We start from the raw sequence: 57,671 nt of genomic DNA, 5'->3' as shown, positions 1-57,671 counted from the left end.
ACACAAAACAGGATTTATGTAGGTATTACTGAAAATGGGATTGGATTGTTTAAAGAAATTACCGGTGTGAAAACAAAACTAGGGGAATACATATTTACTTGGGGGGCTGGAGAAACTCATAATATCAAAGTAGTAGCTAAAAGAAACCGTTTTAGAGTGTTTCTAGACGGCACAGAACGTATCACTTCGACAGAAGATAACAACCTTAAAACTAATAAGCATATGTATTTTACCCTATATCAATACAACTCCGCTATTACGAGAATAGATAACTTTAGAGTGGAGAGTGTGTAATGCTGTTTAATAATGCCATTCGACTAATGAGTAGTAATCACGGAGGATTTACACCACGACCGATATTATTTGAAAAGTATCTTGTTTCTATAGATAGTATGCTAGTCAAGAACGAAGATGGCTACCTTTTTTTAAGTCAAGACGATGGTGAAACTTATAACGACGGGTTATTGATCGAGGGTGTTGGAATAATAAAAATGATTCATGTATTCGATGATGGTAAATTATTGCTTTGTGATCAAACAAAAGCATACTATTCACATGATTGGGTTACACTCAACGAATCGACAGTATTGGATATAAATGGGGATGCCTATATTCCAGTAGCACTAGATAATTTTTCGACCATCTCAACTACTAAACGCCAAATTGTTGATGGATTGGAAGTTAAATGTTGGGGTAACTATTCAACCGAAGTAGGTACTGCATATGAAAATCTAAATGTATGGTATACCACAGATAAAGGAGCAACGATTAAGAGTTGCATAAAATTCGGTACTACTGGGAACGGTGATATTTCCGCAATGGAAATAAGACATATCCATGCAGTTGATTTTAACCCAATGGATAACACTTTTTGGCTACAAACTGGTGACCATTTGGAAGCTACTGGATGGGAAACTAACTTAATAAAAGGAACTTATGATTTTTCTGCAGATACATGGAAATGGACTCTGATAGGTAGTGGGGCAGAATTTAAGATGGGTAACATATGGTTTTACGAAGATTATGCTTATTGGTGTTGGGACACCAATCCGGTCGGAGGGGTTATGCGTTGTAGATATTCTGATATAGCAGACATTTCGAAACACGAAAGACTGCTCACAACTCCAAATGACTGCATGAATCTTATGATGGGTGAACGTGGTGATATGGTAGCGACACTTATGAGATGGGGAGGCAATGAAAAATCAAACATGCTATATTACTCTCCTGATAGAGTTAACTTTCATGCTATTCTTGGAAATATACCGAAGGGATGGAGTGACGCTACAATGTATTGGAGGATATTCGCTCCTAACTCTAAAGGGAAAATACTTGCGGGAGTGTGGGATGATAAGCGTGACGAGACAGGTGTTAAATTTTCAGCATGGGGTGCAGAAACTAGCGTGTGGATTGATGATATGATTAAAAACGCTGGATTTCCTAATGCTTTTAAACCATTATAATTAATTCCCTACCAAAAGAGTGTATAGTGTATATTTATTGTATAAATAAACTGCGCTATGAAATTGGAGGTATTAATTATGCGTAGATATATAGTCGATTAACCTACATCTTTGAATTAAACTGCGGTTTAAACTTTTCCAATTTACTAGAAGAATTTCCTTCCACTTTAAAAAGTGTCCCTACAATATTAAATAGATAGGGAACAAAGTTAAAAACCATTGTTTTCAGGGTAAACAAGAAGTACCAATCACAGAACTTCTATCATACCCACTCACACTAAAAGGAGCTGAAAACAATGGTTATATCTACATTTAATCACATTCAGGGGAATAACGGAAGTCATTGGAATCGCCTTATGAGAGGAGAGAATGCACACTTCGATCATCTTTCATGAGTTTACCTCTTTTCAACTATGGTACTTACTTCCAATTGTTTTCCAAGTAATCTACTAAACACTTTGTTTTTTTCTTCTGCTAGCTGATAGAAACTTCCTTGTTGAATGACTTGCCCTTCGTTTAGCACAATTACTTGATCGGCATTTCGAATGGTTGATAAACGGTGAGCAATGACGATAATAGTCATTTTTCCCTTTAGCCGTTCTAATGATTCTTGTATTTTTGCTTCACTTACGGTATCAAGTGCACTAGTTGCTTCATCTAAAACAAGAATGGATGGTTTTCTTAGAATCGCTCGAGCTAAAACTAATCGTTGACGTTCACCACCTGAAAGGCGGATTCCACGATCACCAATTACTGTATCAATCCCATTAGGCAATCGCTTAACAAAGTCTGCTGCCGAGGCGAATGCTAGTGCTTCCCACACTTCTTCTTCTGTTGCCTGTTCTTTTACTAGCATTAAGTTATCTCGAATACTTGTACTAAATAGAAAAGGATCCTGCGGAACATAGCTTAATGTGCCTCTTAATGATAAAAGATTATCTTTTGTTAATGGAATCCCGTCTATTAACACTTGTCCTGTTTTAGGTACATTAAGCCCCATTAATAAATCAATTAATGTACTTTTCCCAGCTCCAGATTTTCCTACAAAAGCCGTCATCTGTTTCGCAGGAATAACGATATTCACATCCTTTAATGCATCTTTCTCTTCTAACTTGTAGCCAAAGTAAACATTTCGACATTCCATTTCCATTTGTAATTGAAATGGCTTAATATCCTCATAGTCTTCTTGATGTAACTCAGCCAACTTTTCACATTCTACTTGAAATGCTTTTACTATTCGTAAAGATGGCATGCTTGTAGCAATTGCTTCTAAGGAAGACTGTATACCCGTAACTCGAGGCCAGAGTCTGGAGAAAATAACGATGATTAACATCAATTGACCGGCTTGAGCTTGGAAAATCTGTAAAGCAATAAAAATTAATACGGCAATAAAAATGGAAGAAGCACTTTTAAAGTAAAATTGAGAACTTGTTTTTATTTTTGTATATTCTACTTGTTCTGCTTCCATTCTATCTGTAATAGATTGAAACCAAGTTAACCTTGATTTCTCCAAAGAATTACTTTTCACATCCTTTATCCCATTCAATTGATCTGTCATCCCAGCCAAAAACTCTCTACCTAATTGAAAGTTACGATTACCTAAAGCGTGCGATTTTTTTAAAAAATGCCGATTAAGAAAAACTATAAAGACACCACTAAATAATATAAATACGGTTATATTCGGTGATAGCCAAAATGCTAAAACTATTTGAAAGCTTGTGCTTATAAAGGAGGAAAGAAAAGATAAAATGGCTTTTGTTCCACTGCTGGCTTTTGTAACCTCGGTTAGCATAATATTAATAAGATCTGATTTTCGATTTTTTATGAAAAAGGACCACTTCGAACGCAATAACGCACTGTATGTTTCTAAACGTATCTTTCTTAAAAAGCTATTTTGAATAATTGCATTACGAATCATAATTTTCCGATTATAATAATTAACACCGATAGCGACTAAAAGAAAAATCCCTAAAATAATCGGCAAAACACTAAAGGGAGGGATGAGGTCCAAAAAAGATAATAAATGTATATAAGCACTATTTCCAATATCAAAATTTACTATTCCACTAATACTAATCATAGAGATTAATAGTAAAACACTGACTCCCTCCAATAATCCAATAAACGTCATAGCTAGTAGATTAACATAGAGGATGGGTCCAATATATACGTGCATTTGTTTAAGGAAGTAAATGATATCTTTCATCTAATATCTTCCTTTAATAGAATCGGCTTTTTTATCTTTCTATATATCGATAATATGGGGCGTAAAGGAAAATATAAAAAGTGCATATATTTAGGTAATGGTAAAGTGACAGCATCTACTGATGATGGATAAAACTTGGTGATTATCATTAAACATCTTGTTTGTATGGAGTTTGATGATAATATATAGTGCTTATGATATTGAGTAATATCTTTTGAAACGGTGGGAGAATGTAAGTTTTCCATTCTGCCTAAATAAAAGATGGCTTTCTGGGCTAATGGAAAAGCTTGTTTATTATTTATCAATACATGTACATCATTCGTCAATTTCGTCCCAAATAACTGGGAAGCTAATATAAGCGCTTGTCCAGCATGAGGTACATGATGATTTTTCTTGAACAATGCATACACTAAATCCCAATTTAGAGACTGTTTCATTATTTGGTGAATATCATGTAACCACCGTAACCGATACCAGCCATGTCTTGCTCCATGAACGACAAGGAAATGAAATAAATCTTCTTTTCCTAAATAAGAGATTGGTGATGCTGTCAAATTACTCTCTCTTTTTCTTTCCCACAAATCCTGAAAATTCGTTTCCCTTGCAGGACCTGGATGGAGACGCCAATGGATTTCCAATGTAATTCGTTTGTGAGGATGAAAATATGTAACATGGTGATTTCTAAATTTCCAATCATTTAAAATTCTATCAAAATTATCTTTTCTCTTATATCCTTGTTCTACTAATAATTTCTCTGCTTCATCTATCCGTTCGATCGGAATTAGAAAATCTAAATCCCCAGATGTACGAAGTGATATGTCTCCATATAAATCTTTTGCAAGGATTGGTCCTTTCAAAAAAATAGTTTTTATACGATTTTCATAAAGGAGATTATTAATAAAAGACATCTCTCCACTCAATTGAAGCATTTTATAGGTGTTTTCTTTATATAGTTCCTTCAAAGATTGTAAAACGGAATCAGGAAGTAGAGGTTCATCAAGTTGTTTTACTTTATTGTATAGCACTGGATAGAGACGATGATGAGTAGCATAATCCACGAATAATTGCCAATCTAAATCGCTATATAATAGGTGATTTTTTTTTTGAAACAGACCCTTGTTGTCATCTTCCAATAATTCCAAAATAAAAAGAACTTCTTTCGGTATTTTAGATAGGTTAAGTTTGTTCTTCATAATTTTCTCCCTTACTTTTAATGGATTTGGCGAATTTTGCTACTACTGTGAATCGCTCCATTCCTTCAGAACCAGATATGTAAAAGGTCCCGCTTCGGAGCCATGCATGGGCAATTAAACCCGTTTCATCTTTAGCCATTCCTAGGTAAAGAGTGCTTTCAATCTCTCTTCTTTCTAGCATTTTCATTCCAGCTATAGCTTTCACTAGACATTCACTTTCCCAAAATGTATAGGGACTAACCAGATGTATAGCTCTAGAAATAAGATGTAAAATCTCCTTATTTTCATCATTAGCATGAAAACCAGTTTCATTCATATGTTTACCTAAAGCGGAGGCAACGTTGGCAAAATCCTTACTTTTTTTTAAGCGTGCCCAAGCTAACGTCAGAAAAGCTTCTATAATAAGAAGCTTCATGCGTGTATTCAATTGAAAAAAAGACCGAATCTTACGCCATTTAATCATGACTTCCTCCAAATTTGATTACTCCGATCTGTTCTTAAGTTGAAGAAAAATTAATCTTTCATAACCACATTCGGTTGAATTTCCGTTAACATTAATTCTGTTAATTCGTAAGCTGTAAAGTGGGAAATAGGTCTTCTAATTTGGTACATAGGAATTTTATTGACCATCATGGCAGAAGTATTAAAATGCCAATCCATTAAACCTGCTCTTGAGAGAAAAATATTTCGATAAGTGTTATGAAATAATGTTTGAAAACGTTCCATAATTGTTATGGAATTAATGGACACATCCTCACTCTCTGTTTTTGTTAGTGCAAAGATGCCTGCAAGCGGCAATGGTTCATCTAAGAACTGTAATACGGGTACAGAAAATTTTGTTTCTCTTTCAGCAAGTGGTTGAAACTGATTAGATTCTAATCCGAATTCGTTCAAACTTTCCATCCATAATTTTTGATGTGGATAGGAGGGCATCACATAAGCAATTTGATTCTCAGAAAAGGTGATGGGGATGACATCATCACTTAATAACTGATATCCTCTCATTAAAAATGCTTTAGCTAAAGTGGATTTCCCTGCTCCGGAGTCTCCAACAATTGCATAAGCTTTCCCATCGATTGCAATGGCACTGCCATGTAACGGTAGTGTCTTACGCTGCATCAAGAGGGCTCCCATGCAAGTACCGAGTATATATATACGAAGTAAATCTACATTATTATCATATATAGGCGAGTATAAAATCTCATTTCCGTTTTGAATGAGAAAGATTGCTTTATTTGGAATTTGAAACATGATAAATTGTTCCGTAATGACAAAGTTTCTAGCAGGATATGAATGTTTACTCCAAAAATCATTTAAATCTTCTTTTTTTATAAAAATACAATTTGCTTGGTTGTCTTCCATTTTTAAAAAAAGTAATTCTGGTAATGGGATATCGCTTACAATCTTTAAACCAAAAGCTTTATAGCAATATTTCTCTATAGTTTCAACCATATATAATCCCCCATGAACATTCTACTTGAAGAATTCACAAAATAACTTGTTATGATAGACTCGGTACATTAAAATAATTGCATTAGAAAAACCCCTTATACTTGAGTGAAAAAATATAAGGGTTTTTATTCCTTGATGTTAAATTAGCTGTAATGATCTGGTTCATCAGGATCATTTTGAAAATCATCCTCAATAGAAAATCCAGGGCCAGCCATTGTCATTGTAACTGATAGTACTTCTAGTTCAGGTGCGTTCCATGATTTTTTCATTATTTCACCCCCCTTCAAAGTTACTTTTCAAGAAGCGATACACACAAAGACAGCGCATCATCATTTTAAATCGAGCATCATAAATAAAGGAAGATGTAGGTACAGTTTGAACATCACTTAGCGCTTTTTTTATATTCTCGACATCTATATAACTCGTAATAATTGGATCATTTGTTAAATGCTTTATTTCACTAACAAAATCACTCCAAAAGGGAGTCATTCGATCAATGCCATCTGTCCCTTGTATTCCTCTAACTCTTTGATTTAATCGTATGGAATCCGGTAAAAAACCTTTCGTGGATCTTCGAATAAGGGATCGATCCATGCCATTTTGAACGTATTGCTCTTCAGGAACCGATAAACAAAATCGTATGATCCTCAAATCATTTGATGGATCACGATTCCAAGTTTTATAACGTAAAGAAAGCTTAGTTGCCATCGTTCCATTAATATTCCAATAAGCAAGCTTTTCGAAATTTTCCTTTCTAGCCTCATAAGCGTTGAAAGACACTTTATGTTCCATCCCATGTTGTTTCACTTTTTCATGTACGTTCATTTTTTTAGCAAAATGAACATTAATAGGTTGGAAGGTTGGATCCATCTCCATATTTTTGTTCCTATCCAGGATGGTAAAAGCTTTTCTCTTCGTTATGGATGTTATACGCGATTTAGGAACACCAATATTTTTACTATATTGATTCACTTCACGAAAATATGAAAAGATCTTCAATTTTTTTAGAAGCAGTGCCTGGTAGTCCAAGGGGGGGCCCCATGAGATAGACCAATTACCTCTTGCTCCGTTTAAAATGATTCCTACACCGTCATTACTTGCTTCTTCATAACATCCTTTTGACCAATAGGAATTGATAAAAAATTTATATGGCATCTCATAAATCTCTAACATTTCATCTATATCAGAAAGAGGGCTTTTCCCTTTAAAATCTAAAAAATTTGGTGAAATATTTCCTACATACTCTACAGTGGATTCTATTAAGTCTCTTTCATCTGCTACTCGCCTTTTTGGTGTCCAATCTTTAAAACCTTGAACAGGAATATAGCTGTATGTATGCAAAGTTTTATTTTCTTGCTTTAGAGCTTTAGCTGCAAAACTCGCTATGGAGCCTGAGTCCAGCCCACCACTTAAATAAGCGCCTACTTGGTGATTAGTTCGTATTCTAGCAGTAACCGCTTCTTGAAACACTTCTTGAAAGGCTTCAACATATTCTTCATCTGTTTTCAATTTCAAAACATCTTTTACTTGAACAACAGTATGTTGTCTTAAGAAGAATTTTCCTTCCTTAATAGAGATGGAATGGGCTGGTGGTACTTGATAGATATTATCGTAAGGAGTGATAAAGGGTTCGACTGTTTCAGTCATACCCGGTATGGCCAAATATTCGGCTAACCACTGTTCATTGAGCTGTTTTTTTATAAAAGGCAGAGTAAGCAACGGCTTAATGGTTGTACAAAAGGCAAACTTATCTATAAGTTGAGTGAAGTAGAGTGTACGACTTCCGGAAAAATCTCTAGCCCCAAAAAGTAGCTGTTCCTTTTCATCCCATATAATAAAAGCATAATCACCAATTAAATACTTAGGTGCTTCTTGTCCCCATTTACAGTAGGCTAACAATATTAATTGACTATCAGGGATCTCTTTTCTAACAATTGATTCGATTTGCAGTAGATTAAATAATTCTTTTCGATTGTCGATGATAGCATCCGTTGTGATAGTTAGTTGTCTTACCCTATCATAGTATGGTAGCTTCTCTCCAATAGATTCGGGTGTAATCCACTGTGCATGACATCCCAAAAAAACATTTTCTTTATGCCATACTTGAATATCATCTGCGGGATATTGTTGCAAAGATCCCATTATTCTATTTATGTTCTCTACTGCTACAGGTTCTTGATTCCTATGATAAATGCAAGCTATAGCGCTCATAATAACGTCTCCGATACAATTTAATAGATTTTGATTAATCCCTCGTTACGTAATTTCTCGATGAATGGAAGTAGATCAGTCTTACATTTCTCCTCTGTAACATCGTATTCAACTTGTATACTCTTTATCAAATTTTTTAAGGATACGGGTTCTTGCACACACTCCCAAATATATCCACCAATTACCCCCAGATTATAATACTTCCCATTTTTAATACTTAGCATGACTGTTTCTCCATCCATATTACTAATAATATTTCCCTCTACCTGAGTGACATATTGATCCAGATCACTTTTAAACTCTTGAAGCATAAAAGGTTATCTCCTTTCCTTATAATATGTTGACTCTAAAAAAAATATTGCATCATTATTTTAATAAATATTTATTTTTTTATAATCAAAAAGAACTATTGAAAAAGAGAGAGGTGATAAATCCCGCGTGGTCATTTTTGCCTACTAATACATCTACTTACAAAAAAATATTTATTGGTCTCATACCAATAAATGCGACGTTTCTTTAGCTAAATTAAACATTATCATCGAATATTCAAGAAATCAAGCGTTATATGCTAATAAATCAGAATTTTTTAAATTCAATAGTATTTAGAATGAACCATTACTTTTGGATTGTAAAAAATACTAACTAAAGTTTTGAGTGATTCTAAATACTAGTAATAATTTGATAATATAATACACGATACGCTAAAAGTATTATTAGATTGTCGAATTTTGGGTTTGTGCATTTAAAATGTAAATTACGGGTGGAAACACAATGAAAATGAGCCCATGTCAGAAGATATTCTTACAATTAATTACAATTCTATGATAAAAGCTATGCGTAAACTAGATGCAATAAATATTATTATTAAAACTATTTTTTCTGCGTTAAAAGTAAGCGTTAAATACTCCAGACTTCCTTGGAACAGAAAAAATACAGTGAATTCTGATAAATGACTACAATTTACTTGAAATAGGTAAGCTCGAAATAACATACTTTTGACGACCGGGGGCTTTATTTGTCGTTAGTATAAATAATGATTGGTTAAGTACTCTGGCTATTCAGTGATCATTTTACTTATTGCAATATTACTATTCTTACTATTAGCTACAATTCAACAGTAATTAGTAATCATAGATAAGAAAATGAAAAGCAGTCGAAATTAATATCTTGGACTGCATTTTTTGTGCGACGGTATATCGAAAGCCTAGTAGTCGAACAGGCAAAGCCTGAAAAACGTGTCCGTGTGCTAGAAATAAAAAATTCTTAAAAGTATCCAATTGCAAGCTTTGAATCTATCAATATCAAGTAGAGGAACTTATAAAATAAATGGTTCTCCAATAAACCGCTCTTATTAACAAATTGTCCAAATGGAATCTTACAAAATGTTAAATTGGATTCTGACATTTTGTCGAAATCATTAACAGAAGAGTGAATAGCTGATCAAAATGGTCGGGACCAATCCAATTATTAGACAATCTGGCGGAAAGCGGCCTCCATATCAGATTTTCAAACAAGGAAGGGCTGATTTTCGGGCTGCGCTATATCGAGTAGGTCGAAGTATGATGCTTCAAAATCCATCGATGCAGAAGAAGTATAAAGAAATGAAAGAGAGAGGAAAGAAAGCTGGGCAGATGTTTATTGCTTTGGGCAATCGTTTACTCCGACTTGCATACTCCATGATGACGAAGAAACAAGTGTATCATTCTACTAAGAAAGATTACTGTCTCCAGTCTGTGATCGCGAGTAAATTAAGTATGACGGGCGCAAGTTCATCCAACTGAACTTCTTGTAGCATAGGTATTTCACATTCAAAGTCGGCTTTTAGCCACCAATGGGGTGTGGATTTTTCAAAAAATACGTCAAACTAGTACATAACGATTATAAAACAGCGCTTGTTTTTCTTTATTCAGTACGAGTGACGCGTCCCTATGATGTCAAAGGCATTTTTTTCATTCTGACAATTTAATGCAATTCACTATTAAGTACGACTAACGCCCACAAACAGGTGGCGTTATTTGGCGTTTAACTATGGGTGCCAGGTTCCAAGTCATTTTTCGAGGTTTCAAGTTGTTCGAGTCGTGTTTTTAAAAACTGAATCCATGTTCTAGCCGCATGAGATATATAGCCATCTTTTTTCCATGCAATGCCGATTTGCCAATGGATTATTTCATCGATAAAAGGCAATACGTTAATCCCCATATGGGCTACCTTTAATTTATTTAGTTCGCTTTCGGGTAGAATTGCAATGCCCATATTGCGGGAAACCATTTCAAAGATGAATTTCCATTGAGCCGTTTCACATATTATTTTTGGTTTAAAACCAACTTTTTCACATTCCTGCGTTATATATTGTCGAATGGCGAAGCCTTGTCGAAAACTGATGAAATGTTCATCTTTTAATTCTCCCCATTTCACCCCTTCCTTACTTGCTAGGTGGTGTGTATGGTGCACAAGAAGTCGAAGTTCACCGCTCAAAAAAGGAATGTAATTCATCGGTTCATCCGTTGGTATTTCCTGAATAACCAAGTCAAGATCCCCATCAAGCAATGCCTTTTGTAAATTCTGTTCTCCATCTTCCACAAAGTGGATAAGGATATTAGGATATTGTTTGTGAAAATCTGACAAAATGTCTGTTAGAATATTGGTGCCGATTGAGGAAAAAATACCCATCTTGATGGACCCATTTTGAACATTTGTAATATCATCTAATTCTTGATAAAAATGTTGATATAGTTGAGAAATTTGTTGCCCATATTCATAGAGCAATTGACCTGTATCCGTCAGTTCCAGTTTTCTTGTTGTTCTTGCCAGTAACTGTACTCCTAATTCATTTTCTATATTTTTCACAACATTGCTAATCGTAGGTTGGGAAACAAATAATTGTTCGGCTGCTTTCGAAAAGCTTCCTTGCTTTGCGACCTCCATAAAGTACTGAATTTGTCTATTGTCCATTTTGCACCTCTATTTATAAGTTTTACAAATAAGTGTTATCAAAAGTATGTATTTTTCTTATATATATCTTAGGCTTATAATAATGTCTTAGAGGAAAATAATCAAGTGATTACAAGATGTAAGGTTAACTAATCGAGGAGGAATATCATGAATACGCAAACATCCAAAACATTACGTGAACAAGTGATTGGTACATGGTCATTATTATCTTACGAAACAAAAGATGAAAATGGAAATACGGTCTATCCTTTAGGAAAAGATGCAAAAGGGTTTATCATGTATAATCCAGACGGATATATGTCTGCTCAACTAATGGCAACCGGACGTCACCCTTACCAATCAGGAGACTTACATACAGGAACGACTGAAGAAATGGCAGAAGCAGCGCACGGTTATTTAGCTTATTCAGGTCGATTCGAAATAAATGAAGAAAAAAAAGAACTGACACATCACATGGATGTGAGCATGAATCCGACTTGGCTTAGTCAAGCCCAACCCCGCATTGCTTCAATAGATGGAGACCAGATTAAAATCTATAATGGTCTTAACCCGGTTGATAAATTGATATGGAAACGTGTGGATAAAAACTAAAAGTTACTTTTATATATAGAGCCCCAATAAAGACACTGACAAAATGTTCGTTGGACAATCCAGTGAATTCACTGGAGAAAAAGGTGCCAGATTCCGAATAAATTCAGAATCCGGCACCTTTTATGTTTGTTAATCCAATGTATTTACGATTGTCCCTATTAACTATTAGAGCAAAATGATATTGTACATTTTCAATTGACGGAATATTATATTTTCATATATTTTTTAGGGATTTGTCTGATATATTAATAGTAGAATTGTTAATTTGCATTTTAATTATAGAAGAGGAATTAAAATATGAAGAAAATTTTATCCTACATAGCAGTAATCTTATGGATGGCATTAATTTTTTATTTTTCTCACCAACCGGCTCATGAGTCGAACGAGTTGAGCACAGAGTTAACCGAGGTTATTGTAACAGCGGTAGAAAAAGTTGCTCCTCATTCTGATTTTATTGTTGGAAACTTAAACCATCTTGTTCGAAAGAATGCTCACTTTTTTATCTATTTAGTGCTAGGTGTGCTTCTTATACATTCCTTGCGGTTAAGTGGGGTACTCGGGTATAAGGGAATGGGACTAGCTTTATTCATTTGCGTAATGTATGCCATATCGGACGAAGTGCATCAGCTTTTTGTTCCCGGCAGGGGAGCACAGTTGAGGGATGTAGTTATTGATAGTGCGGGTGCCTTTGTTGGAATTGGGATTTATGTGGTGATTTTGTTTCGAACTCATGTAGATGGGTAGGCTGTTTACAAAAATGGAAGCAAATACGAAGAAAGGATGATTCCCATGATTTATCCGCTACTTACTATTTTTTGGAGTGCTTGGATCATAGTTGCGACAACTACTTCAGATGCATATATCTTCTTGCATTATCAAGTTGTCCAGTTTAGTTTTGAACCTTCTCCTAATTACCTGGATTTATTCATTACGAGTGATATCGAGTTAACAAGCCAATTTTATATTATACAAAAAACTGGTCATATACTGACGTTCGCTCTGTTGTACACATTATATCTTCTTTGGTGGAAGCGGTTTAGTTTTGCGCTTATAGTAACTGGTGTATTCGCAGCTTTTACGGAAGTACTTCAGCTGTACTTCAATCGAAACGGAAGATTGTTTGATGTTGGAATAGATTTTTTCGGGATTATGGTTGCTTATTTTGTCAGTGTTATTGTTGTGAAGAAGAGTGGACGAAATAGGAGGAGACTTGTATGAAATCCGAGAAAGAGAAGATGTTGGATGTGGAGCTGTATAATGCAGCTGATCCTGAATTATTAAACGATAGAATGAATGTACGAAGATTAACGAGATTATTTAATCACACAATCGAAACTGACGAAGCTCAACGTACAGAAAAGATGGTTGGTGGAATTCCTGCTAGGGTTATTAAAGAAGGCAGCATATGAAAGCAAGGAGCATACCCTCTAAAACGTTGGTCAAAATCGATCCAAACAGCATGTAGCAAATAAACAAAATAGCCGAATATCTGATTATAATAATCGTAATATACGGCTATTTGTCAAGTGCACGAAAGGGTACTCTTATTTTTATAATTTGAGCTTATGATTGTCTACAATCTAAGTTCCTTATCTAGATATTTTTAAGCTTACAAATTTTTGATTGGAAATTTCGCTGTATTAATGGAAAGCTTTTGTTCGAGCGCATAGCCAATTCGGTATAGCTCAGCTTCATCAAATTCTCGGCCAATAAATTGGGCGCCGATTGGCATTTCATCGGAAGAAAAACCGCACGGTATAGACAAGCTTGGGAATCCATTTAAGTTTGCCGGAGCAGTTAATTTAATAATGGACCAGCGAATATGCTGCCCAACATATTTTTCAATGTCGACATGGCGTTCATTTATTTTGGGCGGTAAGATCGGCAAGGTTGGAGTGAGAATTACATCTACTTCCTCTAATGCTCTATTAAACTCGTCTTTAGCAAGCTGACGTGTTTGTAGCGCCTGAGCATACTCAAATCCTTTTGTCTCAAGTGCTGTTAATAGACGTTCTTTTACCTCATCGTCCCATTGATCTGGATAATCACTTAAGTGTTGCTCATGAACCGCATAGGCCTCACTTCTTAAAATGTGTCTGTGTGCATCTGTGAATTTTTCAATGTTTGGTAACACAACTGGTTTGATAACCGCCCCAAGCTCACGCAATACCTCAACCGTATTTCCAATGATTTGTCTGATTTCCTCATTCATATCATCGAAAAAGAATGTGGAAGGAAGCCCAATTGTCATCCCCTCAATCCCTTTTCCGATAAGTCGGGAAAAGTCTTCAGCCTCCCGCTGAACCGAGGCAGGATCATTCGAATCATAGCCGGCAAGAGAATTAAGAAGGATGGCATTATCCATTACTGTTCGTGTTAAAGGTCCAACATGGTCAAGTGTCCATGAAAGAGGGAATACGCCATTTTTACTGATCAGTCCATAGGTTGGCTTCATTCCAACAACCCCGCAAAAGGAAGCCGGTATTCTGACAGATCCTCCTGTATCCGTGCCTAAAGATCCGAAGCATAAGCATGCAGAAACACTTGCTGCAGAACCGCTGCTAGATCCTCCAGTCATTTTTTGCGGATCATGAGGATTTCTGACAGGTCCATAAAAAGAACGGTCGCCTGTAGGACCATATGCAAACTGATGGGTATTCAATTTTCCGACGATGATAGCACCGGCATTCTTTAGCATGTCAACTACTGTCGCATTAGACTTCGGCATGTAATTCTGATATATTTCAGATCCCATCGTCGTTTTCAAGTTATTCGTATAGATTAAATCTTTTAATCCTATTGCAATCCCGTGAAGAGGTCCTTTGTACAGACCTGCTTCGATTTCCTCATCAGCTTTTTTTGCTTGTAGCAATACATCTTCACGATCTACCGTAATAAAAGAATTAATGACTGGATCTACCTCTTCGATAAGATCTAGAAGTTGTGAAGTGATTTCCACAACTGATACCTCTTTTTCCTTAATCAGTTTAGATAATTTCATAATGTCATAGGTTAATAAATCTTCTTTTGTTTTCAATCTCAGTTCACTCCTTTTAAATTTCTTGTGGCTTTAACCGTTATCATCCAACTGATCTATCTAATGGATTTTATTTATAAAGTTGTCTTGGTTACTTTTGATTGTATAGGATGTAATTTGATAGCCAGTAATCTTCATGTTTGGGGTTTAACTTTAGGACTCTTTAAAGACCTCTTACTATACATTTCGGACTGACCCGGTTTAACAAACATCATGGCCACCATGCCGATAACAACTGCTACAACCGCCGCGATAAACATAGAAGGGTAACCATAGTTAATCACCAAAACTCCTGTTAATGTAGGAGCTATAATGGTTGCTAAGTTACAAATAAAATGTGAAATACCGCCATAGGTTCCTGCAAGATTCGGTTCTGTATCAAGAATGACCGTCCAGTACACCGAGTTAGGCAAAAAGTTGAAAGCATTTCCGATACACATCAAAGCCATCACTCCAACAACACTGTCGGTAAATGGAATGAGAACAAAACAAACAGCTGTCAAGAATAGTGATACAACAGCAAGTCCTGAGCGTGCAATTCGTAAATTTCCTGTTTTTCTCCTCAAATAATCTGATAGCCTTCCGCCAAGGATGACTGTAAAACATGCACCAATCCATGGAATCATCCCTAAATACCAGAGTGCAGAAAGTTGAAAACCGTAGACATCCTGAAGGTATTTCGGTGTCCAAGTTAAAAATAGAAATGTAATGTATTGCAAAGCAAAATAACCAATTGCATTAAAAACAAGTGTTGGATTTTTGAAAAAGTGATACCATTTATTCGTGTGAACACCATTAGATTCAACTAATTTTTCATTTATGAGAAGATCATCTTTGGAATTGATGAGTGCTAATTCTTCTTTCGATACCCTTGGATTATCTTCCGGTTTATCTGTAAACACTTTGGTCCATACTATTACCCATAAAATCCCTAGCGTTCCTAGAATGATAAACATCATTCTCCAACTGGTGATAGATAATAATCCAACAGCTATTGGGGCAGTCAATAACGCGCCCAAGGGACTTCCCAATAGGCCTAGTGATGCAGCGAAACCTCGCTCTTTCGGTGCTGCCCAATTGGCATTTGTCCGGTTGATGGTTGAAAATGCCGGTCCTTCCGCAAATCCAAATAAAATACGGAACACTGCGAAACCAGCCAAAGTAGATCCTCCAAAAAGCATCATACCAATTTCACCTGCAAAGGCAGTGGCTATCTCAAATATAGACCATCCTATACCAATGATGATCCACACGAACTTCGGTCCCTTAATATCCGCTAGCATGCCACCTAAAATTGAACCGAAGAGATAACCATAACCAAAAAAACCAAGTACGGCTCCCCAAGAAACATGATCAAAACCAAATTCACTAATGATGGCCTGTTGTGCATATGAAAGAGCACCACGGTCAACATAGTTAATAACAGTCATAAAAACAATCATACCCATAATGAAGTAACGATAATTTTTCATATTTTCCTCCTTTGAAAACGCTCTCTTTTTTGAAACGCTGTCACTTACAATATAACTACTACATGATCATTCTTCTGAATCCCCTTCCTCAAAATAGTTCACATCGTTAACAATGCAATTTTGATGCCAAAACAATTTTTGACTGAAAATACGAAGAAATAATAAATCTAATTGATTAATAACAACATTGAAAATAAAACCTATGCAATTCTGCATAGGTTTTATGTAATCTTGCATAGATTTTTTCTGAAGCATATATCAAACTTTTAATTTTTGAAGTTTCCTACTGATTGTAGACTGATCTACTTTTAACGCTTTGGCAATTTCTGTAGTAGTATAATAGCGCTGTTTTGCTAAATGTAAGAGTTGCTTCTCTGCCATTTCTAAACATTCCTTTAAAGGTATAATTTCATTTACCTCTACTTGTTTCTTATATTCAGAACTCTTAGATCTATATGGAAAGTATCCATCAGATATCTCGTCTTCATCCGAAATGACAATTAATCGTTCAACAATATTCTGTAGTTCCCGAACATTTCCAGGCCAATCATATTGTTGTAGTGCCTCGATTAGCTCTAGAGAAAAAGAATTGTTCTTAGAATATTTATCGTTATAATAATCCATAAAATGCATTAATAGAGGCACGATATCCTCTTTTCTTTCTCTTAAAGCAGGAATATGGATTGGTACTACATTTAATCGATAAAATAAATCTTCCCGGAACGAACCTTTTTGTACTTCTTCTTCGAGTTCTCGATTTGTAGCCGCAATTATTCTGACATTCACCTTAATAGGATTTGAGCTCCCGATTCTAGTAATCTCCTGTTCTTGTAGGACTCGAAGGAGCTTTACTTGTAAAACGTAAGGCATTTCCGCTACTTCATCCAAAAACAACGTTCCTTCACTGGCAAGCTCGAATAGTCCCATTTTCCCGCCCTTATTTGCACCTGTAAATGCTCCACTTTCATAACCAAATAATTCGGATTCCAATAAGCTCTCTGGAATAGCACCGCAGTTAATTTTTATAAAAGGTTTATCCTTCCTTGAACTTTTTTGGTGAATGAAGCTCGCAATTACTTCCTTTCCAACACCTGATTCTCCTAATATTAAAACTGTAGAATCAACAACAGCTACTTTCTCGGCTAAATACATACTTTTTTCCATTTCACGACTACAAAAAATGATTTCATTTTCCGACATTCTTTGTTTACGCAAACTCTTTAATTCTTCCTTGTAACCACTTAAGAGCCTGTTAGCCTCCTCCAATTCTGAGTGTAATCTGCTTTCTTCTGTTATATCTCTAGAGGCATTAACGACTCTGATAACATTCCCTTTTTCATCTTTTATTGGGGTTCCAACAACCATTAATCTTCTGCCTGTACTTGTTGTTTGAAAAGCAGCTACTTTTTCTTTTTTTTCTAAAACCATTAGCGTTATAGACGGCTTGACAATCCCTTTTTGTTCCAAGTCAGCAACGTTCCTGCCAACTAGTTCCTCAGGTTCCTGTCCCCACAATTTCTTTGCAGCGTTACTGACTCTAAGTGTTTTTCCATTCTGATCTGAGACATAAATGACATCAAAACTTAAATCAAAAATGGCCTTTAAATCCTCTTCAAAAAAATAATTATTTTGGTCTATTAACTGGTCTTTATGATTCAAAAGAATGATTATTCCTTCTACATGATTGTTTTTAATGATTGGAAACAATGAAAACAAGAGTGTTTCACCATCCGTAATCTCATAGAGAGTTGAGACCATCATTTTATTTTTTATTACTTTATTTAAAGCATTTCTTATTGTGTCATGATCAAATAACTTTTCGAGCTGTTTCTCGGAACTAAGATCTATTAGATCTTTCAATGCTGGGCTAATAAATTGAATCTCTTTTTCTGTATTAATTATTGTGAAAGGAATTTTAGCATGTATAAACAATTCACTAATTGATTTTTGTATGGATAAATGTTGATTGCACAAAGACAATTGTAGAACCCCCTCTTATTTTCATTAAATAATTTTAGAATGGAAAGTATATTAAGAATATTCATCCTGCTTGTTTGCAAATAAAGAATATCTAACTTTAAGAAGTTAGTTGCCGTTGAAAGAAAATTCTTAATATTATTGTACTACAAAAAATGATAGGGGTAATTTTTATATACATCTCTTAAGAAATAGATTTTTAATGATTGGTGCGAAGATCTTTCCTATACATTCCTCGTACAAAAACCTTTGTTTGAGGGAAACAAAACATGATGTACCAATCAAAGAACTTACATAGTTAACTTCTGGCATTCTAGCGACAATATCAACGGCTCCCTTCATACTAGTAAGTCCCACATCTAATTTCACTCAAAAAATGAATATCTATGAATAATGAAAAAGTCGGTCGTTATGTAGGTGAATTGGGAGATAGTGTAATAGCAAGTAGAATCCTGATAAGTCCCTGATTATAAATCAGGCTTACTTTAAAATTTATAGATCACGACTCGTTTCGACATTATATTTAATTACTTTGTAGTACAATGTTTGGAAAGTTTATTGTTTATTAATCTATAAACATGTAGTGATAACATAGGGGGATTGTTGCGTGACAACAGCAGAATTACAAGAAGAATTCAAGCGTATTTTAGAATATGGGTATCATCTAGGTAATGAAAATGATTCGATTAATACGGATGATATTATAAGAGAGTTATCCGAGCAACTGAGAAACTTGTTGGATAAGAATAAAATTTGACAAGGATGAAATAGAAGGACTAATTAGCTCGCTTTGTTGTTTCTTTTGGTTTTAGGTAGAGCGGTACAGATGAGGGATATGCTTATTGATAGTGAGAATACATTTGATAGAATTGAAGTTTCTGTAATAATTTTGTTACGAACTTATGTGGATGGGTAAGCTTTGTCCAAGATGCAAATAAGAAAAAAGGATGATTCCTATGATTTATCCGCTACTTACTATTTTGTGGAGTGCTTGGATACTAGTTGCGACAACTACTTCAGATGCATATATCTTCTTGTGTGATCAAGTTGTCCAGTTTAGTTTTGAACCTTCTCCCAATTTCCTGGATTTATTCATTACGAGTGATATCGAGTTAAAAAGCCAATTTTATATTATACAAAAAACTGGTCATATGCTGACGTTCGCTCTGTTGTACACATTATATCTTCTTTGGTGGAAGCGGTTTAGTTTTGCACTTATAGTAACTGGTGTATTTGCAGCTTTTACGGAAGTACTTCAGCTGTACTTCAATCGAAACGGAAGATTGTTTGATGTTGGAATAGATTTTTTCGGGATTATGGTTTCTTATTTTGTCAGTGTTATTGTTGTGAAGAGGAGTGGACGAAATAGGAGAAGACTTGTATGAAATCCAAGAAAGAGAAGATGTTGGATGTGGAGCTGTATGATGCAGCTGATCCTGAATTGCGGCCCTGTGTATGAAACAATTCAAAATTAGAATTGTTTCATACACAGGGCCATTTCAAATCTTGTTATCGTGTTTCTTTAAAAATCTCCCCAGCGATTCCCATTGCCTGAACAGCTTTTGGGAACCCGACGTATCCGGCACAGTGGATGATGAGCTCGATTATTTCTTCTTTGGTAAGCCCGACATTTAGCGCTGCTTGTAAGTGAACTCTTAGCTGATCGAACGCTCCTTGTGTGATCAGTGCTGTGAGTGTGATCACTTCCCGTTGTGAGTGGGAGAGCTTATTTCTGCCGTAGAGATCTCCAAAGCCGAAGGACACAATCATCTCCCAAAAGTCTGGTGAAATATTTTGGATTCCTGCCATGCCATTTCGTACTTCTTCGGAAAATAATGCTTCCATTGCTTGTATTCCGGCCTCGTATCGCTTGTTATTTTCCATCTTACTGCCTCCCCATAGTTGGTGGAATTTCGTTTTCATCGACTAATACTTCAATCACGATTGGTTTATTTGTTTCTTTCATTTTATGTAATGATTCTTTTATTCTATCAGTTAAATCAAAAGGGTTATGACAAGTATATGCTTCTAGTCCCATCGATTCGGCAAATCTGGTTGCATCCAGCGGAGTCTCGTACACACCACCAATAGAGGTGCCAATCATTTTTTGCATTCCTTTTTCCACCATATCGAGTCGTCCATTGTTCAACACGACAAACAAGACAGAGGAGTTATAATTGTACGCTGTGGAAAGTTCGGTACCGTGCATGAACATACATCCATCCCCGACTAAGCATACAATTGTTTCTTTTGGAGCTGCTAGTTTTGCGCCTATGGAATAGCCAATCCCGTTACCCATTGCACCGAATATATCATCAAAGAAGAAAGTCCCAGGCTTATATATGTCAAAGTATTTAATGCCGTAAAAAGAGTGGCTTCCATCATCTCCAAAAACAATCGCGTCATCTGGAAGTGCATAACGCATCGCCCGTAATACTTGGACTGCCGACATTCGCTCTCCTGGATTATTTTCCTCTAGTTGAATCCACTCGAGTGGTGTTAAAAATGCTTCGCTATCGGTTTTTGGTATATCCTTTAAAATAGCCGTCAGATTCGCTTTTATATCACCGAGTATCGGAGTAGTTGGTACTTGAATCGATTTTCCGATAAAAGTTGGGTCATAATCGAAGTGAATGACGTGCTCTGGATACATCGATTCCGCTAATCCGGCAGTGGACATATCACTTAGTTTGGAACCGATGACAAGGAGTAGGTCAATCTTTTCTTGTAAGTATGCGGTAGCCTCATCGGTACCACCTAATCCGAATGCTCCTAGTGACAACGTATGATTGGAAGGAAATGCTCCTTTTCCTCCTGGTGTAGTAATTACAGGGATGTTCCAATGCTCCGCAAGATGCTGTACTTCTTCGTAAGCTTTACTGGAATGAACGCCTTTTCCTAGGAATAGAAGGGGACGCTTCGCTCCATTCAGTTTATCGATGACTTCACTCGTTTTAGGTGATATCATTTCATGAGACATTGGTAACTCCAGTTGGAACGGTTCAATCTCATCTAATAAAATATCAAACGGAATGGACAGATGTACGGGTCCTTTTACACCAGATAACGCTTTTTCTAGGGCATGCTGAAGGAATGGTTGTAGCATATCTCCTCGTTCTACTCGTGCACTAAACTTCGTGACAGATCTAAACATGTCTACTAGATCAGCTCCAAATAAGCTGGAATCTTGTCCCATTGCTTTTCCAGTGTCTTTCATTGAAGGGTGTCCTGTAATGATTAACAGTGGTAGATTTGAGGCTTTCGCTTGTCCAGCAGCAGTAAGAAGGTTAGTCCCCCCAGGTCCAGAAGTCCCAACTGCGACCCCAATTTTCTGATTCATCAACGCGTATCCAGAAGCTTCAAACCCTGCAGCTGCTTCGTGTTTACTTAATACAAATTCCATATCGTGGCGTAATACCTCAAATAATATTGGGGAAATTGCCTTTCCTGGAATACCAAAAATATGATGGATTCCCCAATGTTTAAAATTTGCTACTAAAACGGATGAAGTTGTTTTCATGACATCATTCTCCTTCTTTAGTTAAATAAATCTTCTCAATTTCGCCAGCAGGAAGTGGTTTGCTAAAGAAATAACCTTGTGTAATATCACACTGATGGTTTTTCAGAAATTCAAGCTGTTCCTTTGTTTCCACTCCTTCTGCTATCACCTCTTTATGGAGGTTGTGTGCTAAAGTGATAATTGCGTTTACAATTACGGCGTCCTTCTCACTGTTCATTAATTCGCTAACAAAAGACTTGTCGATCTTAATGTAGTCAATCGGAAAATTTTTAAGATAATTAAGCGAGCTATAGCCTGTCCCAAAATCATCAATACTGATGCCAATACCGAGTGCTTTTAGCTGTTCTAATACTTGAATAGAGTATTCGTACTCCATTGCCATATATTCAGTAATTTCTACGACCAAATATGCTGGATCAAGCGCTGTACGTTCGAGCACCTCTTCCATATATGGTATGAGATTACCAGTAAGGAACTGTTGCGTCGATAAATTAACGGAGATTTTGACTGGCGTCATTCCAGCGTCTTGCCATTTTTTATTTTGTGAACAAGCCTCATCGATGACCCATTCTCCGATTTGGGTGATCAAACCGTTTTCTTCTGCCAGTTTTATGAACTTTCCTGGTGGTATTAGACCGAACATAGGATGCTGCCAGCGAATTAACGCTTCAAATCCAACCAATTTACCGGTATCGTTATTAATTTGGGACTGATAATGAAGAACAAACTCGTTTTTCTCCAGAGCTCTTCTTAAATCGACCTCGAGCATATATTCGTCCATCATGACATCTAATAATTCAGAGGTATGAACGACATAGCAATTTTTTCCTTGAGATTTTGCCTGGTACATCGCATTATCAGCGTAGATCATGAGCTGTTCCATTGAGATTGGATAGTCCGGATAAATCGCAACCCCAATACTTGCTGTCGTATGTAATTCTTTGTTTTTGATCTGAAAAGGCTGTCGAATTAGATGGAGTATTTCTTTCGCTTTTTTCATGACATAATCAGGATCCTCAAAGTCTTCCAATAGGAAAACAAATTCATCGCCACCCAAACGTGCAAGTATATCATTTTCTCCAAGACAAACACCTAAACGCTTGCTGACCTCCTTCAGAAGTTTATCTCCGTACGAGTGATTAAAATTATCATTAATGATTTTAAAACGGTCCAAATCTATGTATAAAAGAGCTAATGTCCGATCTTTACCTGCGTGTAGTTCTTTTGTGACGGCTTCTAGTTCTTTTTGAACAAATCGTCTATTAGGTAGATTGGTTAAATCATCATGATAAGCCAAGTAGTTATATTTCTCTTGCAATGAGTAACGATCCGAAATATCCCTAAACTGACCAAAAGCACCGATCATTTTGTCCTCCTCATAAATTGGCTGCGCATCAAACAAGCAGACAATAAGATTACCGTCGGCGTCTTTGAACTTTAATTCTTCATTTTCCACTATTTTTCCATGGTCTAAAACTTCTTTAAAATACGCACCCGTTAAAGAAGACTCACAAATATTTCTTCCCATTACCGAATCTCTGCTATTATTCGAAATTATTTCCGCAAAACTATTAAACTCGGTAGTAATTCCTTTCTCATCAGTAATGACGATGCCATTTCTAGTTTTGCTTAACATAATCTGATTCATAATATTAAGCTTCTTATTTTGTTTCCTTAATAATAGTTCCCTTTCAATGGAATCGACTGCCTGGGTAAGCATCGTTAAGAAAAGTTCATTCTGAAACTGGATAGGCATCATGATGCACACACTGCCAAGCAAGTTATCTTCATCTGTATAGTGAAAGGCGGTCCCATAACAAGCAATTCCATGCAGAAATGTATGATAATGTTGCCCACCAATCAAACTGATCGGGTGCTTTTGTTGCAAAGATAAACTAATGACATTCGTGCCTGTATCTTCTTGAGTAAATAAGCTACCGGGTTTAATCCCAAATTGTTCAATAGTAGACTTGATCGTTTCGTCTCCTTCAATTTCAAGCAGAAAACCAGTTGCATCCGAAACAACAACAAGTATCGGAGTACCTTTTAAGGAATCGAGTAACTTATTTGAGAAAAAACGCACTACCGAAAGTATCTCACTATATGATTTTCGCTTCTCTTCAAATGGTCCCTCGCTTAAAAATTTCCTTGGCCTTGCTACCTCATTCGGATCCATCCCGGCCTTTATGCACATTTTTTTAGACTCAGTAATGTAGTATGGTTCCATCGTATTCATGTTTCCCTCCTAAAGCCTTTTATTCTAATATATACCCTAATCTAAAAGTTTATTTAGTTGTTATTTAAAATAGCAAATAATAATTCGTGTTTGTGAAGTTGGTGTGTTAAAAAAAACTATGTGAAAAGAATTCCAAGTTACTATTTTAATGTACTTTAGGGTGGAATTCAAATGGGAGGGGAGGCGGATGTGGTGGGAATTCCCTGTGTAAGACACAATTGACTACAATTTTTCGGATGAAGTGCATCAGCTATTGATTCAGAGAAGCAAAATGATGCGTACTTGCATCACAAATAATTCTGATAGTAGAATCTAATTTTCTTGAAATAGGTATGTACATGAAGGCCTCCCTTTGTAAGGAACAACTCTGACAATAGTCTATAAATCTATCTCTGATATGCAGAAATCCTATCAGTTATCGGGCTTCACTTTAGAAGCTCGTACCTTCTACACCGTAGTGCTAAATTATCGATTTAAATTCTTGGAATTTAAATAATTATTTTAATCGTATAAGCGAACATTCTATTCCTAAGCCATTTAATAGAATGTAGAAACCTGATAAGACCCTTTGCTAGAATCAATACTACAGATACAATTCACCTGAAATACCTACGCAATTTTTTTATAATTAGGACTTACCATTAAATTTATAGATTACGACTAGTTACGACATAATATTTAATTACTTGTATTAAATCGATAACATGTAGTGAAAAGCATAGGAGGTATTGTTGCCCGACAACAGCAGAATTCCAAGAAGGATTCAAGCGCATTATAGAATATGGGTATCATCGAGGAAATGAGAATGATTTCGATTAAAACGGCTGATATTATAAGCGAGTTACCGAGCAGCTGTGAAACTTGTAGGATTGCAGACGTCCCTGTGTCTGGGATAATTCTGACAATTGGATACAATTCAATATTTAATAAGTAACACCAAATAACACCCGATCCAAACTAGATGGGCATTATTTGGCGCGTACTCTTATTCAAAAAATCACAAAGTAATGGTACTACACAAGGTTGATTGTCATTTTATACAGATATTGATAGTCTCTAATAAAAGCTTTGATAGCAAGGTCAGTATTACAGCTTGAAGTATTGATACCTATCTTCATTTATCATTCTATATGGCGGTAAGCTTTTATCATGTTTTAATGATTTAGTAAAAGTATTAATTAGACTAGAAAGAGAAGTTTGTTCGCCTTTTCCGATGATAAACTTAATACCGTACTCCACTAATTCCTCGTTTATTTCTTCTTTCCAAACAATACTTCCATACAAAGTAATGGATTTTCCAAGAATTTCGGTTTTAAACTTAAAAAGTATATCTCCTCTAACTGGCAATTTGAGTGTTGAAACATAACGAAGACCGCCAATACTTATATCTTCAATTAATACTTTAGTCTTTCTTAATTCTACGTTTTGACCAGCAATCGACTCAAGTTTCATGTCTGCTTCAAGTGGGTAGGGGAAATTAAGGCGGTAATTTTTTCTCTTGCTTTGTTTCGCTTTTTGCTTAGGATCCATTGGTGGTAATTTCTTGTTCTGTAAAAGTGTTTCAAATTCATTAATTGGTGCAGGATGGCTAAATAAATAACCCTGAATTTCATTACAATGTTCTCTCTGAAGTATTTTTAATTGCTGAATTGTTTCCACACCTTCAGCGACCACGTTTATTTTTAATCCTTTGGCCATATATATAATTGATTTTGCGATATGCAAATTTCGTTCGCTTTGCAGCATGTTTCGTATAAATAATCTGTCAATTTTGATCGTATCAAATGAATATTGAGATAAATAGGAAATAGAAGAATAGCCTTTTCCGAAATCATCTAATGCAATCTTAATACCCATTTCTCTTAATTTGTTTATGGTTTGTTTCACCATTTCTTTATTATCCATTAACGTACTTTCAGTAATTTCGAGTTCAATATCTTGCGGATGAATGCCAGCTCTTCGAATTAACTTTGCAACTGTAGAGGGCCAATCTTGCTTCATAAAATGAACGGCAGATACATTAATTGAAATTGGAACAGTCGGTAGTTGCTCATTTTTCCATTTTTTAATTTGAATACATACCTCTTTTAAAACCCAATCATCTATATCCATAATTAGACCATTTTCTTCAGCTATTGTAATAAATTCGTGTGGAGAAATAAGTCCCCATTCGGGATGATTCCAACGGATAAGAGCTTCTGCACCGATAATTTGATAAGAAAGAGCGTCAACTCGTGGTTGAAAATATAAACTCATTTCATTATTCTCTACTGCTTTTTTTAAATCACGTCCAATGCTATAGGTTTTATAAGACTGAATACTACTTAAGTTCGAGAGAATTCTATAATTATTCTTTCCATCTTTTTGGGATTTAGATAATGCAAGACTTGCGTTTCTTAATAATTCTAGACTACTTACTCCATTTTCAGGGTAGGTACTAATACCAATACTTGCAGTGAGATATAATTGATACTCTTTAATATAGAATGGTTCATTTAGGCTTTCAATTAACTTGTTGATTATAAATTTTAGCGATTCAACCGATTTCATTTTTCCTATCAAAATCAGAAACTCATCCCCACCACGGCGGGCAAGTAGATCATTAGATGTTAAATGTTTGGAAAGGCGATTAGAGATTTGTATTAGTAATTCATCTCCAACTTGGTTTCCGAGCGTATCGTTTACATATTTGAAACGATCAATATCCAATTTCATGACAGCCAACTTATTGTTACTATCAGCGTACTCTTCCGTTAGTAGCTGTAATTTTTCAATGAATTTGTGACCACGAGGTAGTTTGGTCAAAAAGTCATAGTCAGTAAGGTACCCTATTTTTTCTTTCAATACTTTTTGCTCTGTAATATCTGAAATAAGCCCATTCAATTGCGTTATTTCCCCATCTTCATCTAGTGTAGGAATTGTATAATCTTGCACCCATCTAATATCACCATTCTTATGAACAATACGGTATTGATGGTGAAGGATATTTCCTCCTTCTAATGTATGTTGGTTATCCAAATATTGAGATAAATCTTCTTTGTGTACAATGGAAGACCATTGGATTCCATTATTAAAATCGTTTTTTGTATAACCACATATATACTCAATTCCCATTGAAGTGTTAAGACATTGATCTGTCTGCACGTTAACAGACCAGACCCCTACAAGTGGGTTGTCATTAAAAAGCGCTATTTGATCTTCTTTTACTATTAAATCATTAGAAACTTTACGTTCTGTGTTATCTTGAATGAATCCAACCAACCCTTCGAGATGGCCCTTTTTAGTAAGAACAATTTCTGCTTGTTCATATACATATCGTACGGTTCGATCTTTTCTAACTAATCGATATTCCATTTGATACCCAGTTCTTTCACGTATAGCAGCATAAACTGTATCTTTTACTCTATCTAAATCTTCAGGGTGGACATATTGTAAGAGAAGTTTTAGTGAGGGTGAAATTTTTTTTTCAGTGTTTATTCCAAAAATAACGGGGAATTGCTTTGAAAAATGATGAAAATCGTTGATGGCATCGTAGTAGAAACTGCAGATATCATTTAGTTCATTAAATACTGTTTGAGTCTTTTTGGCTAGAAATAGCTCTTTTTCCTGCTCTTGAAATTCAGAGATATTTTTTACAATTACATAAATGGACATCTCAGTTTTCTTTTTTATTGGAATCAGTGTAACATTGATTTCGACGGTCTCTCCGTTTTTACAGAGACCTAAGGTGTTGAATCTTTGCGTCTTGCCTAGGAGGGATTTTTCAAAATACTGTTTTTTTTCAAATGGTTCACTCTGAATGAAAAAATCTAAGAATGGTTCTATAAAATCTTGCTCATTATAACCATACTGTTTAAAAAATGCTTGGTTATAAGAAACGAGATTACCGCTAGTGTCTAATTTAATAACACAATTTAGATGCTCATAAATTTCAAGGTTCAAACCCCCATCACTTTCTAAGGAGTGGATTAATTTTTCATTATTCATTTTAAAAAGTCTCTTCATAGCTTTGAACCCCCATTTATATTTTTTAAAATAGATTCAATTAAGTTAGCCGTCATATTTTACCCTTTACCAAGAGAGTGTGAAATATCTTGCTTAAATGAAACACATTATAGTAACATAGTTACTTTATACACCTTTCTGTTTAGTAAAGGTGTGAATATTTATGCTTACTCCAAAACAGTTTAATAGGCAATCATTTCAATTATTACATAATTCGATAATCTTTGTTATAGTATAATAGACTCATTTATTTAGTGCGATACAAGAAAAAAATAGAAAGGTTCTAACAGAGAATGAATACACATTTTGGTAAGGAGGATATTAATGGATCTTCAAAAATATAAAAATCATTTATTCCAAAATACTAAAAATAAGTTGACGGAATGGTTGTCTTTAAAAGGAAAAACAATTTTAACTGAGGAAGTATATCGATTCCTACACTCTATAAAAGGAACCTCGGGAACCCTACAATTGGACGAACTAATGCAGATTTCTTCAGAATTATTATCAAAGCTGGAAAACGAAAGGATTGAGAAGTGGAAGGGAATCGATCTAAATGCTTTTCTATATCCTCTAATTGAACTTATATATCTATATGAAAACTCCGGCAATTCAGTGAACTATAATGGTACAGTCCTTAATCCTAGTGCTCCTCTTATTCAAATAATAGATGATGATGTTTCTATGCTCATTCTGCTGAAAGATGTGTTAGAAGAAAAAGGCTGGATGGTTATAACTAATACAAACCCAGAAAATGCAGTAAAACAGTACTTCGAAATGAAACCAGATTGCCTCATACTTGATATTCAATTGCCACAGAAAGATGGTTTTCAAATACTTCAAGAGATTCAGCAACATAACGAAAAACACTTTATTCCAACGATTATGATTAGTATCAATAATAATAAGGAAACACGTATAAAAGCTTATCAAAATGGAGCAGATGACTTTTTTAAAAAGCCTCTTGATATTGAAGAAATTGTTGTTAAGGTTAATCGACATTTGCAACGCAAGAAAATTTTTGATCAATCCGTATTAATTGATGAATTGACACAAGTATATAATAGAAAATTTCTTGTAGATAGTTTGCAACGATTTTTCTTAGATTTTAAACGAACGAAACAGCCATTTTCCATTAGTATTGTTGATATTGACTTTTTTAAGAATATAAATGATACATATGGCCATCTTATGGGTGATCAAGTACTGAGGGATTTTGCTCAATATATAAAAAGGAATATTCGTAGTTTGGATATAATTTATCGATATGGCGGAGAAGAATTTGTCATTGTCTTTCCAAACACCGCTAGTGAAGATGCAATAAGACGCTTAAATGAATTAATTAAAGGTTTTTCTCAAATTAAATTTACCCATCACGAAGTATGCTTTTCAGTCACATTTTCAGCAGGAACATATACCGTAAAGGATGACTTCGTTTCGATCAATGAAGCTTTCAAAGAAGCGGACAGTTCGTTATACGAAGCAAAACGCCTTGGACGAGCGAGAGTTGAATGCTTACAATTGACACCTAATGCACACCCCAAAAACGTTCTTAACATTTCGGTTGTCGATGACGATATCATTATTAGGACCCTGTTGGCTCAAATTCTTGAATCTATAACCATTGATAATTTCGAATTAAACATTAAGGTATTTGAAAATGGACCATCTTTTTTAAACTCAGAACATGCAAAAGAGGATGTCGGCCATTTCTTAATTCTAGATGGTATCATGCCAGTTATGGATGGTTTAGAGGTCCTCCAAAAAGTTAAACAAGGAAGAAATGCCGGGAAATATAAGATATTAATGCTTACTGGTAGAAAAAGCGAAGATGAGATAGAACGAGCATTAAGGCTAGGTGCCGATGATTATGTAACAAAACCGTTTAATGTAAATGAACTGCAAGTAAGAATTGAACGAATACTAAATATGATAAAATAAGTATTCTACGAAGATTCTTTTGTGTATTAGATGTCTATATTATAGAACACTAAAATCATAATAATAAAATACCGAGGTGGTAAATATTGAAACAAATTTTATTAGCAGAGGATGAAGAAGTACTTCGTATGCTTATTGAAGATACGTTAGAAGATGAAAATTATAATATTGATACAGCGGTTGATGGCGGTGAAGCAATGGAGTTTTTGCAAAATAATCGATATGATTTGGTCATTCTAGATTATATGATGCCTGTTTATACAGGACTTGAAATTGTTGAGAAAATCCGGCATGCCGAAACAAACGAGCATACGAAAATTCTAATACTATCAGCGAAAAGTCAGGAATATGAACAAAAGCAGATATTGGAAACAGGTGCCGATTATTTTATGGCTAAACCATTTAGTCCATTGAAACTTTTAGAACTAGTTGGGGATATCCTTAATGAAGATAGTTAATTATTTTAATAGTTCACTATCACGCAAAGTTTTATCATTAATGGGAATCTGTTTTCTCTTTTTTGCTATGGGGTGCGGTTTACTATTTTACTTTCAGCATAAAATACATGACGAATATATTCAAGAGCGCAGTAATATTGAAGAAAAACGGCAAATAATTAACTACATCTATAACCAGTATAATTCCGATATTTTAATAATGACCGACTCTGTTACTATTAAAGCGCCGAAAAACACGAAGGAAATATTGAATTTTGAAAGTGAAATCAAACAAAAGCTTACTGAACTCAGTAAATTGATTGAAACCGAGGAAGAAGTATTAATCTATCAGGATATTGATAACTTTACGTCTTATTATTTCACTACGTTAGTTCCTCTCATTATGAATGAGTATGAAAAAAATCAGGATCCTAGTATTGACCTTCAAGATAGTAACGTCACTTTTATGGCAGAAGAATTTTTGGAGCAAACTAAATCATTTATTATTCTACTTGATGGCCAACTTACAGATAATGCCCAAAAACTCTCGGAGAAACAGTTAATCATCCAAAGCAGTGTAATTTTCTTTTTTATTTTAACTCTAATTCTCTCACTTCTAATAATTCGTAAAATATTTAGGAGCATTGGAAAACCCCTTTCTGAATTTAGCTTTTCCGCAAATGAAATTGCTGCGGGCAGAGTTGCGGTCTTAAAAGTCAATACAAACAGAAAAGATGAACTCGGTATCTTATCAGTCGCTTTCCAAAAGATGGTGAACAGTATTCAGGAAAAAGAACAAGATTTGTTAGCCCAAAATGAAGAACTAATCGCGCAACAAGAAGAACTAGTAGCCCAACAAGAAGAACTTCTAGCCCAGCAAAACGAACTTCAAACTGCACTTAATATTGTAACAAGTAATGAACAAAAACTTATGCGGTGGAATGAGTTAATTAATAGCATTTCCGCCTCTTTTGATAAAAAGGTAGTTTTTAAAAGTATAATCGAAAATATGTGTAGAATCACTGGATCAGATAAAGGTATGATTTCCTCCCTTCACGAAGAGTCTTTTGCTTCGTATGGGATTTCTAATTTCGGGATTGAACAATTTAGAAATAACATAGACAACGGCTTTATTCATCGGTTAACAAATGAAAAAAAGCCAATTACAGTAAAAAGAGTACAACATCCTATAGAAAAGGGTTATCATGAAACCCTACATTATAGCTTTGACTTATATTTACCTATTGTATCTTCTTCTCAAGTGGAAGCTGTTATGGTGTTTTCTAGATATGGTGATTCTTATTCAAATAATGAACTAACTGAGTATGAAACATTCGCTAAACAAATTGCCATTTACCTTGAAAAAATTAAGTTATTCGAACAATCAGAGGATGATCGACGTTTAAATCAAGATATTTTAAACACTGTCCAGGAAGGTATACAGTTAATTGATGCTGATCGTAAAATAATACAAATTAACAAACAGCTACACGGAATATTTAAATGGAGTGATACAACTGAACAAATGATAGGACTTTCTTGGGAACAATGGAGTGGTGTCATGGGAGCACAAATTCAAGACGATGAGATTATTCACTTATTAGACGATTTGATAAACGCTGCATTTCTTTCCCCTGATGAGGAGCATTCATTTATTTACAAAAAGACCGGCAACCAGCAAGTCATTAGAGTTTATTGTAAAACTATTAAAGACTGTGATGAACACATAGGAACGTTATTAGTCCATCGTGATATTACGAAAGAGTATGAAATAGCCAAAATGAAGTCTGAATTTGTCAGTACAGTCAGCCATGAGTTAAGAACGCCGCTCGCTAGTGTTCTCGGCTTCACAGAGTTGTTGTTAACAAAAGAATTAAAGCCTGAACGAAAAACAAAATATTTGCAAACTATTTTTAACGAATCTAAAAGACTAACATTCTTAATAAATGATTTTCTTGATATCCAAAGAATGGAATCTGGTAAACAGAATTATGAAAAGAAATATATAGACGTATCATCGATTGTTCAAAATGTCATTGAGCTTCAAGAAATCAACACATCATTGCACAAGATAACTTACACTGTAGAATTAGAGAATGCCATTATACTAGGAGACAGAGATAAAATAGAACAGTTGTTTATAAACTTATTAAGTAATGCGATTAAATATTCTCCAGAAGGAGGAAATATTTCAATCCGTATTTACGGTAGCAAAGACCAAGTTTTTATTGATGTAAAAGATGAGGGACTTGGAATCCCAGAAGATGCACTCCCTAAATTATTCCAACAATTTTACAGGGTCGATAATTCTGACCGACGAAGAATTGGTGGTACAGGTCTTGGACTCGCTATTGTCCAAGAGATTGTGAAAGGGCACGACGGAGAGATTTCAGTAAGTTCTGAGTATGGGAAAGGTAGCACATTTACCACTCGCTTCTCACGAGTTGCAATGAGCGCTAATAAAGAAAATGAGGATGGAAATGCTTCCATGCTTAATTACACAATTATGGTCGTTGAGGATGACTTCAGCCTAGCGGAACTTTTAAACCACGAATTACAAAATAGTGGTTTTCATGTAAGCCACCATAAGAGCGGTAAAGAAGCCTTAGAACAAATGAAAAAAGAAGCCCCAGATGCAATTGTTATGGACATTATGCTTGCAGATGAAATTGATGGCTGGACTGTTATGGAAGAAATGAAGAGAAATGAAAGATTGAAAAATATTCCAATTTTCATTTCGACTGCACTTGATGAAAAAGAAAGAGGATTTTCTCTAGGAGCAAAAGATTACTTAATTAAACCATACAAACCCAGCCAATTATCCAAGTTAATTATGCATACTCTTTTAACTAATGAAAGAAACGGTCAGATAATGGTACCTCATTAAATGGGTCCCTGTCTAGGACACTATTCTGAAAACTGACTACCATTTAATATTCACGTGAAAAAAGCAGCCGACATTGAAAATGTTCGGCTGCTTTTTAGTTACACAATTATTTATTTTTCAATGCGAAATGACCAAATTATAGGTGATTGTACTTGTTTTTACACCGTTACTTTTTATGTTCATCCTAATATACGTATTTACACTTGTCTTCGAATAATTCTTTCATCAAACTCTTTTCAAAGGTTATACAAATGGATTTTGTTTTTCCATTTTTAATATGGAAGTCTATTTATCATAGATAGTTGCTATTTCCATCCTGTTAAGTCTATTCAAATTATTATTATTGTACTATAACTATGAGAATATTCCTGTTATAATAAGTTTTTTAAAGAATTATAGTTTAATTTTACTAAGAAGGAAGTTGCAAAATGAGGAATTCAGTTAAATGGAAAATAATCATTACTGTTATGGTGCTAATCATCATCAGTATGGCAGCATTAAGTGTAATTAGTACATTAATGATTAGTGATAAAACAGAAGAAAGTTTGATCGAACAAAGTCAAGTAGTAGTCAACGGTATGTCTTCTACAATTGAAACATATCTCGGTTCTTATGAAAATGCTTTAATACAAATGTCTAAATCATCGGAGATCGTTAGCTTCGATAAAGAATATATTGAAATGGACGAGATAGCGAAAGTTCAACTTCAGCAAAGTTTATCAGAAAAATTTAAAGAGTTTACGTCGATATATGATGCAACTTCAGCTATCTATTATGCTTTACCTAATAAGCAACTTGAAATATATCCAGCAGCCAATTTGCCCGCAGATTTCGATCCCACTACAAGGGATTGGTATCAAAATGGATTGACTAGTAAAGAAGATTTCATTTGGTCTAAGCCGTATTTGGATGAAATAACTAAGACATATACGATTACAGGTGCTAAAGCAGTTGTTGTAAACGGAGCAGTAGTGGGAGTAATGGGTATTGATATTTTACTGTCGAATTTGACAGATACCATATCTAAAAATGAACTTGGGTTTAAGGGATACCCTGTTATTGTTGAACAAGATGGCACAGCAATCACACATCCAACATCAGCAGGGGAAAACTTATCAGACAACGCCTATATTAAAGGAATGCTTTCTAGTGACAATGAAGAAGGTATAGTTCGAGTTACTGCTGATGGAAAGGCAATGGTATCAGTATTCACAACCATCCCAGGGTTAGATTGGAAAATTGGAGCTGTATATGAGCAAGATAATATAAATGAAATGGCAGATAATTTACGTAATGTTATCCTTATTATCGCTGTCGCGGTAATGATTTTCATGTTCATCTCCCTTTTCTTTACAACAAGACGTATCTTAAAACCTATTGAACAATTGAAAAAACTAATGAATCAGGTTGCCGAGGGAGATTTAACTGTTCAAGCGATCGTTAAATCGACAGATGAAATTGGTCAATTATCCAATTACTTTAACAAAATGACCTTAAGTATGCACAATATCATTGGAGTAGTCAAAGAATCCGCTAACCATGTTCAATCCAACTCGGAAAGTTTAAGTGCTGTTGCAGAGGAAACTACGGCTTCAGCAGAACAAGTTTCTGTAGCTATTGAAGAAATTGCGGAAGGTGCTGCGAAATCAGCAGAAGATGCGGAATTAGTTACGCATAATTCCGCTCATTTAAGTGATCAAATTAATCAAATAAGTGCGAAGTCTCATGAAATGAAAATTATTGCAACACAAGCTAATGAAATTAATATCAATGGACAAAATCAAATGCGTGAGTTGAAATCATCCTTCCATACTTGGAATACCAATTTAACTTCTATGAGTGATGTGGTAAGTACGCTAGAACATAAAGTAAAGGCGATTGGTGGAGTAATGGAAACCATCATGGAAATATCTACTCAAACTAATTTACTTGCTTTAAATGCGAGTATTGAAGCAGCGAGAGCTGGGGAGCATGGAAAAGGTTTTGCGGTAGTCGCAGAAGAAGTTAGAAAATTGGCGGAGCAATCAGCCAGAGCTACAGAAGACGTTAAAAAGACCATAATCGAATTGCAAAATGAATCTGCTCTAGTAAGCGAGCAGATGAATGATACCAGGGGAACCTTCCAAAAACAGGGGACAGTGGTGGTAGATACAGAAACGACTTTTGGGGAAATTTCTGAGCTTATGGGCAAAATTCAATCTTCAATTGATGAAGTCTCTCAAGAAGTGGAACAAGTATCAAATTATAAAGATCAGGTAGTAGAGACGATTCAGATGATGGCTGCTACTTCTCAACAAACAGCAGCTGCTTGTGAAGAAGTGAGTGCTTCATCTGATGAACAACTTCATGCAATTCAATCGGTTGCGAAAGCATCTGAAACTTTAACAGGACTAAGTGATAGGCTTACAGATGCAGTAAATCGATTTAAAGTGTAATGAACAAAAGGATATAAACAAACTTTATAATGATTAACAAAGAAGAAGCATTGGTAAACGAGAATCTCTTGTTTACCAATGCTTTTATTGTTGCTCTCATTTTGTTAGCAAATTCTGTCGATTATTCGTGCGAAATAAGTAGTATCTGAGATTGATAGTAATCAGAATACAAAGATCTAATTGAGTTGTATCCATTGTATAGGGAATTTTCCGGGGAAACGTGAAAAAAATGCTGGATTCCGAAGAGATTCAGAATCTAACGCCTTATTTGTCAATCCAATGTGTTTATAAGTGTCCCTATTTTTTCAATCGATACTTCTACTTTATCTCCAGATTTCAGCCAAACTTGTTCGTCTTCAGGATACCCTATTACTACCCTCTGTGGTGTATCAGTGAAAATCACATCCCCAGGTTTCAACGTTATATGTTTGGACACATAACTAATGATCGTAGAACAGTCAAAAATCATATCTTTAGTATTGGCAGATTGGCGAACTTCACCATTTACTTTACATTCAATGGCTAAATTGTAAGGATCAATCTCGTCCGAAGTTACCAAGTAAGGTCCTATTGGAGCAAAGTGATCAAGTGATTTACCGAGTAGCCACTGTCCACTTAGGAACTGGAGGCTCCGCGCACTTAAATCATTTCCGACTGTATATCCGAATACGTAGGATAATGCGTCTTCTTTGGATACATTTTTCGCCTCTTTTCCTATGATGAGCACCAATTCTGCTTCATAATCGACTCTCTCATCCATTTTCGGTAGTGCTATTGTTTGTTGATGGGCAGTCAACGCATTATTAAACTTACGTATGAAGATGCGCAAGCTATTGCAGAAGTGGACAATGTAAAATCGGTGACACCACAGCTGGAAACTATTAATTTTGTAAAATATGAAGATAAAACCGTGCAATCTGCATTGATTGGTACGACAGATCAGTACAGCCGTATTCAACACGCGGAGCTTTCGGAAGGACGTTTTTTTACAAAAGAAGAGCAAGCTGCGAAAGCGAAAGTCATTGTGCTCGGTAATAATATTCACGATACACTGCTTGATAATCAAGAAGTACCGGTGGAAGGGGAAACAGATTCTTCTACTACACCAAAAACTAAGTCATGGTGGAAAAAAATAATAGATAAACTGCTTGGTGATAATGCATCCGCTGAAGAACTTTCGTTAGTTGGAAAGACAGTCACAATTAACGAAGAGTCGTATGTAGTGATTGGGGTGCTTGCACCAAATGCCACTTTAGGTTCAAGTACAGACAATAATGTAGTCATACCAATTGAAACGGCCCTTGTAACGACTGATATGAAAAATTTAACGAAAATGGTCGTAGAAGCAGCGCACATCAATGTTGTAGATAAAGTGGATGGTGCGGTGTTTAATGCCATCAAGGCGCAGCATTCTGAAATAGATTTCAGTGTAGTCAAACAAGATCAGATGCTCGGTGCATTAGGGAAGGTCACTTTTATTTTGCAGTTGATGTCGTTTAGGATAACCGTAACGGCGTTATTAATAAGTGGAACTGGAATTATGAACGTCATGGTCCATGTCGGTACGAGAGCGGACACGGGAAATCGGCATTCGAAAAGCTTTGGGAGCTACAACAACGGAAATAATGGGACAATCTTTCTTTGAGACGCTACTCCTTTGTTTCATCGGCGGAGCGGTCGGAATTGGACTCGGCTATGCATTTATTGAAATGTGGAATAGCAACATAGAGCTTTTTGCATTAGTGCTACCGATGTGGGCAGTAAAACTTGCTTTGTATCAACGTTTGGGATTGGTAGTTTGTTTGGGATTTATCCTGCATTGAAGGCGGCGAGGATGAATCCTAGTAAGGCTTTGTGGTTTGAATAGTGAAGGAAAGCGGCCCGCTGATCAAGGGACTGGAGAGTGTTGTCACACCATTATATGAGATTGGTTGATTGTAACGTCCCTGTGTAAGAAACGATTCAATCCTATTCTAATAATTCACTACCATTTGATACAAAAAAAATCACAGTAGCCAAGGTTAAATCTTTGGCTGCTTTTTCATGTATGCGATTATTCTACGGAAGGAAAATGTTACAGGAGAAAAAAACACAGAAAACATAGACGACAGAATAAATTGACAGATTTATCTGACAGTTGGTGGTAGTTTAGGGATGTTTAATGGACATTTCATGTCGTTGATAGCGCTTACATTAAATCGTATAGTTTAAACAAATGTATGGCCTACATTATCATAAAACGAAATGGAGTGGTTTTCATGCTTACTGGTCAATCTTATCTTGAAAGCTTAAATGATGGCCGAGTTGTATATCTCAATGGAGAGAAAATTGACGATGTTACAAAGCATCCGGCTTACCGTAATTCTGCCCAATCCTATGCACGTATGTACGATGCTTTGCATGATCCAGAAAAACAGGATGTGCTTACAACGATAAACGAGCATGGAGATCGCACACATAAGTTTTTTAAAACTCCTCGTTCCCTTGATGATTTAGTAGGTGCACGAGATGCTATCGTAGAATGGTCCAAAATGAACTTTGGATTTATGGGCAGAACTCCAGATTATAAAGCTTCGTTTCTCGGACATCTCGATGGATATTCGGATTATTATGTAGGATTTGAAGACAATGCAAAAGCGTGGTATCGAAAGGCTTCGAAAGAGTTGCCGTTTGTTAATCACACGGTGATTAATCCGCAGATGGATCGTTCAAAAGCTTTGCATGAAAACAAAGATGTATTTGTACGAGCGATTAAAGAGCGTGATGATGGAATTATTGTAAGTGGTGCCAAAATGGTAGGTACAGCTGCAGCATTAACGAATTACAATTTTGTTGCCAATTACGGTCCAAAAGATTTGGGAAATGGGGATCAAAGCCATGCGTTAATATTCCTCGTTCCTATGAACGCTCCTGGTGTAAAAATGATTAGTAGGCAGTCATACGAACTGCAAGCGAAGTCAAATGGGTCACCGTTTGATTATCCACTATCTAGTCGTTTTGATGAGAATGATGCGGTAATCGTTTTGGATAATGTATTTATTCCTTGGGAAAACGTTCTTGCTTACCAAAACGTAGATATTTCGAATGGTTTCGTTGCAGAAACGCATTTTGTAAATCGCTTTAGCTTTCATGGATGTGCTCGCTTAGGAGTTAAGCTAGATTTTATGACTGGGCTATTGATGAAAGCTACAGAATCATCAGGAACTCATCAGTTCCGAGGTGTTCAAGCGAATATTGGAGAAGTTGTGGCGCTGCGCAATATGATTTGGAGTTTGTCTACAGCTATGGCAACAAACCCGGATGTTGGCCGAAATGGTGTGCTTGTACCTAATGGAGAGGCAGCCAATGCATATCGTGTACTTGCACCAAATGTTTGGGTACGTATAAAAAATATATTTGAACAAGTAGTTGCAGGAGGATTAATCCAACTGCCATCTAGTGCTAATGATTTCTTAAATCCGGAAATTAGACCATATTTAGATCAATATTATAAGGGAACTGGCGTTACTGCGGAAGAGCGCGTCAAACTTCTGAAAATGGTGTGGGATTCTATCGGTTCTGAATTTGGCGGACGCCATGAGTTATACGAAGTTAACTATGCAGGGAATCATGAGAATATTCGATTAGAGGCAATGTACCATTCTATTGGCAGTGGTAATGCAGATATATTTAAAGGTTTTGTGGATCAAGCTTTAGCTGATTATGATTTGAACGGTTGGACAAATGAAACATGGAAAGAAAAAATTGCACTTACTTAAGGAGTGATATGAATGGATAGTCGTGAATTTCGTAATGCTATGGGCAAATTTGCCACTGGGGTAACCGTGATTTCAACAGACGTCGAAGGAAACTACCATGGAATGACTGCAAACGGTTTTATGTCTATTTCATTGGATCCGACTTTAATTGCTATTTCTATCGGTGAACGTGCACAAACGCTTAAGTTGATACAGGAAAGTAAACGATTCGGAGTTAGTATTTTAGAAAAAAATCAACTGGATATTTCCAGACGATTTGCAGGGCAAATACCAAGTGATGAAGCGTTCCAGTTTGATCTTTTGAATGGCTTTCCTTTAGTGGAAGATGCTTTAGTACAAATTGTCTGTCGCGTGGAACAAGAAATAGTGGCTGGTGATCATACTATTTTTCTAGGACAGCCTGAACAATTATATGTAAAAGATGGAGAACCATTATTATTTTCGAATGGTCAGTATGCTACTTTGAATAGGCAATATGCCACATTATAAAAGGAAACTGGGGGAATAATAAATGACAAATTTACACAAAGAACCAATTTTTGACGTAGCTCAAATTGCACACGTAGAAATGTTATCCAACACGCCTAAAGAGACTATTGCTTTTTTTACAGATATGTTAGGTATGGAAGTAATTGAAACTATTAATAACCAAACTTATTTAAGAGCTTACGAGGATAATTATAAATACTCGCTTATTATAACGGAATCGGAAGAATCGGGATTAGGACATGTAGCATGGCGAACAACTTCTCCTCAAGCGCTTGAACGCCGTGTGAAAGCTGTGGAAGCAAGTGGTTTTGGTATTGGTTGGTCGAATGATCAGCATGGGCATGGTCCTGCGTATCAATTCACAACGCCGGACGGTCATAAAATGGAAATTCTTTGGGAAGTGGACTATTTTGACTGTCCAGCTGAAGCTCAATCAAAGCTTCTTTCGAGAAGCCAAAAACGACCACTTAAAGGGGTCCCTGTTCGTCGTTTAGATCATATTAATTTGATGTCTTCCAATCCTGCTGTAGATTCTAATTTTCTAATCGATGTATTAGGATTCAAGCTGCGTGAGCAAATCGTTGATAATGATCATGTAATTGGTACATGGATTAGCGTTTCTAACTTAGTGCATGAAATAGCATTTATGCAGGAGCCGACAGGTGCTAAAGGAAAACTTCATCATGTTTGCTATTGGTACGGGGTTCCTCAAAATCTATACGATGCTGCTGATATTTTAAAGGATCATGGTCATTTTATTGAAATACCGCCAAACAAACATGGGGTAAGCCAAGCATTTTGTATGTACGCATATGAGCCAAGCGGAAATCGTGTGGAACTCTTCGGAGACGCAGGATATCTCATTTTCGATCCAGATTGGAAACCGATTACTTGGCAGATGAAAGATGTACCTGGAAATGGAGATACATGGATTGGTGCTGTATTCCCAGATTCGTTTTGGACATATGGAACACCCGTTACAGCTCCTGTCCCTTTAGAAGCTGTCGCTGAATAAGAGGAGGTTCTAAAAATGGAGAAGATTAAAGTTGCTATTCTAGGTTCCGGGAATATTGGAACAGATTTAATGTATAAATTATTAAAAACAGAAGGGTCGATGGAACTTGCTTTAATGGCAGGAATCGCCCCTGATTCCGAAGGGCTGAAACGTGCAAAGGAACTTCAAATTGCGATTACCGCAGAAGGTATAGACGGTATTTTGAAGGAAAAAAACATACGCATTGTATTTGATGCGACAAGCGCTAAAGCACATATTGCGCATGCACCTCTTTTAAAAGAAGCGAATATAATTGCCATTGATTTGACACCTGCTGCAATTGGTCCATACGTTGTGCCAGCTATTAATCTAGAGGAACATTTAGAGAAAGTGAATGTGAATATGATTTCTTGTAGTGGTCAGGCAACGACTCCTCTTGTGTATGCGGTTAACCGAGTAGAAGGTGTTAAATATAGTGAAATTATCGCAACTATTTCGAGCGTTTCTGTTGGACCAGGAACGAGACAAAACCTAGATGAGTTTACGATTACGACTGCAAATGCTTGTCAGAACATAGGTGGCGCTAAAGATGCGCGTGCTATTCCTGTTATCAACTCAGCAGAGCCTCCGATTATGATGAATAACACGGTATATGCCGTATTAGAAGAAACGGCGGATGAAGAAGAGGTCATTCAATCGATTGAACAGATGGTGAAAGAAGTGCAAAAATATGTACCAGGCTACCGTTTAAAGCGGAAGCCTTATATCGATATTCGCCATACGCCTTGGGGTGATTTGCCTACCGTTATTATCCTAAATGAAGTAGAAGGAGCGGGAGATTTCTTCCCTACTTACGCTGGTAATTTAGATATTATGACGGCGGCTGCCCAACAAGTTGGAGAGCAATTTGCTGCGCATTTATTGCAAAAGAAAGGGGTCATTGTATGAAAAAGCCGATAGTGACAGATACAACACTTCGAGATGGCTCTCATGCAGTTAGTCACTCTTTTTCCCCCTCTTTTGTTGGGGAAGTAGTAAGTAAATTGGCTGATGCTAACATGCCAATTATTGAAGTAAGTCATGGGTCGGGTCTTGGTGGTTCTACGATTCAACAAGGGTTTTCTAAGTTTGATGAATGGAAATTAATCGAGAGCGCTGTTGCAAATAAAAAACAATCTAAAATAGCATCTCTTTTTGTACCTGGAATTGGAACAATCCCCGAAATAAACAATGCTTCGGATATTGGAATTGATGTATTACGGATCGCTGTCCATTGTACAGAGGCGGATGTAACACAACAGTACTTTGAACAGGCTAAAAAAAGAGGCTTAGAAACAGTAGGATTTTTGATGATGAGCCATACACAGCCAGCAAAAGTGCTCGCTGAGCAGGCAAAACTCATGGAAAGCTATGGGGCAGACTGCGTCTATGTTGTCGATTCGGCTGGTGCACTCGTTCCAGACGGTGTCAGAGATCGTGTAGCAAAACTGAAAGAATCATTATCAATTAATGTAGGTTTTCATGCGCATAACAATCTAGGGCTTGCTATCGGTAATACAGTGGCTGCTTTAGAAGCAGGTGTAGATCAAATTGATGGGACACTACGTGGTTTAGGGGCTGGAGCTGGAAATGCTCCGACGGAAGTGTTGGTTGCAGTGCTTAACAAAATGGAAATCGACACGGGAATTGATTTGACGATATTAATGGATGCGGCTGAAGAAATCATTGCGCCGATTTTCCATTATCCATTAGTAATTGATCGTGATAATCTCGCTGCCGGTTATGCCGGTGTTTATAATAGCTTTTTGCTACATGTGCGAGAAGCAGCTGTAAAATTCGACATAAATCCGGTCTCTATTATGGAAGAATTAGGTCGCAGGCATGCAGTAGCAGGTCAAGAAGATTGGATTTTGGATGTGGCAATGGAGTTAGCGCAAAAACAATTGGTTAGATAATACAAGGAATGCCGTTAGTGAAAAGTCCATTAGCGGCTATTTCTTACATAGAAAGGAATGATCTTATGGTATCGGTTGCACAACTAGCGAACGAAATAATAGCAGCAGAATATTCCAAAGCTCCAATTGCTCCATTAACCGAGCGCTATCCGGAAATAACATTATCAGATGCTTATCATATTCAATTGCAGTATGTGGAGAAAAAATTGGAACGCGGAGCACGCATAGTAGGAAAAAAAATCGGCGCGACAAGCAAAGCCATTCAAACTATGTTCGGAGTGGATCAACCGGACTATGGTCATTTATTTGACTCGATGATGTATATGGATGGCGACAAAATTCCTCTTCAGCATCTTTTGCAGCCTAAAGTAGAATGTGAGATTGCATTCGTCTTAAAGAAAGATTTGATCGGACCAAATGTAACGCCTCTTGATGTAATAGAAGCAACTGATTACATCGTTCCGGCAATTGAAATTATTGATAGTCGAATTGAAGACTGGAAGATTAAGTTTGAAGATACTGTATCAGACAATGGTTCTTCTGCGTTAGTAGTGATTGGAAGTAAACCAACTAAATTAGAAGGTTTAGATTTAACTAGTTTAGGAATGAATGTGTTGAAGAATGGGGAGTATGTCGAATCAGCGACTGGAGCAGCAGTGCTAGGGAATCCAATTCATGCAATTGCATGGCTTACAAATGCTTTATCTGCTTATGATGTAAAACTTTTAGCAGGAGAAATTGTTTTATCTGGTGCATTTACTGCTGCTTTAGAAATTCAAGCAGGTGATACTTTTACGGCTGAATTTGCTCATCTCGGTACAGTTTCAGCTTCATTTGAAGATGGGAGGGAAAGTTGATGGAAACAATCACAATGGAGAGTGTTGTACAGAATTTATTTGAAGCGGAAAAAGGGGTAAAGACACTGCCGCAATTCGCAAATGAGTATCCAGGGATGGATGAAGATAAAGCTTATGATATCCAAGAAAAACTCGTTCAGAAGAAGTGTGAAGAAGAAAACACGACCGTTTCAGGATGGAAATTAGGATTGACTAGTAAAGCGAAGCAACAAATGATGGGCGTGCATGAACCTTCTTATGGTGTGTTACTAAAAAACATGAGTTTAAATGAAGGAGAGTCACACTCTCTAACTCCTTTTATTCATGCTAAATTAGAGCCTGAACTTGCCTTTGTTTTTAAGAAAGATGTACAAGGAAGCTTTATTACTCCATCGCAAATAATGGATGCTACAGATTACGTTGTACCAGCTTTCGAAGTAATCGATAGCCGTTTTGAAGCCTTTAAGTTTACGTTGCATGATGCGATAGCAGACAATTCATCTTCCTCACGCTATATTTTAGGCAACCAGTTCATATCACCGGAAAAAATAGATCTACAGTTGACAGGAATTGTTTTTAGAAAAAACGGAGAGGTTGTTGCCACGAGTACATTGGCAGCTGTTATGGGGAATCCTGCTGTAGCTATCGCATGGATGGCAAATAAAATCGCAAAAAGAAACCAATTCATTCAAAAAGGGCAAGTTATTTTAAGTGGCGCCATTACACAAGCAATGCATATTTCGCCAGGGGATCACTTCACTGCTACATTTGATGGAATTGGAACGATAAATACTAGTTTTAGATTAGGAGAGTGAGGATAAATTATGCCATTCATTCAAATTACGATTGCTGAAGGAAGAGATCCTAAGAGGAAAGAACAATTAATATATGAAGTAACGCAAACCGTTTCTACCGTATTAGATGCTCCTAAAGAAAATATACGCGTATTACTTACAGAAGTTCCAACTACGCACTGGGGAATTGCTGGTCAATCCATTTCAAAAAGAAAAGAGGAATCTGTATGACATCTGTAGAAGTAAAAGTGAGAAGAGTACTTCATTTTATTAACGGAAAATATGAAAATTCTTCCGATGAACAAACATTTGAAGTGAAGAATCCAGCAACACAAGAAGTGATAGCAGTTGTTTCAGAAGCTACAGAGGAAGATGTAAATAAAGTTAGTGAAGCTGCAAGAAATGCATTTGATCATGGTCCATGGAGAACAATGACGCTTGCGGATCGTTGCGATAAAATTCGTCGTATGGCAGAAATTATTCTAGAACGTAGAGAAGAGATTGCTCGTCTTGAAGCGCTAGATGTTGGAAAACCATATAGTCATGCATTTACAGGAGAAATTCCGCGTGCTGCCCATAATTTAAAGTTTTTTGCTGACTTTATGGAAAAACAAGGCGGAGAAGTTTATCCGATGGAAGAGGCTTATCTCAATTATACTCGTTATGAACCAGTAGGCGTTGCAGGCTTAATCACTCCTTGGAATGCACCATTTATGCTGACTACTTGGAAACTCGGTCCATGCTTAGCTGCAGGAAATACAGCAGTTATTAAACCGGCAGAAATGACACCGTTATCCGTTTCACTTTTAGGAGAAATAGCAAAAGAGGCAGGAATTCCTGACGGCGTTGTCAATATCATACACGGTAAAGGAAGCGTAGTAGGGACAGCAATTACAGAAAACAAAGATATCGACCTTATTTCGTTTACAGGTTCTACTGTAACTGGAAAAGCAATTATGCGAAATGGTGCTAATACGCTTAAAAAGTTCTCTTTCGAGTTAGGCGGGAAAGCTGCCAATATCATTTTTGAAGATGCAGATTTGGATAAAGCAATTCCTATATCTATCCAGGCTGCGTTCTTAAACTCAGGTCAAGTTTGTTTAGCGGGTTCACGCATTTTGGTGCAACGAACCATTTTAGATTCTTTTATAGAGAAATTTAAACATGCGGCTGAGTCACTAGTCGTTGGCGATCCACAAGATGCGTCAACTAAAATGGGTCCACTTGTAAGTGAAGAACATTTTAATAAAGTAAAACGTTACTTAGATATTGCTAAGGAAGAAGGGGCAACACTTATTACTGGGGGCGGAACACCTGTACTTGCATCGCATTTGGAAGGTGGATATTATCTAGAGCCAACAGTTTATTATCATGAAGATCATAAAGCTAGAATTTGCCAAGAAGAAATTTTTGGCCCGATTGTAACGATTATTCCATTTGATACAGAAGAAGAAGCATTAGCGATTGCCAATGATACGGAATACGGATTGAATGGTGTTATTTGGACGGAGAATTTAAAACGTGCACATCGAATCGCTCACGGCGTTCGTGCAGGAACAATTTGGGTCAACTGTTGGTTCGTTCGAGATTTACGTGCCCCATTTGGAGGATTTAAAAAGAGTGGTATCGGAAGAGAAGGAGGACATCACAGCCTAGAGTTTTTCTCAGAAGCTAAAAACATTTGTATTGCCTTAAACTGACAAGTGGAGGGAATAATATGAAACAATGGTTGTCAACTAGCTTAGATACTAAGCCTAACTCAGAAAACCAAGAATATATAGCTTTGAATAATCCTCAAAAACTCCTTTTTCCAAAGGAGTCTTTTTCTACGTGGAAGCAACAATCAGATAAACAAAATGCTGGTGAACACTTTATAACATATGGAGAACTTGAAGAAGAACGAAACCAACTGCAAAGAGTAATTGATATTCAAAATGCCCTTACCGATGAATTAATTCGTTCGAATCGTTTAACTAATATTTTGAGTATATTAAAAGAACATATTACATTGCCAATCATTATCGAAAATCATAAAGAAAAAATTACCGATTATGAAAATATTGATTTAGATGAAGCAAAACAATTGCAATGCTCCTTTCATAAAAAATTAAAAAAGTGGCATCTTAAAAAGACTGAATTTTTAGAGCTTGACAATCATTGTCGTCTTGTTACTCCTATTTTTTTACAAAATCAAATTTTGGGATATTGTTCCTTTATTTATGATTGTAATAGTCCTAAATCGGATGATTTCGATCGAATGATTTTGGAAAGATTAACATCGATCAGTACATTAATCTATTTGAACAATAAAAACATTATGGAAGCTAACGCTAGAACAAAAGGAATTCTTTTTGAGAAAATATTGGCAGACGAATTTGAATCGAAGGAACAAATTTATCGTGAACTTAATTTACTAAATATCGATGTAACTGGTAAATATCATATAGCTTTTTTATCGTTAAAGTATGATAGTCTAATTAAAGAAGATAACTTATCCATTTTCACGAATGTTTACGAAGAAGTTATTCAATTTTTTCAAGAAAAGGATTATGAGATACTGCAAGTTCAACGTGCAAATGGGATCTTATGCTTTATACCAGAAGATGGAGATCATGCAGCAATGCAGAACGGACCGACAATATTTTATGATAGAATCAAGAGATATTACCCTAAAATCCAATGTCATGTTGGTGTCAGTTCAACAAGTAATGATTTACAAAGTGTAAATAGTTTAATGAAAGAAGCAATGACAGCTGCTAGGTTTACAACAGATTATCAGCCTACATTGTATTTTAAGGAGCTGGGGATATTAGGGATTTTAGTTCATTCCCAAGAAGAAAATGCCATAAAAAAAATAGCCGAGATGGAATTGGGAGCAATCTATGGACAAACGGAACAACAAAAAGAATACATGCAAACACTATATGAGTTTCTAATAAACGGAGGAAATCTCGAACACACCTCTGCAAAATTGAAACTATCTATTAGTGGATTGCGCTATCGAATATCTAAAATTCGTGAAATTATTCAAGAAGATTTAAGAGATTCACAAAAACAATTTGAACTTTTGCTAGCATTAAAAGCATTGAAAGTCATTGGAGAATTTTAGAAGTTCCTACATTAGTCCCTGTGTAAGAAACGATTCAGAATTGCTTCTTACACAGGGACTTTTTTAGAAGTTTAGTAAACTCACTTGCGGGTAAAGGTTTAGAAAACAAATATCCTTGAATCGTGTTGCAATTGTATTTTTGTAACACTTGTAGCTGATCATTCGTTTCCACACCCTCAGCAATCACGCTCATCTTCAACTGATGAGATAATTGGATAATCATATTGACGATAAAATTGGAATCTTCTTCATGTGAGCCACTTAAGTTTTGAATAAAAGAACGATCAATTTTAAGTATATCTATTTTACCTTTAAAACGATTGAGATAAGAAAGAGAAGAGTAACCCGTTCCAAAATCGTCTAAAGCTATTTTAATACCTAAATTTCGTAGCTCATCTAATATGGAAAAAACTATTTCTTCCTCTTCTAATAGGGATGTTTCAGTTATTTCGATTTCTAAGTATTGGGGTTCTAAATTCGTTATTTTCAATGTGTTTACTATGTCCGTAATTAAGTCTTTTTCTAAAAAGTGTGTAGCTGATAAATTTACGGATATTGGAATTAGTGGAAGTTTTGCTTCTTGCCATGCTTTATTTTGTATGCAGGCAGTTCTTGTAACCCATTTTCCAATCTCTTTTATTAATCCTGTTTTTTCTGCTAAAGGGATAAACTCATTTGGTGAAATCATTCCAAGTTTCGGGTGATTCCATCTTAAAAGTGCTTCTGCACCGATAATCTCGTTGTTTTTGGCGTAAACTTTAGGCTGATAGTACAATTCCAATTGGTTTTGCTCTATTGCATATCCAAGGTCCAACTCAAGTGAATGTAATTTCGTGTCGTTGTCTACTGAAGGTGCAAATAGTCGATACCCAGGTTTATCTACAAAATTTAATTCAGAACTAGTATTTTTCGAATGGCCATGTATTTTGTCTGAGTTATTCTCCATTTGTGAAGGGTGATATTCCACACTATTTGCTTTAAGTTGCATAGTTGTTCTCCTTGTACATATAAGTTTTAGAGCTCTCCCGATTGAAATGCAATTGAAGAAAGGTTATAGGAGAGGGTGGTGGTAATTATTTACATTGTATTATTTGAAAAATCCAATAAAATTAATAGAATAATAACTTTATTGGATTTGTTAGTTCTAGTGGATAAGAGGTAGATCTAAAGTAGTGATTGGTTTATCAACAAATTTTGCACTTTCATTGCTTGCGCTTGGATATAAAGCTACTGCTAATACGATTAGTAAAATGATAGATAATTTTTTCATGTTGTTACCGTCCTTTTTTATAATATGAGGTGATACTTTTTGGAAATGAAATACTTAGGTTTAGAGATTAGTAAACTTAGAGCTGAAATGGGCATGTCCCAAAAAGAGCTTGCAAATAATATATGCACACAGTCGACAATAAGTCGAATTGAAGGCGGAGAAGTTTATCCAGCAATAGATACGTTATTAAAAATCGCATTAAAACTACAAGTCCCGATCGAATATTTTATCGAAATGTTATTTAATAAAAATGTTTTAGAAAGTGAAAGATTAATTAAAGAAATTGAATTTCACTTAAAAGAACATAACTATAAAAAAATCGTTTCAATCATTGAAAAAAACAAAATGGATACAGATAATATTTGGTTAAATTTTTATTTAAAGTACCTTTTAGATATTGCACATTATTATTTGAAAGTAATTACAGCCGAAGAATGTATTAATAGCTTAAAGGATATCTTAAACTTTTCGAATCAAACCACTATTCAATTCCGCTTCTTACATATAAAAATTAGTAATTCCATTGCAAATATATACGCTCAAAACGGGGAAATTCCTAAAAGCTTATACTACTATAATAAAATTCTGAAAGAGCATTTTCATAAAAATTATAGCGACCATAAAATTTATGAAACACTTATTACAGTACTATTTAATAAATGCAATATACTTTATGAGTTACAGGACTATGACGCTGCCCTAGAAACTGCCAATCAAGGAATACAAAAATCAAAAGAGACATCTTTTTTCTTCTTGGTCGGCCAATTTTTATACTATAAAGGCCAATGCTTAGAAAAAACGAACGCTCCCCTTACAGAAATCAAAGAAGTGTACAAACAAGCTCTATTTTTCTTCGAGTTTCTAGAACTTCCGTTTTATATCCGTGCGATCAAGCAAAATAAAAAACAATACTTAGACTAAATAAAACTATTTGGGTTGCGATTTCTAATATAGCTCTGCTGGTAGTAAGTTTCTCCAAACTTAACATTAAGAATTTGTAATCCTCCTTATACATGAAGTGGGATTAAATGATTATAAAGAGGAGTACAAATTACTTAATAAAACCTATGTTAAATATCTTTTGCGTTTCTAATATACTATTTTTGCAACAAAAAATCTTTATGTTATGCATAAATGGATATTTTCCTTTTTGAAATTGACTTCCTTTGTCGAACTTTGTCCCTGGGTAAGATAGTTTTAAAAAAATGATGTTTAACTATTTTTGAGCGGGGTATATAAATAGTACAAGGCGGAACTACCGTAGGAAGGGACTGGTAAACAATGTGTTTACAAGGGACTCCAAAGGATGATTTGCACAGCCTTGGCGGAAAATTTGCTTTACTGGCTAAAGGCACGCTCGTCGGGAACCGATATATTTAGGTTTCGATCCAACGTGATATACCGAGCAAGTAAAAGAGAAGTTTTTTGTGGAAGTGCAACTGAATGTTTGACGGGATAACTGTCAGACTTAGTGAACTGCACTGACGAGATGAATGTTGAAATGGTCAGTAACGGTTTAGCGAAAAAGCATTAGCGAATTTTCCGAGTGTATCCTCGTTTAGGGGAAAGAAGAAAGCGTAGTCCTATTGGATTGCGCTTTCTTCTTTTTTTGAATGCCTCAAAAAAGGAACGCTTCTAAAACCAAAATACATTGGGTAAACTTACTACACCAACATACTAGTTTGGAGGAATTGCGATGAACGTTTTAATCGAATGGATATATAGATCACCTAAGGGAACCGAAAGTCTTTTTCGGTCTGAGGAGATGCCGGCAGCACAAGCTTTGCTCATTGCCGAGGATTTGGAAAAGACAGGTCGTACGAAAAGCGTGGGTTTCGTTGATCGTTTTGATAGCTCGTGGACGATAAAAGAATTAAAGGGCTATTTAAAAGAAATCGAAACCGAACCGCATAATGTGACCGTATATTTTGACGGTGGATTTGATCGAAATACTAGTAGCTCCGGTTTGGGGTGTGCAATCTATTATGAGCAGAACGGTAAGTCGTACAGATTACGACGGAACGCATTTGTTGCAGGGCTTCTTTCGAATAATGAAGCAGAATATGCAGCGCTTCATTTTAGTTTACAGGAGCTCGAACTATTGGGAGTCCATCATTTATCAGTCCAGTTCATCGGAGACTCTCAAGTTGTCCTTAATCATTTAAGCGAGGAATGGCCGGTAGTAGAGAAAGATTTGTCTAATTGGGCTGATCGGATTGAAGTAAAAATGAAAGATTTAAGCATCCAACCAGAATACAAACTAGTGCCGCGAAAAACGAATGCAGAAGCGGATCGTCTTGCAACACAAGCATTGAAAGGAATTGAAATTACAGCAACTAGTGAGTTGACAGTAGAATAAAACAACATTTAAGGCTGTTTTAAGTAAAGTTTTTATAAAGAACCGACTTGAAAGGTAGAAGATACTGTTGCATAGTATAGACAGTATGAGGAGGGAATGGATGATGAAGCAAATATGGTCTTGTTTAGTAGTTATAACCATTACTATTTTTAGTGTATTTACTCCTACAGTAAAAGCTGAGAAGGTGAAAATCGATTATGTGGCGTTAGGGGATTCGTTGGCATCTGGGCACACTCCTTATGGAGAAAAGATAGGTAGAGGCTTTACAGATATCATAAGCGAAACGCTTGCAAAGAAAGATATATTGGCTTCTTTTACGAAAGAATATGCGGCTTCAGGTGAAACAAGTGTCGGTCTGCTCGAAACATTAAAGCGACCGGAAGTGCAGAAATCCTTAAAAACCGCGGAACTTGTTACAATCATTAGTGGTGCCAATGATTTCATCGATGCAATGTACAACCCAATTGATGAAAGCATTAATACAGATATTACAAAAGCAACAACATTGTTAAATACAGTAGCTGGGAACATGACGTCTGCCATTCAACAAGTGAAAACATTCAATCCGGAAGCAGATATTTATATATTTGGTTATTATTTTCCATTGCCACATTTGGAAAATACCACATCTAAACAGCAAATGCAATTAGCTTTTTCTATCGTGAACAATCGGTTGGCGACAATTGCCAAAAACGAAGGGGTTCATTTTGTTGAAGTCGCATCTGCGTTTGATGTAAACGGTGCGTCTTTTTTAGAAAATCCAAAAGATATCCATCCGAATGAAGAAGGATATCAGGTATTAGCGGATCAATTTTTTCTGTCTTACTCTTTGCCTGTACAGGTTCCATCTCCAACAACCAGAGTAATGTGGGGGAAAACCGAGCTTAAAATTGGCCAAATTGGAAAAGTAACGATTCTCGAAGATACTTATTTAATGAAAATCGAAAAGGATGGCTCGTTATCTACTATTCGAATATTGAAAAAGGGAGAAGAGTACCGAGTTTACAGCTATAAAGGACAACAGAATGGTCTTTATGGTTTAGGTGGAGGTAGTTTCGTCCAAAAAAGTGACACAATTCGGTATGAAACTCCATCTAAAGCGAAGTTAGCATTATTACAAAGGACAAATTAAATGTGCTATCCTCATGAAAAAAGCGACTGAAGATTGTACACTTCAGCCGCTTTGTTCAGTTTTTGGCATTATGATTGGTGTTTTGTTGTTTTGCCGGCGATTGGTTATTCGCTTCCGGTAAAGACTCTTCCGTTTTAGGAAGCTTTTTTTGTTGTGATTTAGGAAAAGCATTTTTTGCTTCGGACTTGGATCCAGGTTCTTGCACTTTTTCATTGTAATATTGAACGCTTGTCATGGCTCCTTCTTCTACCATTCGATTGTCGTCTGGATCTTTCGGGTCTGAGAAACCGGCTTTCGTCATTTGCGTTGGTTTATGCTTTCTTGTGTCTGCATAAGAATTCATTTTCGTTTTTGTATTTTTTAAAGTTGTCATTGCTTGGTCTCTATTTTCTAATTTAGTGAAATAAGCATACGATAATGCAGCAATTCCTCCAATTAATAAGGCACATCTAGTTTTATTCATCTTCCTCACTCCCTAAATGTATTATTAGTATGTTACCCATTTTAAATAGCGGTCAAACATTTTCAATAAACGGTTAATTTGTAGTGGATGTTTTTAGCAAATGATTACTACTAGACTATTTAGTCACTTGGAAAAATAGTGTAAAATAGTAATTTAACTATATTAAAAGGAGAAAAAAGAAGCATGACAGGAAAGACTCACATCATTGGCGGTATTACAGCAAGTCTTGCTTTTGCACAAACTTCGAATTATGAAGCCGTCCTTTTAGTTGGAGCTGGGGTCGTTGGTGCCTTGATCCCGGATATTTGTCACGGAGGTAGTAAAATAGGAAAGAAGTTACCTTTACTATCTAAAATTATTAACACCCTTTTTGGGCACCGTTCCTTTACACATAGTCTATTGTTTTTATTTCTTATAGGAATTCTGTTGAATTCATTCGTGGCAAATGAATCGATTGTAGCAGGAATTTTAGTAGGGATGGCAAGCCACTACATATTAGATATGGCTACGAAAAATGGGATTAAATTGCTGTATCCACTTAAAGTCAGAGTACGTTTCCCCATTACAACGAGAACCGGAGGAAGGATAGAAGATGTAGTGTTCGCCGCTTTATCGCTGTTAACGGTGTATTTTGGGTATGGCGTGTTTGTGGAGTATTTTTGACGGATGAAAAGATGATATAGAAGTGTTACAGGTGCCTAGCATCAGTAACACTTCTTTTTTTTGTAAATGTATGTAAATAATTATTTACATGCATTTAACAATATTTGCATTGTACTTAATATTTGATTTTACTATTCTTAAATAGTTATTGTTTTTGAATATTTTAAGTAGATTAGTAGAGTAGGAGGAATATTATGAAGAAAAATACAGTGAAAAAATCTGTAATGGCTACAGTTCTTGCAGCATCTTTGTTCTCATCAACGGGCGTTGGTTTTGCAAGTAGCTCATTACAAGATTTGGTGGACCAAGCTCGTAAAGATATGAAAGAGGCATCTTATGCTTATGTTGTACCAGCTCAAAAAGGAAAAATCACTACGAGTAAAGATCTATACCCAGCTCTAAATACGGCAAAAGAAAGCTACCAAAAAGCGAAAAATGCAATCGAAAAATCGAAAGCAGCAAACAAGAAAGCATTATTAAATGACTTAGAAGACTTATATAATGAAAGAATTGCTAAAGGAGTTATTCCATATATTGATGCATATAACTATGCAACTGAATACTTAAATCCAATTATGGAGGCAATTGAAAAAGCAGAGACAGCGAAAGATTCGGCAGAAGTAGGAAAACAACTTCAAAAGTTATCCGATCAACTAAATTCAAGGTCCGCAATCATGTATCGCTTCACTGGTAAAGCACCACGCGATTTACTTTTAACTAAATTCAAAACACCAGCAGACAAAAAACATGCACAACTTGCGGCATACATACCTAGTGATGTCGAACCTACTAACTTCGAACTCTCCATCATTCATACAAATGATACACATGCAGCTATTGAAAATGCTCCAAAACGGGCAACCATTATCAAGGATGTTCGTAAAGAAAAGCCGAATGCATTACTGCTTGACGCAGGAGATGTATTCCAAGGGACTTTATACTTTACAGAATATCAAGGTGAAGCAGATTTAGCGTTAATGAATTACATGGGATATGATGCCATGACATTAGGAAACCACGAGTTTGACCTAGGGAAAACGGCGGAAGGACATCAAGCGTTAGCAAATTTTGTGAAAAATGCAAAATTCCCAATCGTGACAGCAAATGTTGATTTTTCTAAAGATGAGAAACTTGCTGGACTGCATAAGGAAACGATTGCACCAAATGCAACTCCAGGAAATATTTATGATGGAACGATCATAGAAGTAGATGGAGAAAAAGTTGGAATCTTTGGTTTAACAACCGAAACGACTGCTGGTAGCTCAAGTCCTAACAAAGTAACGTTTGAAGATTATTTGAAAGAGGCAGAAAAAGCAGTTGCTTCATTAGAGGCTCAAGGTGTCGATAAAAATCGTTGCACTAAGTCACTTAGGATATGATAACCCTGTCGATAAGAACGATCTTTTATTAGCAGCTCATGTAGAAGGCATCGATATAATTGTTGGAGGACATTCACACACAACACTAAACGAAGCAACTATTGTCGATAAAGATGAGAAAGGTGCTCAAAAAGACCCAACAGTCATCGTACAAACTGGTTCTAGCAGTGCAAACGTTGGGACATTGGACGTAAAGTTTGATGAAAACGGCGTAATTGTTAGTCATGTAAATAAACTAATCGCAATAGGTGAGCAGAAAGCAGATCCAGAAGCAGAAGCAATCCTTGCACCATTTAAAATCGGAATTTCAGCAGTACAAAACCAAGAAACAGGTGGAATTGCAGTTAATGCTTTAGTAAATCCTCGTACTGGCGATCCTGGCAATAAAGGAGAAAGTGTACGAAACAGTGAAACAGCACTTGGAAACCTTGTTGCGGATAGTATGTTAGCACAAGGTAAACTAGTATCTCCAAATGCAACGATTGCCCTACAAAATGGTGGTGGAGTTCGCGGACCAGTTGACCAAGGACCAATCACAATGGGTGATGTACTTACTGTATTATCATTCAATAACGGTCTATACAGCGTAGACCTAACAGGAGCAGAATTAAAACAAGTTATCGAAGGTGGCGTTTCTGCGGTACCAACGGAAAGTGGTTCTTTCCTACATGTAGCTGGTCTGAAAATCGAATTTGATAGCTCGAAACCAGCTGGCAAACGAGTTGTTTCGATACAAGCAGCAGACAAAGACGGAAAATTTGCTCCGGTAGATGATGCAAAAACATATACAGTCATCACAAACTCTTACATCGCAGGTGGTCCTGATTTCGCTAGCGCAGCAGCAGCAGGTCGTGCAACTGATATCGGAATCTCCGACTGGGAAAGCTTCGCAGCATACTTAAAAACTGCTGGTGAAGTAGACCCTAAAATTGAAGGTAGAATTGTAAACATTGCAAAGTAAAAAATAAGTAATATAGGGGCTGTCCCCAAAGTCGACACCAACCGACTTTGGAACAGCCCCTTTTTTGACTATTATAGGAAGTTATAATAGTAATGAATAATATTGCTTTAGATGAATAGATATAGTATGTTCATAAAAAAAGGGGATGAAAAAATGAGAAAAGCATTAGTAATAGGGGGCACTAGATTTTTTGGCGTGCATTTAGTAGAAGCATTGTTGGCAAAAGGTTTTGAGGTAACAATCGCGACGAGGGGGAAAACGCAGGATCCGTTTTCAACTAAAGTGAATCGTATTATTGTTGATCGTTTAGACTTAGGACAATTCAAGGAACGTTGTGGAAATGAAACATGGGATATCGTTTTCGATCAAATTTGTTATTCCTCTCAGGAAGCATTGGACGCTATTGAAGTGTTCCATGACAAAACGAAGAAATACGTATTCACTTCTTCTAAGTCCGTCTATGGGGAAGGAGGTTTCGTGGAAGAAGACTTTAATCCTTTCGAATACAACATTATTCCAGGACCAAAAGAGGACTTCACATACAACGAAGGAAAACGACAAGCAGAAGCGGTATTTTTTCAAAAAGCAACCTTCCCTGTTGTAGCAGTGAGATTTCCAATTGTTTTGGGATTGAATGATTACACGAAACGACTTCATTTCCATATTGAAAAGATCTTAAATCACGAGGAGATACACTTAGTAAATCCAGAGGCGTCGATTGATTTTATTACCGAAGAAGAAGCAGGAGAATTTCTTGCTTGGATTGGTCTTTCAGACTTCACTGGACCAATTAATGCGTTGTCTAACGGAAAAGTGAAATTAAGAGACATGATTACTACTATAGAAGAAAAGATACAAACTTCTGCGATCATTACATCTATTCCAGATGAGACGAATGTTTCGCCGTTTAACATTTCTAAGTCATGGCTGATCAGCAACGAGAAAGCTAGCACTTTAGGTTTCCAATTTACTAATTTAAATGAGTGGTTGCCTCAGTTGATAGGGGATATAATATTACAGGTGCCAGGCAGCCACAAATAAGAAGGTTTGCTGACAAATAAAAGCTATTTCATAAAGGGAAGCCCTTTGTGAAATAGCTTTTTTTATCCAACAAAGTTTGCAATTTCCTCATTGAATTTTTCCATCTCACAATAAAATAATCCATGTCCACTATATTCAAAAGGAATTAATATCGAATTCTTGATGCTTCGATGCATGAGTTCGGCAAGATCGAATGAACATACTCTATCTTGTTTTCCATGCAAAATGGCTGTTGGGACGTTTATATGTCGTAGGTCATTGCGTAGATCTTCGTCTCGAAGAGAGACTAAACATTTGGCAGTAGCATTACCCGATGCTGCTAATCCAAGATCGTGGAACCATTCGATAAAACTCTTTGATAAGTAGCGGGCAAAGAAGGTATCACCAAAATCACTTAACATTTTAGGACGATCTGCATAAGTTGCTTCTATTAATTTATTTACTTCTTCCACT

Annotated in this window: 52 protein-coding genes (2 of these 52 cut by a window edge); 32 read left to right on the top strand and 20 right to left on the bottom strand. The window is 36.1% G+C overall.

All coding sequences use genetic code 11. The features are described 5' to 3' along the window. Both ACIQYS_RS08995 and ACIQYS_RS08990 read left to right on the top strand, forming a co-directional pair. On the top strand, positions 1 to 294 hold the 3' portion of the coding sequence (locus tag ACIQYS_RS08995) for a hypothetical protein (RefSeq protein WP_402977930.1). 732 nt of this gene lie to the left of the window's left edge; the window shows 294 of its 1,026 coding nt (coding positions 733-1,026); its start codon lies off the left edge, out of view; its stop codon occupies positions 292 to 294. Further along, positions 294 to 1,463, top strand: coding sequence for a hypothetical protein (locus tag ACIQYS_RS08990; RefSeq protein WP_402977927.1), 1,170 nt, complete (start codon positions 294 to 296; stop codon positions 1,461 to 1,463). Before ACIQYS_RS08995 ends, ACIQYS_RS08990 begins: the two co-directional genes overlap by 1 nt. A gap of 397 nt (positions 1,464 to 1,860) precedes the next feature. Here the strand turns inward: ACIQYS_RS08990 and ACIQYS_RS08985 are convergent, their stop codons facing one another. The 7 genes from ACIQYS_RS08985 to ACIQYS_RS08955 all read right to left on the bottom strand — a co-directional run bounded on the left by ACIQYS_RS08985 (position 1,861) and on the right by ACIQYS_RS08955 (position 8,836). Continuing rightward, on the bottom strand, positions 1,861 to 3,669 hold the full coding sequence (locus ACIQYS_RS08985; RefSeq protein WP_402977924.1) for an ABC transporter ATP-binding protein: 1,809 nt from the start codon (positions 3,667 to 3,669) through the stop codon (positions 1,861 to 1,863). Then, positions 3,666 to 4,862 (bottom strand): nucleotidyltransferase domain-containing protein, encoded by a 1,197-nt coding sequence (locus tag ACIQYS_RS08980; protein WP_402977921.1) that lies wholly within the window; start codon positions 4,860 to 4,862, stop codon positions 3,666 to 3,668. The genes ACIQYS_RS08985 and ACIQYS_RS08980 overlap by 4 nt, the downstream gene beginning before the upstream one ends. Continuing rightward, the gene (locus ACIQYS_RS08975; RefSeq protein ID WP_402977918.1) at positions 4,846 to 5,325 is read right to left on the bottom strand and encodes a lasso peptide biosynthesis B2 protein; all 480 of its coding nucleotides are present in this window, start codon (positions 5,323 to 5,325) and stop codon (positions 4,846 to 4,848) included. The genes ACIQYS_RS08980 and ACIQYS_RS08975 overlap by 17 nt, the downstream gene beginning before the upstream one ends. A gap of 50 nt (positions 5,326 to 5,375) precedes the next feature. Beyond that, a complete protein-coding gene (locus ACIQYS_RS08970) occupies positions 5,376 to 6,314 on the bottom strand; it encodes an aldolase (RefSeq protein WP_402977915.1) in 939 nt (312 codons plus the stop codon). A 143-nt stretch (positions 6,315 to 6,457) separates the two neighbouring features. After that, positions 6,458 to 6,583 carry a paeninodin family lasso peptide gene (locus ACIQYS_RS08965; protein WP_402977912.1) on the bottom strand — a complete coding sequence of 42 codons (126 nt, stop codon included), beginning with the start codon at positions 6,581 to 6,583 and terminating at the stop codon, positions 6,458 to 6,460. Between the two features lie 4 nt (positions 6,584 to 6,587). Continuing rightward, a complete protein-coding gene (locus ACIQYS_RS08960) occupies positions 6,588 to 8,525 on the bottom strand; it encodes an asparagine synthase-related protein (RefSeq protein ID WP_402977909.1) in 1,938 nt (645 codons plus the stop codon). 20 nt (positions 8,526 to 8,545) lie between these two features. Then, the gene (locus tag ACIQYS_RS08955) at positions 8,546 to 8,836 is read right to left on the bottom strand and encodes a lasso peptide biosynthesis PqqD family chaperone (protein WP_402977906.1); all 291 of its coding nucleotides are present in this window, start codon (positions 8,834 to 8,836) and stop codon (positions 8,546 to 8,548) included. A 1,134-nt stretch (positions 8,837 to 9,970) separates the two neighbouring features. Between ACIQYS_RS08955 and ACIQYS_RS08950 the strand changes: the two genes are divergently transcribed. Next, entirely contained in the window at positions 9,971 to 10,306 is a 336-nt protein-coding gene (locus ACIQYS_RS08950) for a transposase (RefSeq protein WP_402977903.1), read from the top strand. Between the two features lie 241 nt (positions 10,307 to 10,547). Here the strand turns inward: ACIQYS_RS08950 and ACIQYS_RS08945 are convergent, their stop codons facing one another. Next, a complete protein-coding gene (locus ACIQYS_RS08945; RefSeq protein ID WP_402977900.1) occupies positions 10,548 to 11,477 on the bottom strand; it encodes a LysR family transcriptional regulator in 930 nt (309 codons plus the stop codon). A 147-nt stretch (positions 11,478 to 11,624) separates the two neighbouring features. Between ACIQYS_RS08945 and ACIQYS_RS08940 the strand changes: the two genes are divergently transcribed. The 4 genes from ACIQYS_RS08940 to ACIQYS_RS08925 all read left to right on the top strand — a co-directional run bounded on the left by ACIQYS_RS08940 (position 11,625) and on the right by ACIQYS_RS08925 (position 13,477). Then, positions 11,625 to 12,068 (top strand): lipocalin-like domain-containing protein, encoded by a 444-nt coding sequence (locus ACIQYS_RS08940; RefSeq protein ID WP_402977897.1) that lies wholly within the window; start codon positions 11,625 to 11,627, stop codon positions 12,066 to 12,068. Positions 12,069 to 12,365: 297 nt separating this feature from the next. After that, positions 12,366 to 12,812, top strand: a complete 447-nt coding sequence (locus tag ACIQYS_RS08935; protein ID WP_402977894.1) for a VanZ family protein — start codon at positions 12,366 to 12,368, stop codon at positions 12,810 to 12,812. A 45-nt stretch (positions 12,813 to 12,857) separates the two neighbouring features. Then, positions 12,858 to 13,286 (top strand): VanZ family protein, encoded by a 429-nt coding sequence (locus ACIQYS_RS08930; protein WP_402977891.1) that lies wholly within the window; start codon positions 12,858 to 12,860, stop codon positions 13,284 to 13,286. Then, the gene (locus tag ACIQYS_RS08925; protein ID WP_402977888.1) at positions 13,283 to 13,477 is read left to right on the top strand and encodes a maltose acetyltransferase domain-containing protein; all 195 of its coding nucleotides are present in this window, start codon (positions 13,283 to 13,285) and stop codon (positions 13,475 to 13,477) included. The genes ACIQYS_RS08930 and ACIQYS_RS08925 overlap by 4 nt, the downstream gene beginning before the upstream one ends. 200 nt (positions 13,478 to 13,677) lie before the next feature. Here ACIQYS_RS08925 and ACIQYS_RS08920 read toward each other — a convergent pair whose 3' ends face one another. From ACIQYS_RS08920 to ACIQYS_RS08910, 3 genes are all read right to left on the bottom strand, one after another. Further along, on the bottom strand, positions 13,678 to 15,105 hold the full coding sequence (locus ACIQYS_RS08920) for an amidase (protein WP_402977885.1): 1,428 nt from the start codon (positions 15,103 to 15,105) through the stop codon (positions 13,678 to 13,680). 134 nt (positions 15,106 to 15,239) lie between these two features. Further along, positions 15,240 to 16,577, bottom strand: a complete 1,338-nt coding sequence (locus ACIQYS_RS08915) for an MFS transporter (protein WP_402977882.1) — start codon at positions 16,575 to 16,577, stop codon at positions 15,240 to 15,242. Positions 16,578 to 16,835: 258 nt separating this feature from the next. Then, entirely contained in the window at positions 16,836 to 18,557 is a 1,722-nt protein-coding gene (locus ACIQYS_RS08910) for a sigma-54 interaction domain-containing protein (protein ID WP_402977879.1), read from the bottom strand. A 604-nt stretch (positions 18,558 to 19,161) separates the two neighbouring features. On the opposite strand from ACIQYS_RS08910, the gene ACIQYS_RS08905 reads away from it, so the two are divergent. Together ACIQYS_RS08905 and ACIQYS_RS08900 are read left to right on the top strand one after the other, a co-directional pair. After that, positions 19,162 to 19,311: a YwzD family small protein gene (locus ACIQYS_RS08905; RefSeq protein WP_402977876.1), complete on the top strand. Its 150-nt coding sequence runs from the start codon at positions 19,162 to 19,164 to the stop codon at positions 19,309 to 19,311. 199 nt (positions 19,312 to 19,510) lie between these two features. Then, on the top strand, positions 19,511 to 19,939 hold the full coding sequence (locus tag ACIQYS_RS08900) for a VanZ family protein (RefSeq protein ID WP_402977873.1): 429 nt from the start codon (positions 19,511 to 19,513) through the stop codon (positions 19,937 to 19,939). Between the two features lie 124 nt (positions 19,940 to 20,063). Here ACIQYS_RS08900 and ACIQYS_RS08895 read toward each other — a convergent pair whose 3' ends face one another. The 4 genes from ACIQYS_RS08895 to ACIQYS_RS08880 form a co-directional block, all read right to left on the bottom strand. Further along, positions 20,064 to 20,477: a carboxymuconolactone decarboxylase family protein gene (locus ACIQYS_RS08895; protein WP_402977870.1), complete on the bottom strand. Its 414-nt coding sequence runs from the start codon at positions 20,475 to 20,477 to the stop codon at positions 20,064 to 20,066. Further along, complete coding sequence (locus ACIQYS_RS08890; RefSeq protein WP_402977867.1) at positions 20,440 to 22,074, bottom strand: thiamine pyrophosphate-binding protein; 1,635 nt, start codon at positions 22,072 to 22,074, stop codon at positions 20,440 to 20,442. Before ACIQYS_RS08890 ends, ACIQYS_RS08895 begins: the two co-directional genes overlap by 38 nt. A 4-nt stretch (positions 22,075 to 22,078) precedes the next feature. Then, entirely contained in the window at positions 22,079 to 24,310 is a 2,232-nt protein-coding gene (locus tag ACIQYS_RS08885) for an EAL domain-containing protein (RefSeq protein ID WP_402977864.1), read from the bottom strand. Positions 24,311 to 25,396: 1,086 nt separating this feature from the next. Beyond that, on the bottom strand, positions 25,397 to 28,297 hold the full coding sequence (locus ACIQYS_RS08880) for an EAL domain-containing protein (RefSeq protein ID WP_402977861.1): 2,901 nt from the start codon (positions 28,295 to 28,297) through the stop codon (positions 25,397 to 25,399). Positions 28,298 to 28,639: 342 nt separating this feature from the next. Between ACIQYS_RS08880 and ACIQYS_RS08875 the strand changes: the two genes are divergently transcribed. From ACIQYS_RS08875 to ACIQYS_RS08860, 4 genes are all read left to right on the top strand, one after another. Next, positions 28,640 to 30,256: a diguanylate cyclase gene (locus ACIQYS_RS08875; protein WP_402977858.1), complete on the top strand. Its 1,617-nt coding sequence runs from the start codon at positions 28,640 to 28,642 to the stop codon at positions 30,254 to 30,256. Between the two features lie 86 nt (positions 30,257 to 30,342). Then, on the top strand, positions 30,343 to 30,714 hold the full coding sequence (locus ACIQYS_RS08870) for a response regulator transcription factor (RefSeq protein WP_402977855.1): 372 nt from the start codon (positions 30,343 to 30,345) through the stop codon (positions 30,712 to 30,714). Beyond that, on the top strand, positions 30,701 to 33,580 hold the full coding sequence (locus ACIQYS_RS08865; protein ID WP_402977850.1) for an ATP-binding protein: 2,880 nt from the start codon (positions 30,701 to 30,703) through the stop codon (positions 33,578 to 33,580). The genes ACIQYS_RS08870 and ACIQYS_RS08865 overlap by 14 nt, the downstream gene beginning before the upstream one ends. Before the next feature lie 428 nt (positions 33,581 to 34,008). Further along, complete coding sequence (locus tag ACIQYS_RS08860; RefSeq protein WP_402977847.1) at positions 34,009 to 36,015, top strand: methyl-accepting chemotaxis protein; 2,007 nt, start codon at positions 34,009 to 34,011, stop codon at positions 36,013 to 36,015. Positions 36,016 to 36,286: 271 nt separating this feature from the next. Here the strand turns inward: ACIQYS_RS08860 and ACIQYS_RS08855 are convergent, their stop codons facing one another. Next, on the bottom strand, positions 36,287 to 36,775 hold the full coding sequence (locus ACIQYS_RS08855) for a fumarylacetoacetate hydrolase family protein (RefSeq protein ID WP_402977844.1): 489 nt from the start codon (positions 36,773 to 36,775) through the stop codon (positions 36,287 to 36,289). 24 nt (positions 36,776 to 36,799) lie between these two features. Between ACIQYS_RS08855 and ACIQYS_RS08850 the strand changes: the two genes are divergently transcribed. The 12 genes from ACIQYS_RS08850 (at position 36,800) to ACIQYS_RS08795 (ending at position 47,950) form a co-directional block, all read left to right on the top strand. Beyond that, positions 36,800 to 37,660: an ABC transporter permease gene (locus ACIQYS_RS08850; RefSeq protein ID WP_402978086.1), complete on the top strand. Its 861-nt coding sequence runs from the start codon at positions 36,800 to 36,802 to the stop codon at positions 37,658 to 37,660. Further along, entirely contained in the window at positions 37,572 to 37,838 is a 267-nt protein-coding gene (locus tag ACIQYS_RS08845) for an ABC transporter permease (RefSeq protein WP_402977841.1), read from the top strand. Before ACIQYS_RS08850 ends, ACIQYS_RS08845 begins: the two co-directional genes overlap by 89 nt. 435 nt (positions 37,839 to 38,273) lie before the next feature. Next, positions 38,274 to 39,773: a 4-hydroxyphenylacetate 3-hydroxylase family protein gene (locus tag ACIQYS_RS08840; protein WP_402977838.1), complete on the top strand. Its 1,500-nt coding sequence runs from the start codon at positions 38,274 to 38,276 to the stop codon at positions 39,771 to 39,773. A 12-nt stretch (positions 39,774 to 39,785) separates the two neighbouring features. Next, the gene (locus ACIQYS_RS08835) at positions 39,786 to 40,262 is read left to right on the top strand and encodes a flavin reductase family protein (RefSeq protein ID WP_402977835.1); all 477 of its coding nucleotides are present in this window, start codon (positions 39,786 to 39,788) and stop codon (positions 40,260 to 40,262) included. 22 nt (positions 40,263 to 40,284) lie between these two features. Next, on the top strand, positions 40,285 to 41,277 hold the full coding sequence (locus ACIQYS_RS08830) for a catechol 2,3-dioxygenase (RefSeq protein WP_402977832.1): 993 nt from the start codon (positions 40,285 to 40,287) through the stop codon (positions 41,275 to 41,277). 15 nt (positions 41,278 to 41,292) lie between these two features. Beyond that, positions 41,293 to 42,204 carry an acetaldehyde dehydrogenase (acetylating) gene (locus ACIQYS_RS08825; protein ID WP_402977829.1) on the top strand — a complete coding sequence of 304 codons (912 nt, stop codon included), beginning with the start codon at positions 41,293 to 41,295 and terminating at the stop codon, positions 42,202 to 42,204. After that, on the top strand, positions 42,201 to 43,211 hold the full coding sequence (gene dmpG, locus ACIQYS_RS08820) for a 4-hydroxy-2-oxovalerate aldolase (protein ID WP_402977826.1): 1,011 nt from the start codon (positions 42,201 to 42,203) through the stop codon (positions 43,209 to 43,211). Before ACIQYS_RS08825 ends, dmpG begins: the two co-directional genes overlap by 4 nt. Positions 43,212 to 43,276: 65 nt before the next feature. Beyond that, positions 43,277 to 44,068: a 2-keto-4-pentenoate hydratase gene (locus tag ACIQYS_RS08815; protein WP_402978083.1), complete on the top strand. Its 792-nt coding sequence runs from the start codon at positions 43,277 to 43,279 to the stop codon at positions 44,066 to 44,068. Beyond that, a complete protein-coding gene (locus tag ACIQYS_RS08810; RefSeq protein WP_402977823.1) occupies positions 44,068 to 44,862 on the top strand; it encodes a 2-keto-4-pentenoate hydratase in 795 nt (264 codons plus the stop codon). Before ACIQYS_RS08815 ends, ACIQYS_RS08810 begins: the two co-directional genes overlap by 1 nt. 9 nt (positions 44,863 to 44,871) lie before the next feature. Next, entirely contained in the window at positions 44,872 to 45,072 is a 201-nt protein-coding gene (locus tag ACIQYS_RS08805; RefSeq protein WP_402977821.1) for a 4-oxalocrotonate tautomerase, read from the top strand. Further along, complete coding sequence (locus ACIQYS_RS08800; protein WP_402977818.1) at positions 45,069 to 46,541, top strand: aldehyde dehydrogenase; 1,473 nt, start codon at positions 45,069 to 45,071, stop codon at positions 46,539 to 46,541. The genes ACIQYS_RS08805 and ACIQYS_RS08800 overlap by 4 nt, the downstream gene beginning before the upstream one ends. A 17-nt stretch (positions 46,542 to 46,558) precedes the next feature. Further along, positions 46,559 to 47,950 (top strand): PucR family transcriptional regulator, encoded by a 1,392-nt coding sequence (locus tag ACIQYS_RS08795; RefSeq protein ID WP_402977815.1) that lies wholly within the window; start codon positions 46,559 to 46,561, stop codon positions 47,948 to 47,950. A gap of 34 nt (positions 47,951 to 47,984) precedes the next feature. Here the strand turns inward: ACIQYS_RS08795 and ACIQYS_RS08790 are convergent, their stop codons facing one another. Together ACIQYS_RS08790 and ACIQYS_RS08785 are read right to left on the bottom strand one after the other, a co-directional pair. Beyond that, on the bottom strand, positions 47,985 to 48,938 hold the full coding sequence (locus ACIQYS_RS08790; protein ID WP_402977812.1) for a putative bifunctional diguanylate cyclase/phosphodiesterase: 954 nt from the start codon (positions 48,936 to 48,938) through the stop codon (positions 47,985 to 47,987). A 156-nt stretch (positions 48,939 to 49,094) separates the two neighbouring features. Further along, positions 49,095 to 49,220 carry a hypothetical protein gene (locus tag ACIQYS_RS08785; protein ID WP_402977809.1) on the bottom strand — a complete coding sequence of 42 codons (126 nt, stop codon included), beginning with the start codon at positions 49,218 to 49,220 and terminating at the stop codon, positions 49,095 to 49,097. 45 nt (positions 49,221 to 49,265) lie between these two features. Between ACIQYS_RS08785 and ACIQYS_RS08780 the strand changes: the two genes are divergently transcribed. The 3 genes from ACIQYS_RS08780 to ACIQYS_RS08770 all read left to right on the top strand — a co-directional run bounded on the left by ACIQYS_RS08780 (position 49,266) and on the right by ACIQYS_RS08770 (position 52,711). Next, on the top strand, positions 49,266 to 50,141 hold the full coding sequence (locus tag ACIQYS_RS08780) for a helix-turn-helix domain-containing protein (protein ID WP_402978080.1): 876 nt from the start codon (positions 49,266 to 49,268) through the stop codon (positions 50,139 to 50,141). 775 nt (positions 50,142 to 50,916) lie between these two features. Then, positions 50,917 to 51,579, top strand: a complete 663-nt coding sequence (locus ACIQYS_RS08775) for a ribonuclease H family protein (RefSeq protein ID WP_402977806.1) — start codon at positions 50,917 to 50,919, stop codon at positions 51,577 to 51,579. Positions 51,580 to 51,679: 100 nt separating this feature from the next. Beyond that, positions 51,680 to 52,711: an SGNH/GDSL hydrolase family protein gene (locus ACIQYS_RS08770; protein ID WP_402977802.1), complete on the top strand. Its 1,032-nt coding sequence runs from the start codon at positions 51,680 to 51,682 to the stop codon at positions 52,709 to 52,711. 55 nt (positions 52,712 to 52,766) lie between these two features. Here ACIQYS_RS08770 and ACIQYS_RS08765 read toward each other — a convergent pair whose 3' ends face one another. Beyond that, on the bottom strand, positions 52,767 to 53,174 hold the full coding sequence (locus ACIQYS_RS08765; protein ID WP_402977799.1) for a hypothetical protein: 408 nt from the start codon (positions 53,172 to 53,174) through the stop codon (positions 52,767 to 52,769). Between the two features lie 183 nt (positions 53,175 to 53,357). Between ACIQYS_RS08765 and ACIQYS_RS08760 the strand changes: the two genes are divergently transcribed. The 4 genes from ACIQYS_RS08760 to ACIQYS_RS08745 all read left to right on the top strand — a co-directional run bounded on the left by ACIQYS_RS08760 (position 53,358) and on the right by ACIQYS_RS08745 (position 57,218). Continuing rightward, positions 53,358 to 53,837 (top strand): metal-dependent hydrolase, encoded by a 480-nt coding sequence (locus ACIQYS_RS08760; protein WP_402977796.1) that lies wholly within the window; start codon positions 53,358 to 53,360, stop codon positions 53,835 to 53,837. A gap of 194 nt (positions 53,838 to 54,031) precedes the next feature. Further along, entirely contained in the window at positions 54,032 to 55,216 is a 1,185-nt protein-coding gene (locus ACIQYS_RS08755) for a metallophosphoesterase (RefSeq protein WP_402977793.1), read from the top strand. Next, the gene (locus tag ACIQYS_RS08750; protein ID WP_402977790.1) at positions 55,176 to 56,177 is read left to right on the top strand and encodes a bifunctional metallophosphatase/5'-nucleotidase; all 1,002 of its coding nucleotides are present in this window, start codon (positions 55,176 to 55,178) and stop codon (positions 56,175 to 56,177) included. The genes ACIQYS_RS08755 and ACIQYS_RS08750 overlap by 41 nt, the downstream gene beginning before the upstream one ends. Before the next feature lie 153 nt (positions 56,178 to 56,330). Further along, positions 56,331 to 57,218 (top strand): NAD-dependent epimerase/dehydratase family protein, encoded by an 888-nt coding sequence (locus ACIQYS_RS08745; protein ID WP_402977785.1) that lies wholly within the window; start codon positions 56,331 to 56,333, stop codon positions 57,216 to 57,218. 62 nt (positions 57,219 to 57,280) lie between these two features. Here ACIQYS_RS08745 and ACIQYS_RS08740 read toward each other — a convergent pair whose 3' ends face one another. Next, on the bottom strand, positions 57,281 to 57,671 hold the 3' end of the coding sequence (locus tag ACIQYS_RS08740) for an alpha/beta fold hydrolase (RefSeq protein WP_402977781.1). 419 nt of this gene lie beyond the right edge of the window; only the last 391 of its 810 coding nucleotides appear in the window; its start codon lies off the right edge, out of view — the gene reads right to left on this strand; the stop codon is at positions 57,281 to 57,283.

Origin of the sequence: Psychrobacillus sp. NPDC096426, from assembly GCF_044762745.1 — a bacterium.
Classification (GTDB): Bacteria; Bacillota; Bacilli; order Bacillales_A; family Planococcaceae; genus Psychrobacillus.
The sequence above is the reverse complement of the archived record's forward strand: the minus strand, read 5'-3'. Positions and strand labels throughout refer to the sequence as shown.

Coding starts and splice junctions, on each gene's coding strand:
- ACIQYS_RS08760 (WP_402977796.1), top strand. CDS start 53,358: ATGACAGGAAAGACTCACATCATTGGCGGTATTACAGCAAGTCTTGCT.
- ACIQYS_RS08945 (WP_402977900.1), bottom strand. CDS start 11,477: ATGGACAATAGACAAATTCAGTACTTTATGGAGGTCGCAAAGCAAGGA.
- ACIQYS_RS08845 (WP_402977841.1), top strand. CDS start 37,572: ATGTCGGTACGAGAGCGGACACGGGAAATCGGCATTCGAAAAGCTTTG.
- ACIQYS_RS08955 (WP_402977906.1), bottom strand. CDS start 8,836: ATGCTTCAAGAGTTTAAAAGTGATCTGGATCAATATGTCACTCAGGTA.
- ACIQYS_RS08770 (WP_402977802.1), top strand. CDS start 51,680: ATGATGAAGCAAATATGGTCTTGTTTAGTAGTTATAACCATTACTATT.
- ACIQYS_RS08965 (WP_402977912.1), bottom strand. CDS start 6,583: ATGAAAAAATCATGGAACGCACCTGAACTAGAAGTACTATCAGTTACA.
- ACIQYS_RS08925 (WP_402977888.1), top strand. CDS start 13,283: ATGAAATCCGAGAAAGAGAAGATGTTGGATGTGGAGCTGTATAATGCA.
- ACIQYS_RS08985 (WP_402977924.1), bottom strand. CDS start 3,669: ATGAAAGATATCATTTACTTCCTTAAACAAATGCACGTATATATTGGA.
- ACIQYS_RS08795 (WP_402977815.1), top strand. CDS start 46,559: ATGAAACAATGGTTGTCAACTAGCTTAGATACTAAGCCTAACTCAGAA.
- ACIQYS_RS08865 (WP_402977850.1), top strand. CDS start 30,701: ATGAAGATAGTTAATTATTTTAATAGTTCACTATCACGCAAAGTTTTA.
- ACIQYS_RS08830 (WP_402977832.1), top strand. CDS start 40,285: ATGACAAATTTACACAAAGAACCAATTTTTGACGTAGCTCAAATTGCA.
- ACIQYS_RS08835 (WP_402977835.1), top strand. CDS start 39,786: ATGGATAGTCGTGAATTTCGTAATGCTATGGGCAAATTTGCCACTGGG.
- ACIQYS_RS08960 (WP_402977909.1), bottom strand. CDS start 8,525: ATGAGCGCTATAGCTTGCATTTATCATAGGAATCAAGAACCTGTAGCA.
- ACIQYS_RS08915 (WP_402977882.1), bottom strand. CDS start 16,577: ATGAAAAATTATCGTTACTTCATTATGGGTATGATTGTTTTTATGACT.
- ACIQYS_RS08970 (WP_402977915.1), bottom strand. CDS start 6,314: ATGGTTGAAACTATAGAGAAATATTGCTATAAAGCTTTTGGTTTAAAG.
- ACIQYS_RS08975 (WP_402977918.1), bottom strand. CDS start 5,325: ATGATTAAATGGCGTAAGATTCGGTCTTTTTTTCAATTGAATACACGC.
- ACIQYS_RS08935 (WP_402977894.1), top strand. CDS start 12,366: ATGAAGAAAATTTTATCCTACATAGCAGTAATCTTATGGATGGCATTA.
- ACIQYS_RS08860 (WP_402977847.1), top strand. CDS start 34,009: ATGAGGAATTCAGTTAAATGGAAAATAATCATTACTGTTATGGTGCTA.
- ACIQYS_RS08765 (WP_402977799.1), bottom strand. CDS start 53,174: ATGAATAAAACTAGATGTGCCTTATTAATTGGAGGAATTGCTGCATTA.
- ACIQYS_RS08890 (WP_402977867.1), bottom strand. CDS start 22,074: ATGAAAACAACTTCATCCGTTTTAGTAGCAAATTTTAAACATTGGGGA.
- ACIQYS_RS08980 (WP_402977921.1), bottom strand. CDS start 4,862: ATGAAGAACAAACTTAACCTATCTAAAATACCGAAAGAAGTTCTTTTT.
- ACIQYS_RS08950 (WP_402977903.1), top strand. CDS start 9,971: ATGGTCGGGACCAATCCAATTATTAGACAATCTGGCGGAAAGCGGCCT.
- ACIQYS_RS08875 (WP_402977858.1), top strand. CDS start 28,640: ATGGATCTTCAAAAATATAAAAATCATTTATTCCAAAATACTAAAAAT.
- ACIQYS_RS08775 (WP_402977806.1), top strand. CDS start 50,917: ATGAACGTTTTAATCGAATGGATATATAGATCACCTAAGGGAACCGAA.
- ACIQYS_RS08810 (WP_402977823.1), top strand. CDS start 44,068: ATGGAAACAATCACAATGGAGAGTGTTGTACAGAATTTATTTGAAGCG.
- ACIQYS_RS08885 (WP_402977864.1), bottom strand. CDS start 24,310: ATGAATACGATGGAACCATACTACATTACTGAGTCTAAAAAAATGTGC.
- ACIQYS_RS08895 (WP_402977870.1), bottom strand. CDS start 20,477: ATGAAAACGAAATTCCACCAACTATGGGGAGGCAGTAAGATGGAAAAT.
- ACIQYS_RS08800 (WP_402977818.1), top strand. CDS start 45,069: ATGACATCTGTAGAAGTAAAAGTGAGAAGAGTACTTCATTTTATTAAC.
- ACIQYS_RS08825 (WP_402977829.1), top strand. CDS start 41,293: ATGGAGAAGATTAAAGTTGCTATTCTAGGTTCCGGGAATATTGGAACA.
- ACIQYS_RS08755 (WP_402977793.1), top strand. CDS start 54,032: ATGAAGAAAAATACAGTGAAAAAATCTGTAATGGCTACAGTTCTTGCA.
- ACIQYS_RS08840 (WP_402977838.1), top strand. CDS start 38,274: ATGCTTACTGGTCAATCTTATCTTGAAAGCTTAAATGATGGCCGAGTT.
- ACIQYS_RS08940 (WP_402977897.1), top strand. CDS start 11,625: ATGAATACGCAAACATCCAAAACATTACGTGAACAAGTGATTGGTACA.
- ACIQYS_RS08785 (WP_402977809.1), bottom strand. CDS start 49,220: ATGAAAAAATTATCTATCATTTTACTAATCGTATTAGCAGTAGCTTTA.
- dmpG (WP_402977826.1), top strand. CDS start 42,201: ATGAAAAAGCCGATAGTGACAGATACAACACTTCGAGATGGCTCTCAT.
- ACIQYS_RS08805 (WP_402977821.1), top strand. CDS start 44,872: ATGCCATTCATTCAAATTACGATTGCTGAAGGAAGAGATCCTAAGAGG.
- ACIQYS_RS08880 (WP_402977861.1), bottom strand. CDS start 28,297: ATGAATAATGAAAAATTAATCCACTCCTTAGAAAGTGATGGGGGTTTG.
- ACIQYS_RS08815 (WP_402978083.1), top strand. CDS start 43,277: ATGGTATCGGTTGCACAACTAGCGAACGAAATAATAGCAGCAGAATAT.
- ACIQYS_RS08780 (WP_402978080.1), top strand. CDS start 49,266: ATGAAATACTTAGGTTTAGAGATTAGTAAACTTAGAGCTGAAATGGGC.
- ACIQYS_RS08790 (WP_402977812.1), bottom strand. CDS start 48,938: ATGCAACTTAAAGCAAATAGTGTGGAATATCACCCTTCACAAATGGAG.
- ACIQYS_RS08855 (WP_402977844.1), bottom strand. CDS start 36,775: ATGGATGAGAGAGTCGATTATGAAGCAGAATTGGTGCTCATCATAGGA.
- ACIQYS_RS08990 (WP_402977927.1), top strand. CDS start 294: ATGCTGTTTAATAATGCCATTCGACTAATGAGTAGTAATCACGGAGGA.
- ACIQYS_RS08850 (WP_402978086.1), top strand. CDS start 36,800: ATGGGCAGTCAACGCATTATTAAACTTACGTATGAAGATGCGCAAGCT.
- ACIQYS_RS08745 (WP_402977785.1), top strand. CDS start 56,331: ATGAGAAAAGCATTAGTAATAGGGGGCACTAGATTTTTTGGCGTGCAT.
- ACIQYS_RS08930 (WP_402977891.1), top strand. CDS start 12,858: ATGATTTATCCGCTACTTACTATTTTTTGGAGTGCTTGGATCATAGTT.
- ACIQYS_RS08900 (WP_402977873.1), top strand. CDS start 19,511: ATGATTTATCCGCTACTTACTATTTTGTGGAGTGCTTGGATACTAGTT.